This is a genomic window from Pirellulales bacterium (assembly GCA_019636335.1).
GTDB lineage: Bacteria > Planctomycetota > Planctomycetia > Pirellulales > JAEUIK01 > JAHBXR01.
Window position 1 is genome coordinate 1 of sequence record JAHBXR010000021.1, and the last position, 57671, is coordinate 57671.

Consider the following 57671-nt stretch of genomic DNA (forward strand, 5'->3'; position numbering starts at 1 on the left):
CTTCTCAATCAGGCGCCCCGGCGATCCGCCTCGGAACTTTTTCTCCTCTTCGCGCCGTGACGAGGCGCATCGGGTATCATGCCCCTCCAGCGAGGAGCACCTATGTGGCGGGATTTGCTCGATCGATTCAAGCGCAACGATTCCTTTTCGCCCATCGCGCCGTTTCAGCCGCTGTATAGCCTCGAACAACTCGCGGCGATTGCGCGGCTGCCGATCGTCTATGTCCTCGCCTTTGCCGGCGATGGCGATGAGACCAATGACCAAGCGGTCGGCCCTGGTGTCGGCGGCATTCTGGCCAGCCTGTTGCGGCGCGACCTGGGTTTCACGCGGCGCTGCAGCGTCGTCGGGGGAGAGGATACCGGTTACCTGTACCCAAATGGGTTTGACACGCACGACGCCGAGCTCCTCGATCAGTATGCACACGCCTCGGCCATCGTGTGCGGACAAATCCGGACGCAGGCCAGCGGCGGTCTCTCGCTGCAGATTCGGATCGTGCGACGCAACGCCGTCGTAACGACAGAAGACTGCTTCTCTATTCAGGCGACCCCCGACCAGCTTTCGCGCGTAATGCCCACCATCGCCACGGCGGTCAGCAAGCGGCTCGGTTTCTCCGTATCGGCCGACGTTGCGCAGCGCTGGCGGCGACACACGGCGACCGACTGGAATCATCTGCGACGTGCCGCCGTCTGTTGGGAACGAGGCGCAGTGCCGGCACTGGCCGAAATGCTGCGAGCGGGGCACATACATCCCGATGCGACGGCTGCCGTCGACTGCGAAGGAGCGCACCGCAAAACTGCACGCGAGGCGCTGGCCCGTGCCAACGAACTCGAGCCCGACAACGCCCAACTCGCCTTCCTGACCTTTTGCACTTTCTGCAACTTCAATGTACGCCCAGTAGAACCGCGCTTCGAGACGATGTTGCGCCGCGGCCTCGCCGCCATGCCAGGGCATGGCAAGTCGCACATGGTGCTACCACACATCCTCGACCGACTCACGGACAATGTCCCTTATATTCTTGCGCACAGTGAAGCTGGCTATCGCCTGCTCCCTGGCAACAGCTTTTCCCTATCCAACTTCAGCACCTATCTTTCGCAACTCGCGCCGCACGACTCTCGTATCGAAGAACTGGCCCTGCAAGCGATTCGCCTCGATCCGGAGAATCCGTTTGGTTACCGCGATGCCATCGACTTTTACCTCGCGGGTGGTGAAGGGGCCAAGGCGATCAAGGTGGCTAGCGCGCTGCTCGAACTGTGTACCCCTCCGATCGCCGATCGCACCTGGTACTGCTTCCGCCAGGCCCCGTCCCTGGCCAAGCTGATTGACGCCCAACGCTTCAATCCCACGCAATATGCGTTGTCGCTCGTCAAACAGTGCCGCGTCGCCACGTAACGCGTGTGAGCGACTTCCACCACCCGACCAGGCGAGCTCACGCGGAGACGCGGAGTTCAGATGAGGCGCGGAGAAGGCGAATTGTCACTGCTCAGTCGACGTTCATTCTGACTGGAATTGCGGTGGTGAAGGCTTTTGCCATAGATTGCTTGTGCTGATCGCCTCAGTCGCCATGCCATTCGCCTCTTCCCCACTGGTGACGCCATGCGGAACGCTCTGGCTTTGCTCTTGCCGCTGCTGACGTTGATCAAGACTGTAGTCGCCGACGATTTCCAAGATCCCAAGTTTTCTCTCGCCGCTGAAAATGCCGCCAAGGAACGATTCGCCACAGTCCGCCAGGAACTCAAAACATTAGACGACCACCCGTGGGCCGGCGAGTACTACAAAGGGGACGGAAAAGGCCTGGTCGTTTGGCTGGCGATCGCCCCCAAGTCAGGCTTCGTCTTCGAATGGAACTCCTGCTTGGGACCGGTCGATCGCAATTACGGGGCAGTACACGAAAGCAAAGGCCAACTCAAACTCGATTTCACGTTCGAGAAGAACGATTCTGGACATCAAGTCATCACAACCGAGCTCGTTCCCGTCCGTTGGGGACCGCGTCGCTACCTGGTGATCGGCAGCAACGTCATCGGTTTCTGCAACCAGGTGAACTCGGGCAGGGAGCCGCGCGACGACATGTACGGCCTCGTCTCATTGCGACTGGGTGACGAAAAGCTGAAGGTGACCGGACTGCCCGACGTGCCGGAGAAATACCGTCCCTATCTGCTCGATCGACCGATCGATGCCGAGATCATCGCGGTGGGTGAGGCCACCAGCAAACCGGGATTGGCGAACACCGTTTTTCGCTTCACACCCGTCACCGTCAACAAGGGCACCGACGACGGACTGCTCGCGGGCATGGAATTCCTCGTAACAAGTCCAAATCAAGTGTTCAACAGAGTCCATATCAAGAGCCAAGCGCCCGACCATTCCGAGGGCGTAATCATGCAATTGGTCGACAAGCATACAGTCTTTCCGACCGTCGGTTGGAAACTGTCCACGCGTGCGCCGTGGCGTAAGACGTCACAACGAACGGCGCCATCGTGACCCAAGCGACGTCGCAGATCTGCCGCGACTGAATCAACCACCCCGCTCGTACCTCTCTTCCCTTCGCGCTCTTTGCGCCTTGGCGGTAATCAAAAATATTCAACGCAAAGGGTTTTACCGCGAAGGCGCGAAGAGCGCGAAGAGCGCGAAGGACCCAGCAGAACGGCACTGCTCGCGTGAGCGCTACTTTCCTCTCTTCGCGGTAAATCCCTGCCAGAGCCACTCGAGCGCCGCCGGCAGCGTCTGCTGTTTCACTCCCGCGTCGCAGTGGAAGGCGTTTCGCGCGAAGACGAACTGATATTCATACCCTTTCTCGGCCAGCACCTGGGCCATCCGCTCGTTCGCCACGACCCAGTCGTGCATGCCGTCGAGCATCGCGTTCGGGTTCAACAGATCCTGATCGCTGATCTCGAGCCAAATCCGTAGCGGTTTCACCGGGCTTTCGGCGATGATCTTCTCGTGAAAGCCCCACGCGCCGTGTGGCGTCTCGGGATCGTGCGGCCACTGCTGGTTCACGTACGTGCCCGAGTAGGTCAGCACGCGGTGATAAAGGTCGGGCCGGTACCACGCCATGATGAGGGCGCACGATCCTCCGGAACTGCACCCCATCGTGGCCCGTCCGTCGGGATCCTTGGTCAGCTTCACCTGGCACTCGCGCTCGACGAGCGGCAGCACTTCGCTCTCGACGAACTCGGCGTACAGGCCCGACATGGTGTCGTATTCGAGCCCGCGCTGACTCCCCTGCGCGTCGCCGCTGCCATTGCCGATCGAGATGGCGATCATGGCCGGCACTTTCTTCTCATGGATGAGATTGTCGAGCGCTGCGAAGAGCATGCGATCCGGTCCGTCGGCTCCGACGATGAACGGCGCCTCGGTGCCAGGCTTGTACTGCTGTGGCACGTACACCGTCACGCTCCGCGTGTACGGCGCCGGCCCGCTCGTTGTGACGATCATCTTCGAGGGGTCGTTCGGGTCGGCCGTACCGTATGTCCCTTTCTCGCGCGCGATGCCGGGATAGATCTTGCTGTCGCGCGATTCCATCGTGAGCTTGAAAATCTTCCCCTCGGGCACACCCGGCCGCTGCTTCATCAAGGGAGACGGCGTATGCGTCGGGCCGATGATGAAATTGCCGTTCGCGTCGACCGGCGGCACCTCGCCATCGGGCAATTCCGTCGCCTCGACGAACCCCGGCGTGTGCGGATCGCGCACGGGAGGTTTTGCCCGCTCGGCGGCCAACGCAGCGCCGACAAACGACAAGAGAATCAAGATCAGCACAGAAACGTTAGATATCCTGAAACGCATGGGACTCCCTCAGTAGGTCACGCACTCTGTGCGTGACAGAATTCCGCTCTCCTGCTCAACTCTCTCGGCAGCAAAGCCGCCGCCATATCCCAACCCGAAACGTCAGCGAGGGAAAACACAAGGGCGATGCAACAACGATTTTGTAGGTCAGGTACCCCGTACCTGACACTTGTTCGAGTTGGCCACGTCGAATGTTGTCAGGTACGGGGTACCTGACCTACGCGGCTCCCTCGCTCACGCTTCGCACTTAAGATTCCTCAAACGCGCAACTTTCAAAAGCGTGCGTGACAAAACTCCCCGCTGACCAATACCATCACCCCTGCTCAATTTCTCTCGCCAGCATTGCCACCGCCCCAAGGTAGCCGAGCAAGCAAGCCCGCACCACTCGCAAACACGTGTACCAGGATGATTGAATTGCCTCCCACGGCACGCAATACTGACACCCGTTCAAGTGGCCAGTGGTTAGTGGTCAGTACGCCACCTAACCATGCCCACTGACCTCTGCCGCCTGTCCACTGCCCACTAACCCCTGCCCCCTGCCCACCCATGCCACGTACACTGCTCGCCGCCGCCATCGCCCTCACGCTTACTCTCCCCCTCGGCGCCGCTGAAAAGCAAGAGCCGGTTCGCATGGGCGCGGGCGCCATGACCTTCGACACCGTGCCCGACTGGGGCCTGCGACCCGACGGCCACTCGGCCCTCGGCCCCACGCACGGCGGCGTCGTCATCGACAAAGGCGGCAACATCTACGTCAGTGCCAACAAGGGGGTGGTCGTCTTCACGCCGCAAGGCGCCGTCGTGCAGGAGTACGTCGGCGACGACTACTCGAACATCCACGACCTGAAGATCCGCGACGAAAACGGCGTCGAGTACATCTACGGCGCCCGCAACGCCAACGCCGAGGGGATCAAGTTCGACGCCCACTCGGGCAAGATCGTGCTGCGTCTCGGCTTCCCCTCCGAATCGGGGCTCGATCTGAAGAAGTTCAACCCCACGGCCATCGCCGTCGCCCCGAACGGCGACATCTTTCTCTCCGACGGTTACGCCAGCAATCACATCTTCAAGTTCGACCAGACCGGCAAGTACCTGAAACACTTCGGCGAGCCGGGCAACGAGCTGAAGCAGTTCAACACGGCCCACGGCATGGTGCTCGACACGCGCTACGATCCGCCGCGGCTGTTGATCTGCGATCGCAACCACGCGCCGAAGGGACGTTTGTTGCACTACGATCTCGACGGCAATTTCATCGAAGAGGTGATCACCGGCCTGGGCATGCCCACCTCGGCGGCCATCCAGGGAGATTTCGTCTCCGTGCCCGACCTGCACGGCCGCGTCGTGATCCTCGACAAGACGAACACGATCTGCGCTGTGCTGGGTCACAACCCGGATGCCGTCAAGGGGCGCGAGTTCAACGTGCCGCAAGCCGAGTGGAAAGAAGGCATCTTCAGCGGCACCCACGGCAGCTACTGGGACGCCGCAGGGAATCTCTACGTGCAAGACTGGAACGTCGACGGCCGGATCATGAAGCTGGTGCGCGTGAAGTAGATTCGCGAGGCAACGATGAGCAAAGATCGAATCATTTATCGCGGAGCACGAGTTACTTCCGACTGGCCCGAGAAAATACGCCAGGCCCAGCTAATGACGACATGTCGGCCGAATGGAATCGAAATGCAGCGAGTCCGCTACGGTGAGGAGAAAGACGATTGGGGAGCCGACGAACGACCATGCCATGATTGCGCCGTCATCAAGGGCGAGTTGCATGTGCCAGGTTGCGACGTCGAGCAATGCCCTGATTGCGGCGGACAGTTATGGTTCGGATGTGAATGCTCCTTCTCGGGCGACGAAGAAGACGACTAGAAATAGGGCTCACGCGGAGACAGGCGAAAAGTGGGCCTGCGCTTCGGCGCGCCGTCGATTTTCGGCCACCGCGCTGGCTGTGGATTTCTGCCCGTCGACACACGCAGCTCGCATTGCGCCACTGCTATTTGACCAGAATTTCCTCCGTGCTTGGAACAGACAACCGTAAAGTTTTGCCCCCCAGCGGATTTCAAGATGCCCGACTCGACTGACGACATTCGCCTGCCGCTGACCACCCCTGGAAGTTTAGGGGGGGGGGGGGCGGATGGAGCGTTTGAAAGATTTGTTCCCCGAGGCTTTTGTCGAAGGGCAGATTGACTTCGACCGGCTGCGGAATGCTCTTGGCGACTTCGTCGGCGAAGGACGGGAACGGTACGGGCTTTCGTGGGCTGGCAAAGCAGATGCCATTCGGGCGATTCAAGCACCGAGCATCGGCACGCTCGTCCCCTGCCCAGAGGAGTCGGTCAACTTCGACACGACCGAGAATCTGTTCATCGAGGGGGACAATCTCGAAGTGCTGAAGCTCTTGCAGAAGAGCTACTACGGCAAGGTCAAGATGATTTACATCGACCCGCCATACAACACGGGAGGCGAATTCATCTATCCCGACAACTTTCAAGAAGGACTCGCGGATTACCTGCGATATTCCGGACAAGTTGGCGAGGGAGGCGTCCGACTATCTACCAATCCTGAAACGTCGGGCCGTTACCACTCCAAGTGGCTCGACATGATGTATCCACGGCTCTTCCTTGCACGCAACTTGCTTCGACAAGACGGTGTCATTTTTGTTTCCATTGATGACCATGAGATTCAGAACTTGCGATTACTCATGGACGAAGTTTTTGGTGGCGAAAACTTTGTTGCAACTCTGATTTGGCAGAAAGTCTACTCACCAAAGAACACTGCAAAGCACTTCTCGGAAGACCACGACTACGTTTTAGTTTTTGCACGCGACGCTGACCATTGGCGACCGGTACTGCTTCCCCGAAGCGAAGAAGCCAACGCTCGATATAGCAATCCCGATAATGACGAAAGAGGCGATTGGAAGCCGGGCGACATGACTGCCCGTAATTACTATTCAGAAGGTCAATACGAGGTCACCAGTCCGGGCGGTAAGAACTTCAATCCTCCACGCGGAAGATACTGGGTCGTTAACCAAGAGCGATTTGAGGAGTTGAATGCCGACAGACGAATTTGGTGGGGTGAAGACGGTTTGAACATGCCTGCCCTCAAACGTTTCTTGACTGAGGTCAAGCAGGGTATGGTTCCCCAGACATTGTGGCTGTATGCCGATGTTGGCCACACCCAAGAAGCGAAGAAGGAACTTGTGAAATATGCCCAGTTCACCGAAACAGAAAACGTATTGAACTCCGTAAAGCCGACCCGGCTCATTCAGCGAATGCTTCAGATTGCCACGCAGCCGAAAGAATCCGACATTGTCCTAGACTTCTTCGCCGGAAGTGCAGCAACGGGGCATGCAGTTCTCAATCAGAATGTCGCCGACGAAGGCAACCGCCGGTTTATTCTTGTCCAACTCCCTGAACCATTGCCAAAGCCGGAACCGGGCCTGAAAACCATTTTTGACTTGGGTGCGGTTCGCCTCCGAAATGCCACAAAGGAAATTACTTCCGACGCGAATGGCAAGCTCGACGGACTCAATTCTGCCGACGTGCTCCCGCTGCTCGGCTTTCGCAAGCTCAAGCTCACTTCCAGTAACTTCAAGATTTGGGACGGCACCGGCGAAGCTACTGCCGCCGAGTTAGAAAAGCAGCTTGGGCTTTTTGCCGACCACGTACTGCCCGACCGCACGGAGCAAGACGTTCTCTACGAACTCATGCTCAAGGCAGGGCTGCCACTGACAGCCGCAATCGAGCAGAAGGCAGTCGCGGGTCAGAAAGTTTACGCGATTGCCGATGGCCTGTTAGCTATCTGCTTGGCCAATCCAATCTCGCAGGAATGTCTTCGCGGCATCATGGAACTGGCACCGCAACGAGTCATTTGTCTCGACGCTGCCTTCGGCGGCAACGACCAACTCAAAACCAACACCGTGCTCGAAATGAAATCCCACGGCATCGAATTCCGCACCGTGTGAGAAGGAAGGGGGCGAGAATGAACCGCGGAGACGCTGAGACGCCGAGAGAAGACCAGATTACGGGCGAGATCATCGGCGCGGCCATCGAGGTACATCGAGAACTGGGGCCGGGGTTACTCGAATCGGCCTATGAGAAATGCCTGTGCTATGAACTGTCGCTCCGTGGCTTGCAATGCGACCGGCAAGTCCCCCTGCCCGTTCAGTACAAGAGCGTGCGTTTAGATTGCGGATACAAGATCGATATCGTCGTCGAGCAACGAGTCATCGTCGAACTGAAAACCGTGGACAAGCTGCTGCCGATCCACGAAGCTCAATTGATCACCTACCTGAGACTCTCCGGCCACCAGTTGGGGTTGCTTTTGAATTTCAACGTGCCGGTACTCAAAGACGGCCTCAAGCGGCTCGTCAATAACTATTCCCCATCCCCCGCGTCTCCGCGTCTCGGCGGTTCCTGTCCCCCATGAAGATTCAATTCGACAGCAACCAGGACTATCAACTCGACGCCATCCAGGCGGTCGTCGATGTCTTCGACGGCCAACCGCTTGCCCAGGGGGAGTACGAGATTCGCTTCGACGCCGTCGGCGGCGACTTGCTCAGCGACTTGGGCGTCGGCAACAACCTGGTGCTCGACGAGGACCGCGTCGTACAGAACATTCAGACCGTCCAAGAGCAGAATGAGATTCAGCCCCGCGCCCGCGACTTGTCGCAGGGGATGAACTTCTCTGTCGAGATGGAGACCGGCACCGGCAAGACCTATGTCTACTTGCGGAGCATTTACGAACTCAACAAGACCTACGGCTTCAAGAAGTTTGTCATCGTCGTGCCCAGCGTCGCCATTCGCGAGGGCGTACTGAAGAACATCGAATTGACGCGGGAGCACTTCCGGGCCATCTACGGCAACGTGCCGCTCGACTCTTGGGTCTACGACTCCAAGCAAGTCTCGCGGTTACGAGGATTCAGCAATTCGAATCAGCTTCAGATACTCATCATCAACATCGACGCCTTCAACAAAGATTTAAACGTCATCCACCAGGAGAACGACAAGCTATCGGGCCGCAAGCCCATCGAATTCTTGCAGGCCACGAACCCCATCGTCATCGTCGATGAGCCACAGAACATGGAGAGCGAGCAGGCCCGCACCGCCATCGAGAATCTGAGGCCGCTTTGCACGCTGCGATATTCGGCCACCCACAAGAACGCCTACAACCTGCTGTATCGCCTGGACCCGGTGCGGGCCTATGACCTGAAGCTGGTCAAACGCATCGAGGTCGACGCGATTCTCGACGAGCCGGACTTCAATAAGCCCTACATCGAAGTCAAGTCCATCAAGGCGACCAAATCAGCCATCACGGCCAAGCTGGTCATCGACGTGGACGAAGACGGCGGACCGAAACGCAAAACGATTTCGGTCAGCAAGAACGGCACCGACTTGTTCGACAAGTCGAACGAGCGAGCCGCTTATCGCGGCTATATCGTCAACGAGATTGACGCGGGCAACGAATTCATCGCCTTCGGCAACGGCGTCACGCTCTACGCCGGCCAGACCATCGGCGGCCATACTGACGACGTGATGAAGGCCCAGATTCAAGAGACGGTGAAGGAGCACTTCGAGAAGGAATTGCGGATTCACCGCACGCAGCCGGACGGCAAGAAGATGAAGGTGCTGTCGCTGTTTTTCATCGACAAGGTTGCGAACTACTTCCCCGAAGACGGGAAGATTCGCCAATGGTTTGTCGAGGCCTATGCGGAGGTTGCCGCCAGGCCGCAGTATGAACCGCTGCAGCCGCCGCCGGTCGAACAAGTCCACAACGGATACTTTGCCGTGACCGGCAAGGGCGAGGCCAAGGACACCAGCGGCAAGACGTTGGCCGATGACGATGCTTATGAACTCATCATGCGGGACAAGGAGCGACTGCTCGACCGCGAAGTCTCGTTGCGCTTCATCTTCAGCCACTCGGCACTTCGCGAAGGGTGGGACAATCCCAACGTCTTCCAGATTTGCACGCTCAATGAAACGAAGTCGGAAGTGAAGAAGCGGCAGGAGATTGGCCGAGGATTGAGACTCCCCGTCCGCGAAGACGGCACCCGCTGCTTTGACCACACCATCAATCGGTTGACCGTTGTCGCCAACGAGAATTACGACGACTTTGCCCGGAAGCTGCAAACCGAAATCGAAGAAGAATGCGGCGTCGAGTTCGAGGGCCGCATCGCCAATAAGCGGAAACGCCGCAAGGCGATGCTCGTGCCAGGCTGGCGGTTGAATTCAGATTTCCAGGAGCTTTGGAACCGCATTCAGCACCGCACGCGGTACGCCGTCACCTACACGACTACGGACCTTATTACCAAGGCGTCAACCGCAGTGGGCCAAATGCCAGCAATCAAAAAGCCGAAGCTCATGGCTTTGAAATCGCGAGTCAAGATTACCGAAGAAGGGGTTACTGGCGAATTGCTGGCCGCCAGGCAACTCGAAATGGAAGAGGCTGAACAGAGGACCATTCCCGACTTGCTCGGCTACCTTCAACGAGAGACAGAGCTTACCCGCAAGACGCTTGCCGAAGTGCTGATTCAATCCGGTCGGCTGGACGACGTAGCCACCAACCCGCAGCAGTTTCTTGATCATGCCTTATCGGCCCTCAAGCAAACGCTGCACCAGATGATTGTGGATGGCATCAAGTACGAGAAGGTGAACGGCCAGATCTACGAAATGCTGTTGTTCGAGGAGAAGGAGATCGAGAGCTACACCGCGCGGATGGTGGACGTGAAGAATGGCGTTTACGATTGCGTCGAAGTCGAGTCGGAAGTCGAGCGGGAATTTGCCGAGGCCATGAGCACCCGCACCGACATCAAGCTCATCATCAAGCTGCCGGACTGGTTTCAGGTCGAGACGCCCATCGGCAGCTACAACCCGGATTGGGCCATCGTGAAGCAGCCCGAGGGGGGCGACGCCAAGCTCTATTTAGTGCGGGAGACCAAGAGCACCAAGGAGCAGCAGAAGCTCCGCCCAAGCGAGTGGGACAAGATTCGCTGCGGCAAGGCCCACTTCAGGGCGTTGAACGTGGATTTCGAGGAAATCACCGGAGCTAAGCAAGTGTGATGCGGTCGATCCTCGCTCTCTTCCCGCGCTGCATGGGAAGAGGGCGAGTAAGTATTGTCAGGGACCCGCTCTCGCTTTTCGCCCACAATGGGATTGTCGGCGATGAGAGGCGAGTTCATCTCTACTGCCCCTGGGGAAATCGCCATCCATGCTATTCAGTCATGTCGTGCTCGCCGATTAGCTCTACGTTTGCACCTTGCTTGGGGGCGTTGATGATGAGCAAGGCGGTAGCATCCTCGATTCCGTGCAGAGCAAAAGGAATGCCCCTGTTGAGGTAGAGAAGTCGACGCGGGCCAATCACATGGCATTCGTCCAGGAACTCCACTCGAAGACTACCTTCGAGACATTGGACCATCACATCACCTTCCGCCTCGTGCTGAGGCATGTGCGACCCTTCCCCGATCCAGAGTTGTAACACCTCCATTTGCGGCGTCTTGATCAAGGTAGCAATCTGCTCCGAGCCCGAGGTGCGCGCCGCCATTTCCAAGATTTGGTGATGAGTAGTCAGATTCGGTTGCTCCAGCTTAAAAACGCCACTCATGGCGTATCTCCTAATCGAGTCCTAAGCAAGATACGACCGCAACCAGCCGATGCCGTGCAATGCCTGGGACCGCCAGGTCGCCGAGCGGATGCCTGGCAGGCATCCTAGAATCGTTCTGCTCCGAGGCACATTCGCTGCGCGGCTAGCAAATGGAGGTCGGTCAGACTCCGTTTCGATCAGTCCGGGATTTCATCCTCGCGAGCCTCTGTCTCGCTGCCGCCTTGATTTCCATGAGCTTCAGCGGCAGGGCCAGAACATATTCCAGGTCATCGATCGCCGCTTCCCGCTGACCCAGCGTGGCGTAGACCAAGGCGCGATTGTAACGTGCCATCGCCTGCACATCGGCTGGCCCGTTCGACATTTTGATCGCAGTGGAGTAGCACTCGATCGCCTGGCGATGTTGTCGGCTATTGGCGTGTTCCATGCCACAACGGTAGTGCCACAGCGCCTTGCCACGGCGCGTGAAGCTGCCGTACAGCCAATTCAGCAAGCTCATGCTAACCTTTCGAAGGCCGGGGCGTTTTGGATGACATTCGACGAACGGTACGTCTCGGCCCGCTTGCCGTCGTGTGACGAGCCCTGGTGGCGTCGAGTTCACGTCGACGTTGTAAAGTCGAAGGAAACCGCATTCCTGATTCCAATTCGTATCGTTCGGCACGAACAAACCAGAAGGAAAGACCGCCCTTATTGTGGGAAGGCAATTCTCGATTGACGGCCGCTCGAATTCCAAGAGAGCCCTTGCGGCCCGTTTTGCGCCAACCGTGTCGCGTCATGATCATGCGCACGAGCACCCCGATCGCCTGGCGGACTCGCTGCGTCCGCTGCGGATGCACCGTGGCAAAAAACTTGTCGATGACAGGTTGAGCTTCGAGCTCGCGTACGACGCCGGCCAACGGCGGGCGGTCGTGGTGCAGTTCTGACTCGATCATCCGGCGCTGCCGTTGCTCATCGTTAAAGAATTGAAGCAACTGATCGAAGGGAATCGACAGATCCTGAGCGACATCCGTGAACGTGCAGCCGCGACGGTCTTCGAGAAAATCCTTGCGCGAGATGGCGATGCCAGACATCGTTTTACCTGCTATTTGATAGTCCATATTCTGCACGTACAAATATTGTACCTGTAGAAATTGTAGGTGAATAATTCCGCTCTGTAAAGGCAGCCGGAAGCCGCATCGCAACCCCTTGATGCTTAGAGGGTTGCGAACAGGAGAGTCGGCTACCGGTCCTCCCATCGGCGTCCGCGAGCGCGCATGAAGCCGTTGACGCGGTGCCTCGCAATACCTACAGTTGCAGCAGCTAAGGGAAGCGAAGGCGACGCGAGATGCCTTCCCCGATGGCGGGCTGATGTGCCCCGAGGGCGAATAATATCCCTGCCACGTCTGGAAATCCTCTTCACTCGCCCCTTCGATGGTTTGGCCTGTTTCGACCTGCCAAACCGCGCTCGTTGAGCAACCATCACTTTGCTGCTGGGCTCGTTTTGCTCCCTGGTCCTTCTCGCAAGGGCGACAAGGACGGTCTCAATACTTGGCCGCGCATCGCACGTCGCGCGCCAGGTTTCATGCATGACGTGCCCAGGAGAGTTGCGAAGTGTCGCAAGGTACTATCAAGAAATTGACGGACAAGGGTTTCGGGTTCATCCAAGGAGAGCACGGCGAGCTCTTCTTTCATCACTCGTCGGTCGAGGGTGCTCCGTTCGAAAGCCTTCACGAGGGACAGTCGGTGCAATACACCGAAGGACGCGGCCCCAAAGGCCCCCGTGCCGAGAGTGTTCGCGCTCTCTAGCATCTGATGTGTCGCCCCACCACGCTTGGGGATACCCCCGAGCGAACCGGAGATCAGCACGCCGCACGCGTGAGTCCATCTTGCTGTGCGGCGTGCTGGTACACGTGCAACCCAGTATCTCAAGCAGGTAGCCCTTGGCGAAAAACCGCAACACCTTCGAGAAGCAGCGTCGAGAACTGGAAAAAAAACGCAGTGCCGAAGAAAAACGCGCTCGCCGCAAGCTTCGGCAGAGCGTGACGAACGAGTCACCGGCGAATGAGGATCGGCCACTGAGAGAGGTGCCAGAATCATCGCACGAGTGAGTCTCACCCAGTTGGAATGCCTTCCATGACGCGAGCCCCCAGGACGAAATCCCGAGTCGCATGCCCTGAGCACTTTCCGCAATCCTCTAAGGACGGACAATCGCTGCTCGATGTCTTTCGCAGGTTTCAGATCGGACAGGGAGAGATGCTGTGCTTCTTCGGGCCTACGCTTGAAAAGCACAGCCGTGCTCTTCGTCAATTCACCGAACAAGGATTGCTGGTCAAGGAACGCTTCCGCGGCGGGTACGCTCTCACGCCCACTGGCTTCGCCGCCTTACGCGCGCGGTGTCGCTCGCTGGCTGCCGCTCCCAGGCCAGAACGATTTGCAGATTCAGCGACCAATCGCAGGACGCGGTAGCGCAACGCAACAGAGCCTTGCTGGAGTCAAGACTTGCTCCGTCACACCGTTTCAGACGTCGCGGTCTCCCTGGGCGATCTCTCGCCACGCGAACTCAAGTCGATCTTGGCCCGTTACCGTGGGGGGAGCACTTTCCGCAGCCTGTCGCAACTGTTGAGCACGCTCTTGCTTTTCACGCTGGGCTGGCTGGCGATGTGGTGGAGTTTCGAGTTCAGCTATGCCTGGACTTTGTTGCTGGCGATCCCCACAGCAGGCTTCGCCGTGCGACTTTTCATCCTGCAACACGATTGCGGCCACGGATCATTCTTTCATTCGATGACCGCAAATCGCCTGGTCGGAAATATGTTGGGAGTCTTGACGCTCACGCCGTACGAGTGCTGGCGACGACAACACGCCGCACATCACGCGACAAGCGGGCAACTAGATCATCGCGGCATCGGCGATATTCGCACCATGACCGTGACGGAGTATCAACTTGCCTCGCGCTGGCAACGCTTTGTTTATCGTCTCTATCGTCATCCGGTCGTTTTGTTCGGGGTGGGCCCTTTCTTGCATTTTGCAATACTGCAGCGTTTCACCGGGAGCCTGCCGCGCCATTGGCGCAAGGAACGGTGGAGCGTTCATCAGACCAACCTGGCGATCCTGGCTCTCGTCTTGCTGATGGCGTGGCTCGTCGGCCCCTGGACCCTGGCCGCTCTCCATTTGCCCATCGTGTTGCTCGCAGGCTCGTGTGGAGTCTGGCTGTTCTACATCCAGCACCAGTTCGATCCGACCTATTGGGAGCATGACGACCAGTGGGAGCATGCCACGGCCGCAATCGCGGGGAGCTCGCACCTGGCGTTGCCCGCCCCGCTGGCCTGGCTGACTGCCAATATCGGCTTGCACCACATCCACCATCTCGATAGCCGCATTGCCAATTATTCGCTGGCAGCGTGCTATCGAGCGCACGCCCAGCTTCAAACGGCGCAGCGGCTGACTCTTCGCTCCTCGCTGGCCTGCACGCGATTGAAGCTGTGGGATGAACGATCCGGGCGACTCGTCGGCTTCGCCGACGTGGTCTTGCCCGCACGCCAAACCGCCCGTGGAACGCAAGTCGTCGAGGAAAGATCAACATGATGCGCGATATTGAATATGCCGCCTTGGCCGTACGCCGGCAAATTGTCGAGAAGTTCGGTGCGGAGGAAGATCTGTCCAAGCTGACCGTGCAGGCGGGAGAAGCGACGATCGTAGTTGCACATGGCGCGCAACGCGTCGAGGGTACGCGCGACAACTTACTCGCCATGCTTCGCCAGTCGACTACATACGGCGACTTCTTGGGACTGGGTGTCTCCGTCCGAGCGAGATAGCGGCCCTGCTTCTCAACCGGGGATTGGTGGCCTCGTGCGAGGCGTGCCATGCACTGGTACGCGGACCAGTCCCACACCGCTTACCACTCTCTCCCTCTCCTCTACCAAGGTTGCATTGGACCTGATCGGCCTTGTACGATCGGGTACTTATTCCGCTCCGCGCAGCCAAGGAGTCTAGGGCGCCCAACGGAAGCCCGGAATGCGTGAGGGCACCGTTCTTCAAAGGAGCTCATTGGCCGCGCGGACAGCAATAGGGCATTCTTGGGAGTCCGCTTGGACAGGGCAATTGAGAGGGCAGTTCTATGTCCACGTTGACGATTAGCGGCAACTGGTTCGAGTTGTTGTCAGGTACAGGGCACCTACGCGCTTCGTTAGCGTTTCTGCACCAGGCAGGACCAGCCGAGGAAGTTTTCTGGCACGCCGGGGGCCGTGTCGAAGCGGAATTCGTGCAGGTCGAGAATGTCGAACGCCATGCCGAGCTCGGTGCGGAGTTGTTCTTCGCTCACCACGGGTGGGCCTGGCTCGTGCGGCTCGCGAGCGTTGCCCGTCAGGATGAGCCCTCGCGCGCCGAGCGACAGTCGAGCGGCGATCGAGGGGGCATATTTGCTCGGGTCGTTGCGGCGCACGGCGTGATAACAGCCTCGATCGAAGAAGAACTCGAACGGGGCGCCCAACTCCGGCAGATCGAAGACGTCGGCCACGGTGAAACGCACCTGCACGCCCGATTCGTGGGCACGTTTTTCCGCTTGTTCAATGGCGAGCGGCGCCACGTCGATGCCGGTAATGTCGAAGCCCTGCTGGGCCAGCCAGACGCTGTTCGTGCCCGTGCCGCAGCCGACGTCGAGAACACGGCAGGGTCGAATGCCGTAACGCTCGAGCACGAGTTGCAGCTCGGACGAAGGGCGGCCCGTGTCCCAGGGGAGAAATCCTTCGCGGTAGCGGTCGTTCCAATCGTTGTGGTCGGTCATGTCAGTGGTCAGTGGTCAGTGGTCAGTGGGCAGGGGGCAGGGGGCAGGGGTTCGTGGGGGCGCTTTGGTTTAGCTTTCAGTATGGAGTTGGCGTGGGCGTTGTAAACCTTTTTGACGTCGAGCCCAGCACGCTGGCGACGCCGCTCCGGAAAATCGTCTGTTACCCCCCACCGCTTAACCGCAACATCAAGGGTTCACGGTGTCAAGTGCTCCAGCTCCCCCTTGGCGGATTGGCGTTGAATCCTTTTTCTTGCCCACGAATACTTCGTTCTTCTGACGGCGGGGCAACCATATTTCTTGTGGTGGTTGCCGATAGTTCTGGCCTGAGACGACAGAAGGCATTCCAGTGATCACACGCGTATTCCGTCTGCTCTCGGTGATATTTGGGCTGCTCGGTCTGGCCGGTTGTCTCGCGGTCGTCGTAGCGGCGTGGCTGGTCGGCGCGCGGGTAAACCACATCGCGGGGCAAGCCTTTGGCGCAGTCGACGAGACGCTCGTCGCCGTCGAGCAGCGCGTGGCGCAGACGCGCGCCCAGGTAAAGACCCTGACGCTGACCGCGCAAGGCATCGAACAGGGTTTGAAAGATTGGGCACAGGAGCAGGCCCTGGCCCGTGTCGGCGAACGGTTCGATGTCGAGCGGCAGGCCGAGCGACTCGAAGCGGGGCTCGATCAGGTCGATGCCTGGCTCGAGCTGGCCGAATCGTCGGTGCAGTTCGTCGATCGGGCGCTCGAGGTGGGGAACGCGCTCGGCATGTCGCTGCCGCGCGACACGGCCGGAAGTCTGCTCGACGAACTGGCGCGACTTCGCACGCAGTTGGGCGAGATGGAGAAGCCGGTGGAGCGAATCCGCGAAGGGGTCAGCGGTATCGTCGACGAGCATACCCGGCGGCAGCGCGTCGAGCAGATTGTACAACTGGCGGCGCGCGTCATGGCGACGCTCGGGGCGCTGGACGCCGGGATCGATCGGCTCGAGTTGCGTTTGACCGAGTTCGAGACCGCCACGCGGCAAGCTCGGGCAGCGACAACGTGGTGGATTCACGCGGCTTCATTTGGCATGACGCTGCTCGTCGGCTGGATGGCCGCCGGCCAGGGGGCGCTGTGCGTGCTGGGATGGACGGGGAGGAGTGGCTAGTAATCAGTGGTCAGGGGTTGGATGGGGGCGCGGTTTGCTTCGCTCGGCGTCAGGGCTATGCTGATGCCCGTATTCTTGGTGCCGGTTTTCACACGCGAGCGTGAAGATTGGTTGGATCGTTCGTGGGGAGAATGATGGGGCAGGTGCTGCGCGTGCTTGGTGCGATCGTGGCCGGCGTGGTGACGACGTTTCTGCTGGCGGTGGCCGTTGAAATCGGCGCCTTATATTGTTCGCTCCTCGACAGTTCATCGTTGCCCATGCGTATCGGCTTGATGCGGCATTTTCCGGTGGATGTGGAGCTGCCGCGCGGCTGGAAGAGCATCGCGGAACTGATGGCGTGGCGCGAGCGGTACGATGCCTCGCTGCCGCAGGTGGGACAATTCGACCTGGGGGGCGGCGGCTGGCAGGCCTGCCTGGCGAGCGACATGCCGCGCACGCGACTCACCGCCCAGGCGGTTTACGCCGGCGAGATCGAGACGACCCCGCTGCTGCGCGAACCGCAGTTCGAGGCGTTTCGCACGGGCGGGCTGCGGCTGCCGATTCTCGCCTGGCGGACGCTCTTGTGGATGACCTGGACGACTGGACACCGTTCGCAACGGACCTGCCGCGACGATTTTCGCGGGCGACTGCGCACCGTGGCCGATCGCTTGTGCGCGGCCGAATGCGATACGCTCGTCGTTTCGCATGCCGGCATGATGGCCTACCTCGCCGCGGAGCTGCGCCGGCGTGGATTCGTCGGACCGCGGTTTCGACTCGCCCGCTATGCGACGGTGTATGAGTTTATGAGTGGACAGGGGGCAGGGAGTAGGGGGCAGTGACATCTTCCAAGAGCTGGCCATCGAGATGCTCGAGCAATTCGCTGCTGACTGAGTTGAGCAGGGGGAAAGGGGCGGTTTCAACCCGATTGGGCTCTACCACCGCGACGATTCGGTGCGGGGACACGGCTGATGTGCGAAACCGGGGCTCGATTCCGGGGTTTCTGGTATGATCGAGGGCGACAGCCAATCGTCGACGTTCTGCCCGTGTTGAAACGGTCAAAGGAGTCGCGGGGTATGCCTTACAGCCTGGCGAGCTCGCAACGTGTGGCACGTTCGAGTCCCAGATGCCGCTCCTTCTTGATGTGAACGCACGCCTGAACTTTCCTCCGAGCCCGCAGGTGAATCTGATGCGAGCAACTCTCGCGACTTCTTTCGTGACAGCCCTATGGATTCTCGCCACGGTGGCAGGCGTGTCGGGAGCAGACGGGAGCCCCGTCGGCCAGAAGATCGAGAACTTCACGCTCAAGAACCAGTTCGGCAAGGAATACTCGCTCGACGCATTGAAGGATCGCGACGTCGTGGTGGTCGCATTCCTGGGGGCCGAGTGCCCACTCGCCAAGTTATATGGTCCGCGACTGGCCGATCTGGCGGCGAAGCTGGCTGACCGGGGGGTGGCGTTCGTGGGCATCGATTCGAACCAGCAAGATTCGCTGCCGGAGATCGCGGCCTATGCCTCGCGGCACAAGATCGACTTTCCCATCTTGAAGGATCCCGGCAACGCGATCGCCGATCGCTTTGGAGCCGAGCGCACGCCCGAGGTGTTCGTGCTCGATCGCGAGCGAAAGGTGCAATACCGTGGCCGCATCGACGATCAATATGGCTTTGCCGAGGGCGTGGGCTACCAGCGTCCTGTACCTTCGCGGCAGGATCTGCTCGAAGCGGTCGAAGAGGTGCTGGCCGGCAAGCCGGTGAGCGAGCCAGAAACGAAAACGCTGGGCTGCCTCATCGGCCGCGTGCGCGAAGTGAATGCCGCGTCGGAAGTGACCTTCTCGAACCAGATTGCCCGGGTCTTTCAGCAACACTGCGTCGAGTGCCATCGGCCGGGACACATCGGGCCGTTCTCGCTCACGAGCTATGAAGATGCCGCGGGCTGGGGAGAGATGATTCGTGAGGTGGTCAACGACGGACGGATGCCTCCCTGGCACGCCGCCGGCGAGCATGGCAAGTTCAAGAACGATCTGCGACTGAGCGACGAGGACAAGAAGCTGATCGATACCTGGGTGACGAACGGGTGCCCCGAAGGTGATCGCGCGCAGTTGCCCCCCGAGCGAGAATTCGTCACGGGCTGGTCGATCGGCGAGCCGGATCAGATCGTTTACATGCGCGACAAGCCGGTCGAAGTTCCGGCCGAAGGGGTAATCGACTACTACCACTTCGTGGTCGACCCGGGCTGGACGGAGGACAAATGGATCATGGCGGCCGAGGCGCGCCCCGGCAGCCCGGAGACGGTCCACCATATTCTCGTGTTCGTGGCGCCGCCGCGTTCGGGCGGGGGGGACTTGTTCTCTTCGTTCCGCGGGCGGGGGAATCCCAATCGCGATGCGGGACGACGCAACGATCGTGCGCGCGAAGAGAATCAAGATGACGCGGCAAAGAACGAGGAGCGAGAGGATCAACCGGAAGAGCGATCGCCGGAGAATCGGGGCCGGCGCGGGCGATCGGGCGGCCCACGCGGCAACGGCTTCGGTGGCCCCCGCGGCAGTGGCGGTGAAGGTGGTCGTGGCTTTGGTGGGGGTGGGGGCGGGGGCGGGTTTGGTGGTGGCGGCGGTATCGGCAGCGGCAACTTGATCGCCGGCTACGCGCCGGGCATGAACCCGATGCTGGCCACCGACGGCACGACCGCCATGCATGTGCCCGCCGGATCGAGGCTGATATTTCAACTGCACTACACGCCCAACGGCGCGCCGCAGAGCGATCGCAGTTACGTGGGCTTCCGCTTCGTCGAGCCCGAGCGTGTGCAGTACGTCGCACGCAGCACGGCGCTGGCGAACCCCTTCTTCGCGATTCCGCCGGGCAACGACGATTATCACGTTTCGGCCGAAAGCACCTTCGAGCACGACACGCTGCTGGCGAACATGACGCCCCACATGCATACGCGCGGCAAGGCGTTCCGCTACGAGATGACGTATCCCGACGGCAAACAAGAGGTGTTGCTCGACGTGCCGGCCTACGACTTCAACTGGCAGACGACCTATTTCCTCAGCGAACCGAAGATGATTCCGAAGGGCTCGAAGCTGGTTTGCACGGCGCACTGGGACAACTCGGAGAACAACCTGTCGAATCCCGATCCGACGAAGGTGGTGACCTGGGGAGACCAGACGTTCGAGGAAATGATGATCGGCTTCTACGTCGAGGTCTTTCCGAAGGGGGAGGTGCCGCCATCGAACCTGCGGCGGATGTTTGGCAAGCTCGAGCCGGAAAAGATCTTCGAGGCGCTCGACGCGAACAAGGATGGCAAGTTGACGAAGGAAGAACTGCCCGACCAGGTGGGGGATCGTCTGTCGTTCGCCGACACGAATCGTGACGGGGCTATCAGCTTGAACGAACTAAAGGTGCTGACGACGCTGATCTCGAGCTTCACGCAGCAGCGCGAGCGGGATTAGCGCGGCGGGGTGTAACGAGGCATACTGGAAACACCTCGCTCAGCAGCACGGCGTGGACATTGCAACAATCTCGGCCGCTAGCGTCGCCTATCGCCATCCGATTCTGAGCCCAGATGATTGCACACGCCCGCCCACGCCTGTGGTTTCTATGCGTCGCGGGAGTTATTGGCCTGCTCGGTCTATACCTGCCTTATCGCGCGTGGGATAGACACGAGATGCTTTCTCGATCCCGACAAGGGGCCTATCCAATGAACGAGACGACTTTCTGGGACATCATCGAACTGCTCGACTGGGATCAGACCGGCGACGACGAGGCTGTGCTAGAGCCGGCGTGTCAAGCGCTCGCCGCGCTTGACGACGATGCGATCTTTGAGTTCGAAAACATCCTCGCCGAAAAGCTCCACGCGATCGATACGCGAGAACATTGTCGCGCCTGCTACGCGGGCGAACTCGATCCCGACGATGGTGATGACTTTATTTCAGCCGACGATTTTCTCTACTCTCGGTGCGTCGCCGTAGCCAATGGCCGCGACGTTTATACGTCGATCCTGGCCGACCCTGCCGAGATGCCGCAAGGCTTGGAATTCGAATCGTTGTTGTCCCTTCCTGCTTCCGCCTATGAGCTCAAGACTGGCAACGAGTACGAGCACGTCCCTCGTGTCAGTTACGAAAGCTTTCAGAATCTGGCCGGATGGGCAGCGACGGCAGCGACGCGGCCTGGAAAGCTTACCGGGGAAAATGTTCCTCCCGGAAACCGGCGGCCGACTTGAGGATCGGCGGGACCTTCGCTTTGCGGCTAGAGGAATCTGCTGCTACCCTCTGTGTGCGCAGATCGGAGTAAGCGCCCGTGCCGAAGAGGATTCCAGCTTGGATATCTTGACTCAAGGGGTTCGTTGATGGATTCCGCCCACGTGTTCGTCGCGCGGCTTTGCTTTCGGTTTGTCATCGCGGTTTGTTGCGGCACCGCTTGCCTGTCACACATCGTCCGGGCCGATCAGCCCCAGCAGGGGGCGACGAAGCGGGTCGATTTGAGTGCTGGTGTGGCGCTTGAGCTGGTCTACATTCCGCCAGGTTCTTTTCTGATGGGGAGCACGCCGGAGGAAAAAGCCTGGGCCACCGGCATTGAAGGGGGCGCGCAGGCGGGCACCGAACGCGAATCGTACGAAGGGGAGCGGCCGCGCCCGATGCGCGTCCAAGACGGCTTTTGGATGGGGCGCACCGAGGTCACGGTCGGGCAGTTTCGCCGTTTCGTCGAGGAATTTGGTTACGTGACCGATGCCGAAAAGCCGGGGGGCAAGACGCAGTGCTTCAACCCACTGTGGAACGGCTATCATCTCACCACGCAGGTCACGCATCCTTGGGAGCCGATGCCGGGCAAGAGCTGGCGCGATCCGAACTTCGACTTCCCACTCGACGACCACTATCCGGTCGTCTGCGTGAGTTGGAACGACGGCCGCGCGTTCTGCCAATGGCTGACGAAGCGGGAACGCGCTGCGGGCCGGCTGCCTGAGGGACTGGAGTATCGATTGCCGACCGAGGCCGAATGGGAATACGCCTGCCGCGGCGGCAGCCAACAGAGTCTTTACTTCTGGTGGGGCAACGAGCTCCAGGAGGGAGAAGGGCGGCTGAACATTTCGGCCGTCGATTTTCTGCCCGATCGGAAGCAGGCTTGGCCCCTGAACAAAGCCCCCTGGAGCGATGGCTACTCGTTCGTCTCGCCGGTCGATCATTACGGCGAGCGCGGCCGCAACGGTTTCGGGCTGGCCGATATGTGCGGCGGGGTGTGGGAGGTGATTCTCGACGACTTCGATCCCGCGGGGGGGCACGAAGAACTGCACGTCGACGCGGAGAATCCTCGGCCCGTCTGCCGCGGCGGCAATTACTTCGACGTGCCCGGCAACGCACGCTGTGCGGTGCGGCTGGGATTGCAAAGCACGAGCTACTCGGATTCGCGTGATGGGTTTCGGATTTGCCTGGGCGTGCCGCGGCGGTGATGCAGGGAGATGATGCCGCGTTGCACCATCCCAAGAATCGCACCGCTCGTCGGCCAGAATCATTTTAACTAGATCGCACCTATCGATTACTCCGATTCGTCGCCGATTCAGGAGAGTCCCATGCGGTGCATCGACTATGCCGTGGAGTGCATCCAGCGTGCGCTGAGAGAGGTCGAATGCGATCGGTTCACTCCTGCGGTATTATCGCCGGAGATTGCTGATTACCTGATTGACCTAACGCATCGATACCCAATCGACGATTCCGAATTCAGTAGATTCGTGATTACGCTGTCCTATAACGCCATTCGCGATGAACTGTTGAACCAAATACTTCCTGCAAGTATTGGACAGCAGATTCGCGATTATCGAGCGGAATACGAAGCACTGCAAATCCGGATGGAAAACGACGTCGCCCAAAGCAACTTCGACGAAGCTCGGCAATACCGTGATCGACAGCAGGTCATAGAAACATCCATTCGCGAGTTGATCGCAGGTGCCGACTTCACGATTACACTCGCACTCGTTGAATCGGTATTGAGATCATTGGCGTTTCCACGAGTCTTGACCAAGCCTCGCAACTCGTGAGGTAGCTTGCGCGCGGGCACCCGACCCGAGCACGGTGAAAGCTCAGCATCGCAGCGAACCGCCGACGATGATCTCGTCACACCAACGGTGCTTTCCGTTCCACGATTGATGGTGTCTTAGCGGCCATCTCAGCGTTGAGTCGAATGAATTCCTGCCAAGGCTCGGGCACGTTATCTTCGTAGAAGATCGCCTCGACCGGGCATTCCGCTCGGCAGGCGTCGCAGTCGATGCACTCAGTGGGATCGATGTAGAGCATCTTTTCTCCTTCGTGGAAGCAATCGCAGGGACAGACGACGACGCAATCGGTGTACTTGCAGCCGAAGCAGGGGGCGGTCACGACGTAGGCCATCGGTTTCTCCTGAAGCGAGTGAGAGGGGACTGAACCTTTCGAGCGGATCGAGAATCTGGTCTGCTAGGGGTACATCCGATTCACACTCGAAGTTGGCCAAACATTCCGGAAACTTCCCCGAAAAAGCAGCAAACCGCGACGCCCATTGACTTTGAAAGGCCTGCCAGCTTGGGTGCCGACCACGTCAGCATGAGTTCTCGCGAACTGTTGAGCCTGTATCAGGCAGGAAACCGCGAGGCGGCGACAATCCTCTTTGATCGCTATGTCGCTCGTCTGATGGCACTGGCGCGTCGCCGACTGGGGGAGCGGCTCCGACGACGAGTAGACGCGGAAGACATCGTTCAGTCGGCGTTTCGCAGCTTCTTTGCTCATTCGACGGATGGCGAATACGAGTTTGCCGTCGCCGGTGACCTGTGGCGGTTGCTGGCAAGCATCACGATCAACAAGCTGCACGGCGAGATCGAAAAGCACACGGCCGCCAGGCGGAGTATTCATCGAGAGGAACCCGCCAGTGTGTTCGCCGCGAACACCAAAGCACCCGAACCCTCGGCCGCCGAGATCATCGCACTTGTCGAAGAGATCCAACTGGCGTTCGACGGCCTTTCGCCCGACGAACGCCTGGTCTTCACATTGAGTCTGGAAGGGCAAAGCCTGGAGCAGATTAGCGTCGCCATCCGGAAATCCGTGCGAACGACCCGCAGGATAGTGGCGAATATCGAGAAAGGCATCCAACTGCGATTGACGACTGGCCGAAGGACCGAGCCTGCCAGGCCGGCGGCTTTGCCCGCGCCAGACGCGCCGCTGCTTTTCTCGGATTACGTGCTCGAGCGATTGCTGGGGTCCGGTGGCATGGGCAAGGTCTTTCGCGCGCGGGACAAGCGAACGGGAAAGCTCGTAGCGATCAAGGCGCTGCACAAGTCGCGTCAATCAGATGTACGCGCCGTGTCGCGACTGGTGCAGGAGGCGCAGATTCTGGCCGGATTGCGCCACCCACACATCGTCGGTGTGCAGGGGCTGGGACGATTCCCGAGTGGCGGTTATTTCATGGTGATGGAGTACGTGGATGGTGTCGATCTGCAATCGCGAATTCACACGTCTGGATTGCCGGTCGAGGAGATGTTGCGCGTCGCGAAACAAGTTGCCGATGCGGTTTATTTTGCCCACGAGCGGGGCGTGGTCCACTGCGATCTCAAGCCGGGGAACGTGCTGCTCGACAAGGAGGGGCACGTATTCGTCACCGATTTTGGTTTCGCGCATCTTGTGGCCGGGCCCGCAGATCGCCTGTCACGGGGCATCGGTGGGACGGCTGGATTCATCGCTCCAGAGCTACTGGCTGGAGAGAGTCCCCCGACTCCTGCGGCGGACGTATTCGGACTGGGAATGCTGATGTGGACGGTGGCAACAGGCTATCCCCCTTCGGGGATCGATTCGTCTTCGGAGTATAATTGCGTCGTGGAAGGACTCGAGAGAATTATTCGGCGCTGCGTGGCAACTCTGCCGAACGAACGGTATGGATCGGTGCGCGAGTTGATCAGAGACCTGGAATCGGTTGTGATATGAACATGCATTGCTGTCACGCACGGGCTGCGTGACCTACGGCGTGGTGCCCTCGTGGCGCGGTGGTCAATGGAACGCGAATGAATGACCACTAACACGACGAGTCTGTTGTTGCGGACAGACGCAATCTAGATGGCAAGCGAGTTGGACTTCGTCCTGGAAACGCTCCGCGAAGTCAGAACACGCGTCACAACAGACCACTGACCACGAAAGCTCGACGCATCTGATTCGCCATGCTTTAATCGAAGCATCTCTTGAAAGCTTCAGGTGGAGCGGGAGGGCAAGGCAATGCGGGGATTTTGCCGTCTGGGTCTGGGGGCCTGGTTTCTCCTGCTGACGATGTTGCCGGGAGTGACCGTCGCCTGCCTGTGGGATTACGACACGCTCAAGATGGAGCGTTCCCGCTTCCCGAATGCGCTCGAGTTGATCACGGGCAAGTTCTTGCGACACTCGCCCGAGTTCTACCAGTGGCGCATCGACGATCGCTTGATACGACTTGAAAGCGACCCGACAAATCCGGCGTTGTTGGATGATCTGGCGGTAGCGTACGACAAGCTCGGCGAACATCAAAAGGCGATCGAGACGGCCCTCAAGATTGAGCAGTCGCATCCTGGGCGCTACGAGACCGCTTCAAACCTGGCGACGTTTTATTTTCACGCCGGCACGCCTGAACTGGGGTTGCCCTACTTGGAGCAGGCGCTGGCGATCAATCCCGAGGCACACTTCGGTCGGGAGAAGTATCAATTGGCGCTGACGGAATATGTGCTGCAGCAATGGGAAGAAAGCCACGGCCAGTTGCCAGTTGGGCGTTGTCACTGGGCGGATATGAGCAAGCCAGTTCCGGATTCTCGCGACGAGCGGACTTTTGCGAAACACTTGCGCACACAATCGTTTGAGCATCTGGCATCAGCCGAGAATCAGGCAGCCGTGAAGGGCGTGCTGGGCATGATGAGATTTGCGAATCATGAGTCTCCCATCCTGCTCGAAGCGCTCGGATCGTTGCTGCTGGAAGGGCATCGTTCCGACGATGCAAAGTTCCTGGCCGCGCGTGCTTATTTGAAAGCTTCGTACGAGTCGCCAGACGACCCAACGCGCGCCGCTTACCGTGAAATGGCTGGCCAGGCTCTCTCGATGCAGACTCAGGGCGCCCTGAACCGTGAAGTTTCGCTGGCCCAGGTGGAGAGTGATTTCCAGCAGGAACTGGCGGATGCCGACGCATGGTATACTCAACTGCGAGACAAAGAACTGGCTTGGATTCGTGACGGAAACAACCCCGAGGTAGAGTTCGATCAGCTCTATGCTGCTGAAACGCCCGCGCAGGTCGTCGACCTACAGGGTAGTAAGACGATGCTCGCTGCGCTGCTAGGCGTGGTGATCTTCGCGGCATTACTCTTCGCGTGGCAACTTCGCCGGCGTTCTTCAAGCGCAAGGGCTACGATGGGCTCGTAAGATAGCGGACGATTCTCGTCGTGTCGTGGTAGTAGCTATTCAGCGCGTCGATGGGGCGGAATGTCACGCCAGTCGATTGCTGTCACGCACGGGGTACGTGACCTACGGATTCTGCGAATTGGATCATGAGCCGTTCACCGTCGATGGCATTACTGCGCGTGATGGGCCTGCTGGCGGGGCTTTTGATCGTCAAGGTCACGGTCGTGGTCGTGATAGGTTATCGCGACTATTTTCCCGCCGATTTCGGTTCCGACTTTCTGCTCGGGCGCGAGGCGTACTTCTTTGGCGCGTATCGCTGGGCGTTTTATGCCCATATTCTCGCGGGACCGATCACCCTGTTGCTGGGGTTGCTGCTCCTCAACGAATGGTTTCGCTTGCGGTCCACCGCGTGGCATCGCACGCTGGGCAAAGTGCAGGTTGCCGTCGTCTTGGGCGTGCTCTGCCCGAGCGGACTGTGGATGGCGCGGTACGCCATGACGGGCGTTATAGCGGGATGGGGCTTTGCGTTGCTGGCCGTGGCCACGGCGACTTGCGTATGGTTTGGCTGGCGACGAGCCGTGCAGCGCCGGTTCGACGAACATCGCCGCTGGATGTGGCGCTGTTTTTTACTGCTCTCGTCGGCGGTCGTACTGCGGCTGATCGGCGGCCTGGCCAGCGTGTCGGGCATTGGCGAGACGTGGAGCTATCCGTTGGCCGCTTGGGTGAGCTGGCTTGGCCCACTCGCGGTGTACGAATTGAGCCGCGTCATTGTGCTGCGACGGACTCGCAGGCTCGCGTCGCGCGACGGTCACTCCCAATCTTCCAACACGTTCTGGTCGTTGCCGGCGATGGAGATGAGCGCGCGGCGTTGATCGGCGGGCAGGTCGGCTTGGAGAAAGTGGACGCTGCCATCGGCGAAGGCGGCGTGCATGCCGGCGGGATGCGAGAGCGGCGGAAATTCCCGCAGGCTGAGCACAAGTTGCTCGTCGGCATCGATGGGCGCCATCCAGTGTACAGCGTGGTCCTCATCGACTTCGAGGATGACCATCGTGCCAGCGGTGCCGTCGGTGATCTCGGCAAATCGGCGGGGCGAGTTTGCCTGTAGGCAGCTATGGGGCGTCACGATGGCCAGATACGTGGTGTGCGTGGGATCGAGTTTGTTCGATGCGGAAGGGCAGAGATAAAACGGCACGACGCTTGCCCGCGCGGCTTCGTTGGTGGGATCGTCCCACGGCTTGGTGAGGTCGATCGAATCGTAGAGACTGTGCATCTCCATGTACGGCAGGATGAGCGTCCGCCAACTGTGGAGCAGCTGGCCGCTGGCGTCGGTGGTGTAGGCCGGTGGCAGGGCGCCGTACACCTCGGCGTAGTTGTGCAATGCCAGGGCAACTTGCTTCAGGTTGTTGCGGCACGTGCTTCTGCGGGCGGCTTCTCGGGCGAATCGCACGTTGGGGAGCAATAACAAGATGAAGAGCACAAGAATGATTACGGCGACTGCCAGTATCACGAGCGCCGCACGAAAGCGACGCCTTGCCTGATACTGTGCCAGTATCTCGGCATGTGCGTCCGTCTCGGGGCTGTGATACGGATTCTCGTCCATGGTTCTGCCCTTGTTGTTGGCGTGTCGACACTCTTCATTATAGACGGTCGCTCCATCGTGGGACATCTCTTTGTCTGCTGGTCACCCTGGCGGCACTTGGGGAGTGGATCGAAAGCAGCTTTCACGTTCGACGTAGACTGACTCGTTTCGGCGGATCGATTGCTGTCACGCACGGGCTGCGTGACCTACGGACTTCGACGGATCGAACGCTACGCGCGTGCCGATCGATTGCTTCGTGGTACACTGGTCCGCCGCGGCAACGGGCTGCCGTTGGTTGGAATACCTCTTGATCCGCGTGGGAATCCGGGAATGATTTTTGCCGAGGTACTTCACGCGACGCGTCTGCGCGAGCCGGACAAGCTGGCGCTGGTGTTTGGATCGCGGCGCTATACCTATGCCGAACTGGACGACGTGACCGATCTTCTGGCGGCGGCGTTGGCCGCGGCCGGGGTAGCGCGCGACGATCGCGTGGCGCTGTTTCTGCCGAACCGTCCGGAGCTGGTGTTTTGCTACCTGGCGTGCTTCAAGCTGGGGGCGATCGCCGTGCCGCTCAATCACCGCTATCGGACCGGCGAAGCGGAATACGCGCTGGAACATTCCGGCTCGACGACGCTCATCGTGCATGAAGATAAGCTCGACGATGCGCTAGGTCTCCCCTTCGAACGGTTGCCACTGGTGCGGCGTTATCTCGTACGCGATGCCGCGGCCAAGATCGTCGACACCGCCGCGCGGCAGGCGTCACATTGCCGGGGAAACGAGTTGCCCACGTTAGCGGTGGTGGAAGCAGAGTTCGCGCCGTTCGAATCGCTGCTGTCGGGCAAAACGGCGCCATTGCCAGAGGTGCTGTTCGACGAACGGCAGTTGGCCACGATCATGTATACCTCGGGCACGACGGCCAATCCAAAAGGCGTGGTTCACTCGCAGGAGACGCTCTGGCACTGCGTGCAGATCCAGGCCACGTCGATGGAGTACACATCCGAAGACGTGATCCTCGTCAGCACGTCGGCCGCGCACTGTGCCGCCTCGTATGGTCTGATCTTTCCCAATATCTTCGTCGGCGGAACGTCGGTGATGCTGCACGCACCGACACCGGAACAAGTAGTACAGGCGATCGTCGAACATGGGGTAACGCGCTGCCAGATGTTGCCCGCCAGCTTGCAGGATTTGGTCGAGTATCTCGAACATCGGCCGACGCCGCTGCCTTCGCTGCGCAGCTTCTTCGCCGGGGGCGACATCGTGCCGCTCGACACGCACCGGCGTTTTCGCGCGGCGACGGGACTCGACGTGGCCGAACTGTGCGGCATGACCGAGGCGATCACGTATGCGGTGAATCCACCCTTCGGCGAGAAGCGAATCGGATCGGTGGGTAAGCCGGTCGAGCGAACGCAGGTGCGCATCGCCGACGAGCATGGTCGTGCGCTGCCGGTGGGGGCTGAAGGAGAGATTCAGATTCGCGGTCCGGCGAACATGCTGGGCTACTGGAACGACACGCTGCACACGACGGCGACGCTACACGACGGTTGGCTGGCGAGCGGCGACCTGGGACGCTTCGACGCCGACGGGTACCTGTGGTTCATGGGGCGCAAGAAGGAGATCATCATCCGCGGAGGATCGAACATCTCGCCCCTGGAGGTGGAGCAGGTAATCGACCAGCACCCGGCGGTCCACCTCTGCGGCGTGGTCGGGGCGCCCGACGCGCGGCTGGGGCAGATCGTGATCGCCTACGTCTCACTGCTGGAGGACGCGGAACAGAAGCCGACGCCCGAAGAGTTGAAAGCGTTCGCGGCCGAACGGATCGCGGAATACAAAGTGCCCGAGCGGTTCTTCCTGCTCGACGCGCTGCCGCTGAACTCGACGAACAAGGTGGACCGGAAGAAGCTGCACGAGCGCGTGGCGGGGGATTTGGGCATTTAGTGATGCGAGATTATGGAGTCCGAGTCCATGTCGAGTCTAAAGGCGAAGTACAGCTCCGCGCATCTTTCGATCGAGCGTATGCGATCTGCACTTTTGCAGCTGCCGGCGATCGTCAAGGCAATATTCGGCGACATTTCATTCACTGTGCAATACGGCTTTGGCACGCGACTGCATGGCGCCTTGCACTTCGTGCCGATGAACGTCTCCACGGAAGTGCTTCCATGGTTCCTGGAAGATTCACTCGACCAACGTATCGTCGAGCCCGGTCGGTCTGATCTGCTGATCGATTTCCCGAACCAGGAGTTGAAACTCCTGTACTGTCACGAGCTGGATATTCACGTCGATGGCAGCAACGACGAACTGATCCAGCGATTCATCGGCTGCGAGGAGTATCGTGACATCGCGTTTTATTCGCAGGCGCAGCTCAAGGCGAAGTATCCGGACCGTGCCTGACGGTGTCGTGCCACTCTGCTACCCTACACCTTGCTGACGTTTCGGATTGGAATGATCGCCGTGCAATCGTCGGTTGTGTTGTTATCCCCCTTTCTGATCACGGTCATTTAACCACGACGGCACTACGACACGATGTGAAGCTGAGAATGCATCCTCTTGTAGGTCAGGTACCCCGTACCTGACAAATGCTCGGCATAGCCAACTCGAACGATTGTCAGGTACTGGGTACCTGACCTACATCGCACAGGCTGGCAGTCTGTGCTACTTCCAATTCAGAGCTTGTTCAGCAAATTCAGAGGTTAGCGTGCGGCCGCCGTGACGAGGACATTGGCTTCGATCCGGACGATCACGCCCTTGAAGGCCGGCGTGCGCGAGGCGCTGTCGATGTCGCGCGGCACCAGGACGTTGGCCTCGGGATAATAAACCAGCGCGTTGCCTGCCTTGATCTGCGGGAAGGGGCGGACGCGGATGTTGTGCATGGCGCCCGTGGCGCTGCGAACCGTGACGAGTTGGTCTTCGACGAGGCCGCGTCGCTGGACATCGTCGGGGTGCATGAGGATCACGTCGCGGCGGTCCTGGCCGCGATAGAAGTCGTAGTCCTCGTAGACGACCGTGTTGAATTGCCCCTCGCTGCGGACGGTCATCAGGCGCAGTTCGTCCGCTTCGCCCTTGAGCGGCGGCAACTCGTGACAGAAGAGATTCGCGCGGCCCGTGGGCGTGGGAAACTGCGGCGTGTGGAACGTGCGGCCGCCGATCTGGAACTCTTCTTTCGTGGCGCCAATGTCAGCCAGCTTCTCGAAGCCGGGCACGATCCTGGCGATCGCCTCCCGAATGCGGCCATGATCCTGCATGCCGGGCCAATCAACGGGGCCGTGATCGCCCAAAGTATCGGCCGCGATGCGCGAGATTACTTGCACTTCGCTCCGCAACCCCTCGTGACGACGGATGCCACCATCGCTGAGCCGGACGTAGTTGAACATCGACTCTTGGGTCGTCGATTGCACTTCTTCGTCGCGCGCCAAGACCGGCAAGATGATCGTACGAGCGGCAAGACCATGCGCGTGTCCCGTGTTGAGGGTGGTGTTGAGGTAAACCAGCATGTCGAGACGCGAAAGTGACTCGGCGGCGTAACGGGCGTCGGGATTCGAGCCGTAAAGATTGCCGCCGAGACAGAAACCGAACTTGAGCTCGCCGCGATGGGCGCCGTCCATGCAGGAGAGCGTATCGAGACCTGGCGCCGTCGGCAGCCGGACGCCGAAATGCTCTTCGAGACGCTGGAAGATAGCGTCCTTCAACTTGGGCGTGACGCCGACGGAGCCGATGCCCTGCACGTTCGAGTGGCCGCGGATGGGGAGCAAGCCCGCATTGGGGCGACCGACCATGCCGCGCAGCAGGGCGAGATTGGCAATCGCCTGCACGTTCGAGACGCCGTGCGCGTGGTGGGTGATGCCCATCGTCCAAGAAAAGACGACGTTTTTCGATTTGGCATACCGCGCAGCGATGTCGTCGATCGTCTGGCGTGAGACGCCGCTTTTCTGTTCGATCTCTTCCCAGGTAAGGGCGGCGAGATGCTCGCGTAGGGCGGACCAGCCTTCACAATGCTGCTCGAGGAAGGGGACGTCGTGCTCGCCGCGTTCGATGGTGCGTTTGGCGATGCCGGCCAGCAGGGCCAGGTCGCCCCCGATGTCGGGCTGCACATACAGACTGGCGATCGCCGTGCCGAAGAGCAGGCTGCGCGGATCGCTTGGCACGCGGAAGTTGACCAGGCCGGTTTCGACCACCGGGTTGATGACGATCACTTCGCCGCCGCGACGACGCACCCCCTTAAGCAGCGTCATCAGGCGCGGATGATTGCTGGCCGGGTTGCCGCCGATGACGAAGACACAATCGGCATGCTCGAGATCTTCGAGCACGATGGTCGCCGTGCCGGTGCCCACCGAGGTGGCCATGCCCACGCCGCTCGCCTGGTGGCAGTAGAAGCTGCAGTTGTTGACGTTGTTCGTGCCGTACAGTCGGGCAAAGAGCTGCAGCAGAAAGCCCGCCTCGTTCGAACTGCGCCCGCTGAAATACCAGAACGTCTGCGAGGGATCGAGCTCGCGCAGTTTTTTACCGATCTCTTGGTGTGCCTCGTTCCAAGAGATCTCTCGGTAATATTGCGAGCCTGCTTCGAGCAGCATGGGGCGTGTGAGGCGGCCACAATGCTCCAACTCGCGTGGCGAGAAGGCCTGCATCTGCGGAATCGAGTAGGTGCTGAAAAAATCGGGCGGGATGGCGCCTTGCATGTCGGCGGCCATGGCCTGGAGCGACTTCTTACAGACCTCGGGGAAGAAGCCCGACTCGTTGACCATGCCGCCGCGCTGGCCCCCCATACCGACGGCGCAGGTCTTGCAGGCGTTCTTCGAGCGCATGGCCTGCCACATCTTCCACGGACCGACTTCGCGGGCCTTGCGGAGCGTGTACATGACGGCGGGCCAGCCGCCGCCGGAACCTGGCATGCGCATCAGGGGGATTCTCTACCGACTTTATCGATGATTTTTAACGCAAAGACGCGAAGGTGCAAAGACGCAAAGCAGACAATCGAATTAGTGGTGACCCGGCATGCTTTTTTACCGCGAAGGCGCAAAGTACGCGAAGGGATCAAGTGGCACAGGTTGTTCGCCTGTGGTTTTGCAATTCAGTTCGAGCCGACTCATCCTCTTGTCGCTGCGCGACACCGACCATTTTGCGACTGCTGCACTTCAAGTAGTCGGCGCCGAATCGCAAAAAGATCGGTGCCACCCGGTTTATATTGCTCTGCGTCTTTGCTTCTTTGCGCCTTTGCGTTGAAATTCTTTTCTTCCTCGCTCACGCTTCGGGTTGGAAGCACAGGCTAGGCGGCCTGTGCCACTTCATCCTAGTTAGTCGAGGCTGACGGTGACAGTTTTGGTTTCGGTGTAGGCTTCCAGGCCTTTTTCGCCCAGTTCGCGGCCGAGGCCCGACATCTTGAAGCCGCCGAAGGGTGCCGCGGCGTCGAAGACGTCGTAGCAGTTGACCCACACGGTGCCGGCGCGAATGGCGCCCGCCAAGCGATGCGCCTTGCCGATGTCGCGAGTCCAAACGGCCGCGGCAAGTCCGTAGAACGTATTGTTCGCGCGGTCGACGATCTCGTCCACGCTCTTGAAGCGGAGGATCGAGAGGACCGGACCGAAAATCTCATCCTTGGCGATCGACATTTCGTCGTTGACGCCGGCGAAGAGGGTCGGCTCGATGTAGTAGCCGCGGTCGCCCCAGCGCTGGCCCCCCGTCAGACACTCGGCCCCTTCTTTCTTGCCGAGATCGATGTAGTGCATGATCTTATCGAACTGGGCCTGGTCAACTTGCGGGCCCTGTTGCGTGTCGGGATCGAGCGGGTTGCCGAGCTTGCGGTGCTTGTTCATCGTCACCAGTTTGTCGACGAACTGGTCGTAGATCTTGTCTTCGACAAACAGGCGGCTGCCCGCGCAGCAGCACTGCCCCTGGTTGAAGTAGAGGCCGAAGTGCGAGCCGGTGGCGGCCGCTTCGAGATCGGCATCGGCGAAGACGATGTTGGGACTCTTGCCTCCCAACTCGAAGGTGAGACGCTTCAACGTCTGCGAGGCGTCGCGCATGATGATCTGCGCCGTCTTGTGCTCGCCGGTGAAGGCCACCTTGTCGACGCCGGGGTGGCGGACGATCGCCGCGCCAGCCGTGGGACCGTAGCCGGGCACGACGTTGATCACGCCATCGGGAATACCGGCTTTCTGGGCGAGCCGCGCCATCCGCAGGCAGGTGAGCGGTGTCTGCTCAGCGGGCTTCATCACGATGGTGCAGCCGGCGGCCAGCGCGGGTCCCCACTTCCAGGCCGTCATCAGCAGGGGAAAGTTCCAGGGAATGATCTGTCCGACAACGCCCACCGGCTCGCGGCGCGTGTAGGTGAAATACTTGCCGCGGACGGGGATCGTCTGGCCGTGAATCTTGTCGGCATAGCCGGCGTAATAGCGCAGGCAGTCGATCGTCAGCGGAAGGTCGGCGGCGCGGGCGTCGCTGATCGGTTTGCCATTGTCGAGCGACTCGAGCGCGGCCAGTTCGTCGAGATTCTCTTCCAGCGCGTCGGCCAGCTTGTGCATCAGGCGGCCGCGGTCGCGGGCATCCATCTTCGACCAGGGACCATGCTCGAAGGCATTGCGTGCCGCCTCGACGGCCAGGTCGATGTCGGCCGCGTCCCCTTCAGCCACCTGGGCGATGACCTCTTCGGTGGCGGGATTGATAGTTTCGAACGTCTTGCCGCTGACGCTCGGCACCCAACGGCCGCCGATGAAGCAATCGGTCTGGCGGATCTGGGGCTGCGAAACGGTTTCCATGGTCGTGGCCATCGTGTGCCTCCTGGTACGAGCGTTGGTCGATTGGCGTGCGGGCCCCGCCCTGGCGAGCACCCGATGAATTGGCGCCTGAGGTCTTCCCCGACGGAATTCTACCGCTGGTCGGAACGATGTGCCAGTTTTGCGGTTAATCACGCTGGCGCCCTCGAACCGCCCCCGCGGAGCGACCTTTTTTCCAGGCGGCGATTGGCATGGTCCACCGACACGCGGGACGAGCGCTCACCCGACTGGATAGTTCCTTGCGTGACCACGGGGAAGCGGATCAGAATGGGGCTTCGAGAGATGGACCACCACCGGCGACGTTCGATCGGGGCCGCGAACCCTCTGGCCCGATGGACTCTCCGCCGTCACTTGAGGATCGTACGTGCAACCAGACACTTCACTGAAATCGCAGGTCCAGTCGCATTGGGAGACCGAGACCTGCGGCACGCGCTACGGGCAGGCCGAGGATCGCCGCGCTTATTTCGAGCAGCTCTCGCGTACCCGCTACGACTTGCAGCCCTACCTGGCACCGTTCGCCGACTTCGCCAGCGCGGCAGGAAAACGGATCCTCGAGATCGGCGTGGGAGCGGGGGCCGATTTCCAGAACTGGTGCGAGGTGGCCGAGCACGCAACGGGAATCGATCTTACCGAGCAGGCGATCCGCCTAACCACGGAACGACTCAAGTTAAATCATATTCCCGCCGAACGCTTTACGCTGCAGACCGACGACGCCGAGAATCTCTCGTTCGCCGACCATAGCTTCGACATCGTTTACTCTTGGGGTGTGTTGCATCACACGCCCGATACGCGGCGCGCGTTTCGCGAGGTGTTTCGCGTGCTGAAGCCGGGGGGAGAACTGCGGGCGATGATTTACCATACGCCCTCCTGGATCGGCCTGATGCTCTATCTGAACTATGGGCTCGGCCGGGGGCGTCCCTTCCGCTCGCTGCGCCAGGTCGAGTTCGATCATCTGGAAAGCCCCGGCACGAAGGCCTACACCGTGCCCGAGGGACGCAATCTCGTCGAGCAAGCGGGCTTCCAAGATTGCCGCGTATGGTCGCAGCTTTCGATGGGGGACTATCTGCAGATCCAACCCAGCGACCGCCATCGTGGGCTCAAATTCACCATCGCCAGCAAGCTCTATCCGCGTTGGCTCGTGCGCCTGCTGGGGCACCGTTTTGGCCACCTCCTCTTGATTCGCGCCAAGAAGCCGACGAGCATCTAGTGCATTGTCAAAGCCAAAAGTTCGGGTTGGCCTTGCCAAATTGGCCCTCGCATCGTGAGCGGGTGAAACTTGGGAACCCGAAAACCAGGGTGTGACGCTGGACTAGGGGGGGTAGCACCGACGAGTTTCCGCAGCAGGCGTGAAACTTATCTCGCACAAGTCGGAAGCTCGTCGGTGCTACCCGGCTGGGGAAGCCGAACATTAGGCTTTGACAGACCACTAAGCTGGCCGGCGCGAACGTTCGCCGATTCAGGCACGCGCCAGGCCGATCGGAGGGAGGGACTGTATGTCGTTGTCGTATCACCGCGCGCTCGTCGCTGTCGTTGTCTGGTCCACGGTGCTGTCGCTCTCGGAGGGGCCGTTTTGCCTGGCCGATGAGCTGGGGGCGCCGCTCGCTGGTACCAGGCCTCTCGAGATGCAAGGGGACATCGCGTCGCAGCTCGTCGAGGGGGTCGATCGCTTTCTGTTGAAGCAGATCGACGATTCCGTGGAAGCCCGTGCGGCGAAATGGCAGCGTGATCTATCGTCGAGAGAGAAGTACGAGCAATCGGTCGAATCGAATCGCCAGCGTTTGGCGCGGTTTATCGGCGCGGTAGACGAACGCACATCGTACAACGCGCCAGAAATAATCGTCGAGGCAGGTGATTCGATCACGATTGCGCGCAACGATCGCTTTCAAGTGACGGCAATTCGCTGGCCGGCATTTGGCGATGTCCACGGCGAGGGATTGCTGCTGACACCGACGAAAGGCAAGGCGGTCGCTGACATTGTCGCCATTCCCGATGCGGACGTAACGCCCGAGCAACTCGCAGGGTTAGAAGCAGGCGTGCCGGCCGAATCTTTATATGCACGCCGACTGGCCGAGAGTGGCTGCCGCGTCGTGGTGCCGATGCTCATCAATCGGCACCACGAGGGACTGCCGGGACAGCCACGCTCGCACAAGCTGACGAACCGCGAGTTGCTCTATCGCTCGACATTCGAGATGGGGCGGCACCTCATCGGCTATGAAGTGCAGAAGGTGCTGGCGGCGGTCGACTGGTTCGCACGCGATGCAGGGAAGGAGGACGCCAACATCGGCGTCATCGGCTGGGGTGAGGGAGGCCTTGTTGCGCTGCACGCCGCGGCGCTCGATCCACGCATCGATGCGGCTTGCGTGAGTGGCTACTTCGATTCAAGACAGAAGGTGTGGGACGAGACGCTCGATCGGAACGTATTTCATCGGCTGGCTGAATTCGGCGATGCCGAGTTGGCCAGCTTGATTGCACCGCGGACGCTTGTGGTCGAGGCGTGTCGCGGCGTGGAGTTTGAAGTCCCGCCCGGAACCGGTGGGGGGCCGGGAAAACTGACAACGCCGGATCTCGCGAGCGTCGAGCGCGAAGTTGTCCGCGCCAGACAGCTTAGCGAAATACTCAGCTCGCCCCCCACGCTCAAGTTGGTTACGAGTAAAAACGGCTTCGGTCCCCATGGCACGCCCGACGTACTCACCGAGTTTCTTGCGCATTGGAATCTGAAGCTGCTCGAAGATCCCTTTAGCGTGCCCCCTTCTAACGCCGCGCCGGGGGCGAATTCACGCCATGCGGCGCGACACCGGCGTCAGATGCACGAGATCGATCGGCATACACAGCAACTCCTCAATGGCAGTGCCGAGGTGCGGAAGAAGTTCTTCGCCCAACTCGACACGAGCAGCCTGGAGAAGTACGCCGAGACGATTGAACCCTATCGTGAGTATTTCCGCGACGAGGTGGTAGGCAGCTTCGACTTGCCGTTGCTGCCGGCGAACCCTCGTTCGAGGCAGATCTTCGATGAGCCGGAGTTCACCGGTTACGAGGTGGTGCTCGACGTCTGGCCCGATGTATTCGCCTATGGCATTCTGCTCGTGCCGAAAGGCATCCAGGCGGGGGAACGACGCCCGGTGGTGGTTTGCCAGCATGGGCTCGAGGGACGCCCGCGCGACGTGGCGGATCCGAGCGTGCAAAACCCGGCGTATCACCAGTATGCCGTGCAGTTGGCGAAGCGTGGCTTCGTGACGTTCGCTCCGCAAAATCTTTACATCTTCCAGGATCGCTTCCGCACGTTGCAGCGCAAGGCGAACACGCTGGGGAAGACCCTCTTCTCGGTGATCGTGCCGCAGCACCAGCAGATCGTCGATTGGCTGGCCGGGCTGCCGATGGTCGATCCGGAGCAGATCGCATTTTATGGATTGTCCTACGGCGGCAAATCGGCGATGCGTATTCCGCCCCTCGTGAAGGGGTATTGCCTCTCGATCTGCTCGGCCGACTTCAACGAGTGGGTCTGGAAGAACATGTCGACGACAACCCCCTACAGTTATGTCTGGACGGGTGAATACGAAATCTTTGAGTTCGACCTGGGGCAGACGTTCAATTATGCCGAGATGGCGGCCCTCATCGCGCCGCGCCCGTTCATGGTCGAGCGCGGTCACTTCGACGGCGTGGCCCCCGATGAAGAGGTGGCGTACGAGTACGCCAAGGTGCGGCATCTCTATGCGGCGAAGCTGGGAATCGGCGACCGCACGGAGATCGAATTCTTCGTCGGCCCGCACACGATCAACGGCAAGGGAACGTTTGCCTTTCTGCACCAGCACCTGAAGTGGCCGGAGCCGAATTAAAAAAAGGCCCCGCGACCGCTGGTGGCGATCGGGGGCCCTAGGTGCCTTGCTTTCCCTTGTACCGGCCCTGCTATGGACATTCCTGTAGGTCAGGTACGGCGTACCTGACCTACGGCAAGATTAGCGAATCACGATCGGCTCGAGCTGCGTCGGTTCGCTCTTGACCGTGACCTTGAGCGGAGAGGTGCCCGGACTGCTGTACTTCTTGGGAATCACGTCCACGGTCAGGGGATCGTCGCCAGCGGCAGCGGGCTTGCCGATCTTGAACCACTGCACGGTGGCGATGTATTCGCCGGGGGGCACCCCTTCGCCCAGATCGTAGATGCTGACGGAGAAATTGCCGTCTTCTCCAACCTTGCCCGTGGCCGACACGCCTTCAGGCAACGTGTGACCTTGCGGGTGGAGAATAATGTTGGCGCCGACGGGGGTCTCCGTCCCGACGGTGAGCTTGCCCGTCACGGGTACGACAGGCACCTTCGACTCACCGCAACCCACGAAGGCGGGGACGAAGAGCAGTCCCAGCAGCAACGAGAGCGAGCGGGGGCGGAACAAGAGGGGGGGAGAGGCGTTCACAGACTTCATGACCATGTTTCCTTCGTAACTTCGTGCGAGCCGATCGAGTGCAGTCCGGGTGTGAATTGGTTGGCAGATCGGCTCGTTGGATCGGGGATGAAAAAAATCACTTGGAGCCGGCAGCGGAACCTGCCGGCTCCAAGTGTGGGGTTGCGAAACGTTACGGCGTGGTCACCGGCGGGGTGACAATCGCGTCGGCGAGCGAACCTTCGTTCGCGGCCTTGTTGCGGGTGATCAGGGCGGCGAGTACCTCGACGCCGCCGTCTTGATCGAAGAACTTCACCGCACCGTCACCCAGCAGGTAGTTGAAACCACCGCTGTGGAACGAGTATGGTTGGCTCGTACCTTCCGTCCCGTAGGGGGCCGGGAAGCCGGTGCCGCCGTACTCTTCATCCGTGTGGTCGTAGCCATTCGTACGGTTGATATACAAGCCGGGGATGACCGTGCCTTGACGATTCGAACCAGCGAAGAGAATTTCGCTGGCCGGACGGCACCAGCCACCGGCGTTCGTGTGGTGTTCCAAAAGATCGGTACTGACTTGCAGACCGTTCTGATAGACGAACGGACGACCGGCCGATTCGAGCCAGGCGATCGTGTTCGACAGGCCGTCGGTGATGTCGGCAAAGGTCAACGTGGAGTTCTTGGGCAGGAAACCGTTCGTGAGCTTAGCGCCTGACGAAGCATACACTTCGCTCGAATTAACCACCTTCGGGGGAGTGGCCGCAGCCGCGACCGCCTCGAGCCGCGGATCGACGCCGAGCGAGGCCGAGTAGTCGCCAACGGCGACGATCCCCACCCACGTCGTGACGGTATCTTGGAACCCGTCCGGGTTGTGGTCGAGCGTCAAGTTGCTACGCGGCGCCGAAGGGCACTCATAGACCGGAATACGCTGTGAAGTGATTGGTAGGTTATTGACGTGGCTCCAACTTACAGAGAAGTCGTACTCGTCGTACAGGGCCTTCTGTTCCACGAAGGGGAGCAGGAGAACCAGCGAACCGAGACGCACGGTGCTGGCGGCCGTCGGACGACCGCTGCTGGGCAACTTGCCTTTGACGTCGTGGAAGTTGGCCAGCGCCAAACCGATCTGCTTCAGGTTGTTCGTGCAGCTCGAGCGGCGCCCGGCTTCACGAGCGGCCTGCACGGCCGGCAGAAGGATGGCGATGAGGATGCCAATGATGGCAATCACCACCAAGAGCTCGATCAGCGTAAACGCTTGCCGAGCCGAAGATGAGAAATTCCTACGCATGACTGGGGTCTCCATCAGGAAAGAAAAATGAGGATTTGCACGGTGTCTGGAAACGATTCACGGAGAGTTCTTCTGGCGGCGTTTACAGAAGGGGCTTCCGCGCGGCGCGCCTCCATACACAGAACGGCGAATCGGAAACACGTAATCTGCTAGCAGCGCGATGCTCGCTTCGATGTGCGGCCACGCCATCGTCGATGGAAACATGCTCGACGAAATCGGTCGCTGCTGAGACCGGATCGGGGCTAGAGCATATTTCACGGGCATCTGGGAAACTCGACGGCAGAAAAATCGCAAATACGACGGGCAGGCAGGGATTAGTAAGGCAGGGGTTGTGCGGCTCGCGCGATCCAGGGGCAAACGTGCGAAATCGCGTTTTTTTTGTGGATCGCACTCACGGATGCGTGTTCGTTATGCACAAGCCGTGCCACAACGGGCTGAGAACTTTTTTGCACGCGCACGGGCTTGTCGTGCGCGATGACGATCTCGCTCCAAATGCCGGCGACAGGTTGCGAATCCGCTGGCTGATCGTGACGCAGCAACTCGGGAGCGGGCTCGGGCTGCGCATCGAGCGAGTCTTGCAACGCAGAAGAGGCGCGCGAGGACGAGGCCTTCCGGTCGCGGCGGCGGCGCAGGTAGTCGAACCAGGTGGAAGCAGGCATGCTCGACTCTTTCAAGTCAGGGCGTGCCTCTGGTTCGTCCAGTCAGCCAGCAATGGGCGAGAGCGAACTGCGGGGAAACTGGTCTCCCCGAGTGCGGGGTCGACCACGATCGCAGGGGAATGATCTGGTCAGCTTTCGCGGCGCGGACCGCGCAGGCGGCGGCGTTCAGTACGTTCGATCTGCACGACGACCCCGTCTTGCACGATCACCGAGACGTGGCCGAATTGCAGTCCTTCGAGCGCTGCGCGGATCTGATCCCAAGGCAGCTCGTGGCGGCGCGGCTCCGTCCCCCCTTCGGTTGCTCCATTCCGCGGTGTGTGCTGGCTCATCGAGCGATCTCCCTTCGATCCTGCGGCGTCCGCTGCTTGGTTCCGTTCGATTCGGCGGTCGGGGGTCACCTTGGCCACGCCCCCCATCTCGAAGCACTAAATCACGTACTCGGGGGCTTGAGTATCGGGAACGAACACGCGCACGCGCCGGGGCGAGACGTAGACCGTGTCGCCGGCACGCAACTCCAACTCGGCGCAGCGGGCGCTGCTCACCTCGGCGTTCATCGCGATCCCGTGATCGGGAATGTCGAGGTACACCTTGGCCAGCGAGCCGGTCGGGTTCACACGCAAAACGTGTGCCTTGAGGCTGGGAACTCCGTTCGGAGCGCGTTCCAACTCGAGTTCGTGCGGGCGAACGTAGAGCGTCGCCTGCCGCGACTCGGCGTGCGGATACTCTGGATAGTCCAGCTCCCAATCGCCGAGCACGGCCCGGCCGCGCTCGACGCGGGCCGAGAGGGCATTGACGTTGCCCAGGAAGTCCATCACGAACGGATTCGCCGGATGATCGAAGATCTCTTGCGGCGTGCCGACCTGCTCGACCCGTCCCTGGTTCATGACGACGACGTGGTCAGCCACTTCGAAGGCCTCTTCCTGGTCGTGCGTGACGAAGACGCTCGTCATGTGGATCTCGTCGTGTAGGCGACGCAACCAGGCACGCAACTCCTGGCGAACCTTGGCGTCGAGTGCGCCGAAGGGCTCGTCGAGCAACAACACCTTGGGACGGATGGCCAGGGCGCGGGCCAGGGCCACGCGCTGTCGTTGACCGCCCGAGAGTTGGGACGGACGCCGCCCCTCGAGCCCCTCGAGCCGCACCAGGTGGAGCAACTCGCTGACGCGCTCGCGGATCTCCTTGCGCGGACGACGGCGGACCCGCAGGCCGAAGGCGATGTTGTCGAACACCGTCATGTGGCGGAACAAGGCGTAGTGCTGAAAGACGAAGCCGACGTTGCGATCGCGCGCGGCGCGGTAAGTGACGTCCTCGTCTTCGTAGTGTACGGTACCGGTGTCGGGGCTCTCGAGTCCGGCGATGACGCGCAACAGCGTCGTCTTGCCCGATCCCGAGGGACCGAGCAGCGCGAGCAGCGAGCCTCCCTCGACATTCAGGCTGACGTTGTCGAGGGCCTGAAAGTTGCCAAAGCGTTTGGAAATGTCGGTGACGACGATGCTCATGCGTTCCCTTCCGCGGTCGCTTCCGCGGCAGCGGCGACCAGATCGTGTCTTGTTTTCCGCTCGAGCAGCGTCTTGAGCACCAGCGTGACCAGGGCCAGCGAGGTCAGCACCGATGCCACGGCGAACGAGCCCGGCGTGTTGTATTCCTGAAACAGCTTCTCGATGCGCAGCGGCATCGTGTCGGTCTTGCCGGCGATATGTCCCGAGACGACATACACGGCGCCGAACTCGCCCATCGCGCGGGCGTTGCAAAGGATGACGCCGTAGAGCAGCGCCCACTTGATATTGGGCAGCGTCACCAGCCACCAGACGTGCCAGGGGCGAGCGCCCAGGCTGACCGCGGCCACTTCCTCTTCCGAGCCGATCGCTTCCATGACGGGAATCAGCTCGCGGGCCACGAACGGCAGCGTGACGAACGACGTGGCGAGAATGAGCCCCGGCGTGGCGAAGATCACCTTCAGATTGTGCTCGCGCAACCACTCGCCGAAATAGCCTTGCAGGCCGAAGATCAATACGAGCGTCAGCCCCGCCACCACGGGCGAGACGGCGAAGGGAAGATCGATCAGCGACGTGAGCAAGGCCCGGCCCGGAAAGCGGAAGCGCGCGATCGTCCAGGCGGCAATCAGACCAAAGACCACGTTCACCCCGACCGCCACCGGCGTAACGGTCAGCGTCAGCAGAATGGCATGACGCGTATCGCGATCGGCGACGAGCGAATCCCAATAGATGCGCAGACCCGGAGTCAAGGCCTGGTAGAAGACGCTCACGGCCGGAATGACGACCAGCACGCCCAGAATGCCGATGGCCAACAGCGTGAGCCCCCAACGCACGATCGCGGGATCTCGCTGCGCAAGACGGGCATGCGGGGCGGTCGATTTCGCGGCGAGATTCGTAACGGGCTTATGCATAATGGCGGGCGCTCCAACGTTCGAGGAGGTTGATCGCCACGAGCATCGTGAACGAGATCGTGAGCAAGACGACCGCGATGGCAGTCGCCTCGCGATAGGCGAATTCTTCGAGCCGCGCCACGATCAGCACCGGCGCGATCTCGGTCTTAAAGGGCATATTGCCCGAAACGAAGACGACCGATCCGTACTCGCCGAGCGCGCGGGCGAAGGCCAGGGCAAAGCCGGTGATGGCGGCGGGGAGCAGCGTCGGCAGAATCACGTGCAGAAAGGTTTGCAGACGCGTGGCGCCCAGCAGATGCGCGGCCTCTTCGATTTCGGCATCGAGACTTTCGAGCACCGGCTGCACCGTGCGCACGACAAAGGGGAGGCCGATGAACGTCAGCACCAGCACGACGGCCAGCCGCGAGTAGGCGGCCTCGATCCCCAGCGGTACCAGAAACCGCCCCAGCCAGCCGTTTTGCACGTAGAGGCTCGAGTAGACCAATCCCGCGACGGCGGTCGGCAGCGCGAAGGGCAGATCGACCAACGAGTCGAAAAGCCGCTTGAGCGGAAACTCGTAGCGGGCCAGGACCCAGGCCAGCAACAGCCCGAGGAAAATATTGACCACGGCGGCGATGAAGCTGGCCCCCACGGTAAACTTGTACGCAGCGATGGCGCGCGGAGTCCACACGGCCGCCCAGAACTGCCCCCAGGTCAACGACATCGCCTTGACGAAGCAGGCCGCCAGCGGGATCAACACCAGCACGCTCAGGTAGGCCAGCACATAGCCGAGGCCAAAGCGGAAGCCGGGCAGCACGCGTCGATTGATATTACTCATCGTTTCCTTCGTTTCCTACGCGGAGGCGTCGCGGCCGGCGAACCAGCCGCGACCGCAGGGCGATTCCGTTCGCACGCTCCGAACAGGACGGCCTCGCTCAGGCCGCCTCTTCGCTCGTCGGATCTCGTTCGAGCACTGCCCGGAGTGCCGTCCAAAGATCGAGCTCCACGTTGATGAATCCTTCGTGATCGGCGGGGTCGTCAGAGAAGAACGTGCCACGCGACTGGTGTCGCAAGGCCACGCGGTAGGCGGCGTCGGTCAGTTCGGCCAACAACTCTTCGACCTGGGTCTCGGTTAATTTCTTGCTGTGCAGGCTCACCATGTCGTACCTCTTCTAGGAACTTCTCGCGCGATCTGCTCCGGACAGATCACGCCAGCTACTGGGCGGGAAAGAAACGGCCGTTACTTCGCCGGCTGGTAGATGCTGTCGAACACGCCGCCATCGGCGAAGAACCGCTTCTCGGCGTTCTCCCAGCTACCGGCCAGCTTGCCGATCTCGAACAATTCGATCGGGGCAAACGTGTCGGTGTGCTGGGCCAGAATCTCTTCGTTCGACGGACGGTAGAAATTCTTGGCGATGATCTCCTGGCCCTCGGGCGTATAGAGGAACTGGAGATATTCCTCGGCCACCGAGCGGGTGGCGTGGCGTGCCACGTTCGCGTCGACCAGGGCGACGCGCGGCTCGGCCTTGATGCTCTTCGACGGATAAACGATTTCGAGTTCGCCGTTCGATTCGGCCACCTCGAGATGGGCTTCGTTTTCCCACGTCAGGTGGACGTCGCCGATCTTTTTCTGAGCGAAGGTCGCCGTCGAGCCGCGAGCACCGGTATCGAGCACCGGGGTGCGCTCGTAGAGCTTCTTGATAAAGGCCTCGGCATCCGCCTCCGAACCGCCATCGAGAACGATCGATCCCCAGGCCGCAAGGAAGCTCAGCTTGCCATTGCCCGAGGTCTTCGGGTTCGGCGTCACGATCTGGATATCGTCGCGCACCAGGTCCGCCCAATCCTTCACCCCCTTGGGGTTTCCTTTGCGGACCACGAAAACGATCGTCGAGTAGTAGGGGAGCGAATCGTTGGGGAAGGTCTTTTGCCAGTTCTCCTTAATCAGACCCGCACGCTGGATGGCGTCGGTGTCGGTCGACATGGCCAGCGTGACGACATCAGCCTCGAGACCGTCGCTGACCGCGCGGGCCTGGCTCGACGAACCCCCGTGCGATTGATTGATCGCGAGCTGCTGGCCGGTTCTCTTCGTGTACTCGGCAATGAAACGCTCGTTGATCTGCTTCCAGAGCTCGCGGGTGGGGTCGTAGGAAACATTGAGCAACTCGATGGCCTTGGGCGCGGCGCCATCGGCGGCAGATCCTTCGGCTTTCGGACCGCAACCGGTCACGGCGAACAACAACGCACCCAGCAACCCGAGGGCGAGATGCGACGAGCGGAAAAAGTACGACACGGCAAGAACTCCTGAATCTTGTGCGGGGGTACGGCGGGCAGGTGAAGGTCGCCAGGGGGTCGGACGCTGAAGGCGAGGGTCAGGACGGCGAGAGCGATTCACGGTGCCGGCCCTGATTTCGTGAAGGGAGAACAGGTGGCCTACGCCACCCCGCAACACGTACAGCGTCCCCCGACCAACGACGTCGAGGTGTAGCCGCGGGAGGGCGTCACAGACAGGACGCGCCCGAGATCGGCAGGCGCCCATCTGGAAGCGGCTTCGATTTGGTTCGTGTCAATCAGCATGGCTGGCACAATCAGCAACCAACGTGCCAAATGCTGAAATGGTCCAGGAATTGCCTGATACAGCGATCCTGGATAGGCCACGGCAAGCGTGCCGTTATATTCAATGGAAAATCACCCATTACCAGCATATAATACGGTTAAATACCACGGAATACCGTGGCATGTCACAGAAGAGGCCAGAATGGAACAGTTCAACCAGCTAATCTTGGATGTGTGGCGGGAGGCGTGCCGGCATATTGAGATCGGGGAATCGGTCGCGGCCAACGCGCCGATTCTCTTCCACCGTTTACCGGTCGATGCTGTCTTGGTGCGGCAAATCGACTTGGAGCGTTCCTGCGTGGAAACGGTCGCTGCCGGTGCCTGCCGACCCGTTCCCTTGCCGAAGCAGAACCGCACGGATTGCACGCCGGAGCAACTGCGGGCGCTGGCCAGTTGGTGCCGTGCCAAGGAATCGCTCCACCTGGCCAACGGCCAGTTGCAGTCCGCGCTAACCGGGCTGTTGCCGACGGATCTGGAAGGCGAGATTCTTGCCGGTCCCTTGAACGGACCCGATGGGCCCGTGGGCATCCTGATTCTCGTCGCGCGCGAGCCGCAGGCCTTTCGCGACCGGCATGTCGAGATGCTTTCGAGCCTGCTCGAACCGTTTACCGTCTGGCTCGAGAACAATCGACGTCTGCGCGAGTTGCGCACGCTAAGAGAAGCCGCCGAGGCGGACAAGCAATCGCTGCTCCGCCGCCTCGGACGCACGGACATCAGCGACTCGATCGTCGGCGCGGACTCGGGCCTGCGTCCCGTCATGGAACGCGTGCAGCTCGTGGCCCGGGCCGACGTGCCGGTGCTGATCCTCGGCGAAACGGGATCGGGCAAAGAAGTGGTGGCCCGGGCGATTCACACCCAATCGAGCCGTTCCAACGGCCCCTTCTTGCGCGTGAATTGCGGTGCCATCGCCCCGGAACTGGTCGACTCGGAATTGTTCGGTCACGAGCGGGGCAGCTTCACCGGGGCGACTGGACTGCGCAAGGGTTGGTTCGAGCGTGCCGACGGCGGCACCCTGTTTCTCGACGAATGCGGTGAACTCCCCCCCTCGGTACAAGTGAGGTTGCTGCGCATTCTGCAGGATGGCACGTTCGAACGCGTCGGCGGCGAGCAGCAATTGCACGTCAACGTACGCATCGTGGCGGCCACGCATCGCGATCTCGAGGCCATGGTCGCCGACGGCCGCTTCCGCGAAGATCTGTGGTACCGCCTGGCCGTGTTCCCGATTCGTCTGCCTCCCTTGCGCGATCGCTTGGAAGATATTCCGGCGATGGCGACACACTTTGCGATGCGTTCGGCCCATCGCCTGGGGATGCCGCTGGCCTTGCCCTCGGTCGAGGATATCAACCTGCTGGTGTCCTATTCGTGGCCAGGCAACGTCCGCGAGTTGGCCGCCGTCATCGAGCGCGCCGCGATCCTGGGAGATGGCAAGCACCTCGCGGTGGCCAAGGCCTTGGGGACGGTTAGCCCACGCCCCGTCCCGGCGGCAGCACCGACACGACCGATTTCGCCACTAGGAGAGTTTTCGGTGGCCACAACGAGCAAATTCATTTCGCTCGACGAAGCGATGCGCCGGCATATTGCCCACGCGCTGGCCGAAACGAACGGTCGCATCGAAGGCCCCGACGGCGCCGCGAAACTGCTCGACATCAATCCGCACACACTCCGCGCGCGGATGCGCAAGCTGGGAGTCGACTGGAAGACCTACCGTCGCAACCGCCGGACAGCCCTGCCGAGCGCCGGCAATGGCTACGCGTCGCAGCTTTAGGGGTCAGTAGGCAGGGGACAGGGGTTAGCTGTCCTCGACCACTATTTCGACTGGCCGATGGCCTGTTGGATCTGGTCGTAGATCGCCCCTTCGGCAAAGAACCGGTCGAAGGCGGCCTGCCAGTCTTTCTCGAGCGCGGTGATCGGCTTCAACTCGATCGTCGGGAACTGCGCGGAGTGCCTGGCCCAAACCTCGTCGTTCGTCGGGCGGTAATAGTGACTGGCGATGATCTCTTGCGCCTCGGGCGTGTAGAGATACTCGAGGTACGCGGTTGCCGCATCGCGCGTGCCCTTGTGATCGACCACCGCATCGACCATCGCCACCGAGGGCTCGGCGATGAGACTCACCGAGGGATAGACGATCTCGAGCTCGCCTGGCTGTTCGGCCACTTCACGGTAGGCCTCGTTCTCCCAGCCCAGGTGGACGTCGCCGATTTTTTTCTGCGCGAAGGTCGTGGCAGAACCGCGTGCCCCCGAGTCGAGCACGGGCACCTGGCGATAGAGTTGCGTGACAAACTCCTGGGCCTCCTGGTCGCTTCCCCCGCGCGAAATTACCGACAGCCAGGCGGCCAGAAAGTTGAGCTTCGCTCCGCCGCCGGTCTTCGGATTCGGCGTGATGATCTCGACGCCCGGCTTCACGAGATCGGCCCAGTCGTGGATCCCCTTCGGATTCCCCTTGCGAACGATGAAGACGATCGTCGAGTAGTAGGGGATCGACGACCGCGGCAGGCGAGCTTCCCAGCCGGGCTGAATCAGGCCCTTGGCGCGAATCGCGTCGATATCCGACCACAACGCCAGCGTCACGACGTCGGCGTCGAGCCCGTCGATGACGGCGCGGGCTTGGCTCGTCGAACCACCGTGCGACTGCCGTACCGACACTTTCTGACCGGTACGCTGGGCGTAGTCCGCCTCGAACTTCGCGTTGATCGCCTGATAGAGCTCGCGCGTGGGGTCGTACGAGACATTGAGCAATTCGAGCGCGGGAAGCGCCGGCTGCTCGGAAGAGGCCGTCGACGGCGCCTCGGCGCAACCCGTGAACGCGAGCAGACCCCAACCCAACGCGGCCATCCAAAGACGTTTCATCGTTGCTCCGTCGATCGTGATTCCCTCTTTCAACGCGCGCGAACCTCGCGCTCGGCGCGTGGAGGGATCTTCAGGAGCAACTTATGTGCCGGGCTATTTACTGGCCCCTCGGATCGACGTAGCGGCGGCGGCGGAGGAGGACTGAAATGCCCTGCGTCGCTGTCACGTGCCCAGGGCCTGCTGCAGATCGCCGATGAGATCGTGTACATCTTCTACACCCACCGACAGGCGAACCAGGCCATCGTCGATGCCAATCTCGGCGCGTTTGGCGGCCGGGATCGAGGCGTGCGTCATCAGCGCCGGGTGCTCGATCAGGCTTTCGACGCCTCCCAGACTCTCGGCGAGCGCAAAAAGCTGGCAACGTTCGAGGAAGCGGCGAGATCGGGCCTCGCCTCCTTCCAGTACCACCGAGATCATCCCCCCGAAGGCGGCCATCTGCCGACGTGCCAGGACATGCTGTGGGTGACTGGGCAGGCCGGGGTAGTACACGTGACGAACTCCCCGCTGCCGGGCAAACCATTCGGCGATCTGCAGTGCATTCTGGCAGTGGCGCTCCATGCGCAGCGCGAGGGTCTTCACGCCGCGCAGGGCGAGGAAGCTATCGAAGGGCCCGCTGATACCACCGACGGCGTTCTGCAGAAAGCCCAGTTGCTGTGCCAGTGAGGGATTCTCGCCCACCACGGCGATCCCGCCGATCATATCGCTGTGACCGTTCAAATACTTCGTCACCGAGTGGACGACGATGTCGAAGCCCAGCGACAAGGGACGCTGCACGTACGGGGTGGCAAAAGTGTTGTCCGCCACGCAGATCAGCTTGTGGCGTTGGCCAAGTTCGGCAATGGCCGCCAGATCGGCCAGCTTGAGCAATGGATTCGACGGCGTCTCGATCCAGATCATGCGCGTCGTGGGGCGGAGCGCGGCCTCGAACGAGGCCAGGTTCGTCGGATCGACGTAGCTGAAATCGAGATTGGCGCTACGGCGACGCACGCGTTCAAACAGGCGATACGAGCCGCCGTAGATGTCGTCGCAGACGATGACGTGCGATCCGTGATCGAGCAATTCGAGTACCGTGCCGATCGCGGCCAGCCCCGAGGCGAAGGCGAAGCCCGCGGTTCCGTCTTCGAGATCGGCGACACAGCGCTCCAAGGCGAAGCGCGTCGGATTGTGGCTACGGCCGTAGTCGAGCCCCTTGTGTACGCCGGGCGATTGCTGCACGTAGGTGCTATTGGCGTAGATGGGGGTCATGACGGCGCCGGTCGACGGATCGGGCGACTGTCCGGCGTGGATCGCGCGTGTAGCGAAACCGTGGCGCAGCGCAGCAGCCGGCACGCCTGGCTGGGCGGCATCGCGGACAAAGATCGGCACATGGCCGAGCGGCAAGTCGCTCGAAGAGTTCGCGGTGGGCATCATGACTTCCTTGTCTGGGTTCGCTGTTGAATCCTTCAACAGTCGCTAGGCGGCCAGTTGTTGTCGGCGCAGATAATTCAAGACATCCACGCGGGTAATCAGACCGTGGAAACCGTCGCGATCGGCGACGATCGCGACCTTGCCGGCATGGAAGATCGGCAGCAGATCCTGCACCCGTGCGTGCGGCGCAACGGTCTCGAGCCCCGTGGTCATGATCGTGCGGCAGGTCTGGCGGAAGGCCTGGGCGCCATCGGCCACGGCGAGCAAGAGATCGGATTCGTCGAGGATGCCCACGATGCGATTCCCTTCGAGGACCGGCAACTGCGAGATGTCGTAGAGCCGCATGCGGGCGTAGGCCACGGTGAGCAGGTCGTCGGGCGCCACGCTGACGACGGCGCCGTCGGCAAACCGGCGGACGATCATGTCGCGCAAATCGCCAAAGGTGGCCGTGCGGCGAAAGCCCTGGTCGGCCATCCAGTGGTCGTTGTACATCTTCGAGAGGTACTTGTTGCCCGAGTCGCAGACGAAGGTGACGACCGACTTTGCTTGTTGCTGATCGCGGCAGTAACGCAGCGCGGCGGCGACGAGCGTACCTGAAGAGGAACCGGCAAGGATCCCTTCTTGCCGCAGCAGATCGCGCGCCGTGGAGAGACTTTCGGCATCGGCGATCGTGTAGGCGTGACGCACGCGCGACAGGTCGACGATGGGCGGAATGAAATCTTCGCCGATCCCTTCGACCACCCAGGAGCCTGCCTCGCCAAGGTGCCCTGTCTTGATGTATTCGGCAAGCACGGAGCCGGCCGGATCGGCCAGCACCATTTCGACCTGTGGGGCCACCCGCGCGAAAAAGTTCGACAGCCCGGTCAGCGTGCCTCCCGATCCGACGCCACAGACGATCGCGTCGAGCTCGTGCGCGGTCTGCGACCAGATTTCCGGACCGGTGGTCGTTTCGTGCGCGAGCGGATTCGCCGGATTGTTGAACTGGTTGATGTAGTGCGAGCGTGGCGTCTCGCGCGCGATGCGTTCGGCCATGTCCTGGTAGTATTGCGGATGACCGCGCCCCACATCGCTGCGCGTCATGACCACATCGGCGCCGAGCGCCTTGAGATGGAAGATCTTCTCCTGGCTCATCTTGTCGGGGATGACCAGAATCAGGCGGTAGCCCTTTTGTGCGGCAACCAGCGCCAGGCCCAGGCCGGTATTGCCGGCGGTAGCTTCGATCAACGTCGAGCCAGGCCCGATCTGTCCGGCACGTTCCGCGGCCTCGATCATCGAACGGCCGATGCGGTCCTTGATCGAGCCGCCCGGATTGTGACTTTCGAGCTTGAGAAACAGGCGGCAGGGCCCGCAATCGAAGTTTCGCACCTCGACGAGGGGCGTGTTGCCGATGAGGCGCAGGAGATCGGATGAGGTGCGCATGGTTGGATTACTTCCGTGTGGGCGGGTGAAGAGCGGGGGCGTGCAATTTTTTCCGACGCTCAAGAAGGCCCTCATCATTCCCTTCGGACCAGTCGGCGTGGCCGCTTGATTCCACTTAGACGGCAATCTCCGCCACTTTCTGGACATGACGATGGCCACCCAGCAAGTGGTCTGGAAATGGTGCTAGCAGCGCTGAAAATGAGCACTAAAACAATCACCATTCTGATAATACCCCTTATCAGATAAGGGTTTGCATTCAGATCGGGTATTGCTACACTTCGGTGGCGATTGGTTCGCCCAAGACCCGTCAACGGGAGGAATTCAGAAGGAACGTGGCGTCTCTGTCCGTAGCCAGCGGAGGAGCGCCGACCGGAATGGCATGCTCGGCAGCGTGATGGTCACGCGGACTCGAGCGTCCTGCGGATAAGGAGATACTCGATGACGATGCAGATGATCATGGATCGACCGGGCATGAAGATGGAGCCGATGGGGGGCATGCAGTCGCCCATGAGCGGCATGCCCAGCATGGGCAACATGATGATGGTGCCCCGCTGCAAGGTGAAGATGGAAAAGTGCGCGGGGGGCATGAAGATGACCTGCGTCTGCGACGACGAGATGTCGTGCGCAACCTTCCAGAACATGTGCATGATGCTCTGTGAAGGCATGTGTAGCTGCTACTGCATGAAGAACGGCATGGTACTGTGCCAGTGCAACATGGCCATGTGCAACTGCAAATGCACCATGACCGACGACGGCTGCTCGATCATGTGCACCAGCGGCGACAAGTCGTGCTGCAACATGCTGCAGGCCTGCTGCGAATGCATGTCGTGCTGCCTCGAAGAAGGCTGCGTCTGCATGATCTGCTTCGGCGGCACCCCCGTCTGCTGCTGCACCTGCTAAGCCCGGGCACGCTGTTCTCCGCCGTGGCGGAGGATCAAAAAACCACCTAAGCGGCCTGTCAGCCGGGTCGCGCGGGTGGTTTTTTTTTTGCGCCAGCCCCAGATGCCGTGGCATATGACAGCGATCAGCCGTCGCATTTCACAGAACCCTTGCGATTTAACGGCCCGCCGTGGCTGCTTTTGCCGGCTGAACCGGTTGTTCTACGTCGGGGGTTCTTGCGTTTCACTGTCCCCTTGCCGGCCACAAAGACCCTATCGCGCTGGGGCGAGAAACGGTCGCACGTCGATGCCCGCAGCCGATCATGCTGATATGGCCGCAAGGTACCGCTCGGTCGCAAGTTGCGTGCAGTGCGTTCCGGCTCGCCGCCCGTCGGCAACCGAGGCATGAACGCCATGCCAGGTACATCATCAGGAAGACGATGCACATTGGCATGAAACTAGCTTACTAGTGCTGCGACCGAGGGAGCGGAATCAAGGGCCAACGAGTCAGCCGCAACGCACAGCGAGGCGGGCATCGCGGCGGCTCGGGGAACGTTGGCCAAGGATGGGACGGACCAAGGACAGAGGCACTAATTCGGCGTGCCCGTCTGGCATTCGAGCGGAACGGAACAGCTCATGCCGATGGTGGCCGCGCCGTGAGAGAGGTGTGTCATTTTCACCAACCGCATTAGCCGACAACTGCTCCCGCCTTCGCGCATCGAGTTCGCGCTGCCGACCGAGCAGGAGACTTGGTACGGCGACGCCTCGACGAGCTTCGCGCCGCTTCATGCGCAGCAGTTCGCGGCCGTTCCGACGGCCGTCGCCACGATGAATTGCTGCCAGATGGGGATATTCCAAATGGCGTACGCCGCCGCGGTGCGACAACTCTCGATGAAGCGCCGTCGCCAACTGCGCCGTTACCGCGCGACGTTCTTGAATTAGTCATCGCGTCGTTCTCGCCTCATGCCATGCCGCGCATCCACCCGCGCGGTGGGGTCATTTCGTTGCCTCCTCGTCAGGCCAGCTAAAGCTGCTTCTGCCACGGGTTTCGAGACAAGTGGCGTCTGGGGGGCACTGCCCAGGGAGCCAATCTCGCTGAGCCTGAGTTGCTAGCTCGGCGAGCCAACTTTCCATCCACGGCTGCGGGTGTGCGCCGGTAAACCGGTAAAGCAGGACCATGGCATCGGCCACCGCGTTCCTCTTTAGGCCGGCCCAACAGGCGGATAGTTCGGGCCCCCAAGCCAGGCAACACTGACCGCGATTGCAACCGGGGGGCACCACGAGCTCATCAACGCCGAAGCACTGGAGTTGACGGGGCGACGCCAGTTCACCTGGCTTGGACGACGAAAAGGCCCGTACCAAGCCGGAGCGTTCTAGGAAGCGATCACGCGGCGGGGAAAACCGCCCACAAGACGGGCGGTCCCCATCGGGGCCACCGAAGAGCCGGTTGCCAGAAAGAAAAAAAGTAGCGGCGCAGGGATTCGAACCCCGGACACGCGGATTATGATTCCGCTGCTCTAACCAACTGAGCTACGCCGCCAAGAGGCGTTCCGTCCGTGATTTGTGGCCACCGGATCGGAAACTGGCAAGAGGCCCAATGTAGCCGATCCGAAGCCCTCCTCTCAAGCACCCCCACCGCGTCGTTCTCGCCGCCCCGAATGCTGCGATGACGAACTGGGCAAAATGAGCCGCTTCTCGCGCCGTGCCGGCTTGAAATTGGCACGATCCAAACGGTGGGGCTGATTTTAGGGAGGACACCGCATGGCTGCAACGGGCTCGCCGCGGCGTCTCGAATTCAACGTCGTTCCACGTCGCGCAGCGCCCGGCGAGCGAGTCTTGCCAGCAGCAAAGCGACCGCCAGGGTGGCTGCCAGCCCCATCAGAAAGGCGATCTGCTGCCAGCGAGTCTGCTCGAAACGTCCCGCCACCAGGTCGGCCACGCTACCGATGGCCGACCCCAGGTACACATACAGCAGCGTGCCGGGAAACATGCCGATCCAGGAGGCGAGCACGTAGTCGCGCGGTCGGACCTTGGTCAGACCATAGGCATAGTTCTGCACGTTGAAGGGAAACACCGGGCTGAGTCGCGTCAGCAAGACGATGCGAAAGCCCTGGGTCGCTACCGCGTCGTCCAGCGCGAGAAAGCGTGGGCTACCGCCGACCTTTTTGCGGATCCAATCGCGGCCGATCGTGCGTCCCAGGTAGAAGGCCACTGTCGCGCCAGCGGTGCTGCCTAGCGAGGCCGCGAGCGCTCCGAGTACCGGCCCAAAGGCAAAACCGATGGTGAGCGTGAGCAAGGAGCCGGGCAACGCCAGGACACAGGCAGGCACATAGAGCAGGGCGGCCACCACCGCGCCCCCAGGGCCTAGCTCGCGAGCTTGCACGAGCAGCGCGACTACTGCTTCCCGCACGGCAGCACGGGAGAAAATCAGCGCACCGGCGATCATGGTCGCCGGAATGAGCAACGCCGCAACGACACGTAGCAAGTTCGACTTGGACATGCGTGCGGCACGCACTCGTCGGACACGGGCGCGCACCACGCGTCGCGGCGCGTCACGGTCCTTAATCGCTGGCAATCTGGTCGAAGTAGCGCAACGATGACTTGACCGAAAGGTCGAGGAGCGATGAGATCAGCAACGGCCCGCCGATGCCGACCGCGGGAAGTTCGCTCGGAACGACGTCGGCCGCGACAGCCAGTTGGCGGCGCCAATCGCGCGGCCATCCGGCGAGTTGATGAGCAATTTCGGCACGCGACGGCTCGTCGGCCAGATTCTCGAGAATGGCTTCGCAGGCTTGCAGCTTCGATTCGTTGGTCACCTGGCCAGCGGCCAGGGCGGCGCGAAGCAGATAGCAGGCGTGAGGACGCAGTTCGTCGTCGCACAGGAGCGTCACCAGTCGCAGGTCGCGACCGAGATCGCAGTCGAGCGCCGCGGTGTCGCGCTCGCCAGTCCAAAGGCCTTCCAATGCTGCTTGCGACACGCGCCGCAGCTTGCCCCAACGATCGACGACGAAATAACGCAATCGCATTTCAAACTTCCGTCTGCCTGGTGCCTGATCCAATTCGCGGCGCACGGCCGGTGCCCTCCGGTGACACGCCGCATTGTAGTTAGCGAGAATCGGGCAGACCAGGGAGCGAAATTCCGTTTGTGCGGGGTACACAATCACTTCAATCCGCGTAATCCTACAACCTGCGTTGGCTTACCCAGTTTGCACACGACGGCAGACGGGGACAGAAATGTTGCCGACGCACCAAAGCCCTTTGCCGCGGGGACTTTTCGGGGGGCGGGTTGCCCGTTGGCGTTCGCCAGGGTGCTAGGTCATACTAGACCTTAATCCGGTCGCTTCGGCTGCTCAGCCGTATTCAGGGGTAGCGACCCATTTGCCCGCACCGTACTGCACGAATTGTCGAACGAAGTCGCCTGCGGTGCCCCTTCTCCAGCGAGGGAACGAAATCTCGATGACGAGTCCAGCCAAGCCGTATCCTGCCCGAAGTGGATCGAAAAGCGCAAAAGCCCGGTCTGGCGAAGCGGAGGGGTCGCTCGGCGAACATGGGCTCTTGGCCCATCCGGCCGTGCGCTTCGTCGCGGCGGTGGTCGTGCTCACGTTGGCGATCTTCGTTTGGAAATTCGACGTCTACGATTCGCCTCCCTATTACGACTTCGCCACTGGTCTTTTCATCGAAGCCAACTACCTGGTCGAGTCCAATTTCGATTACGCGGCGCTCGTCGACCAACCGCGCTGGCTGAGCGGCGGTCCTGCCGTGTACGTCGTCAGCATCATGCCGACCGTGTTGGCGTTGATGATGAAAGCCTTGCCTTCGGCCAGGGCGGTGCTGATCGCCTACCACTTGCTGACGTTCTTGCTGACGGCCGTGGCGCTGGTGCTGATGTATGTCTTGCTCGAACCGCGGGCAGGGCGTGTGGGGGCCGTCTTGGCGCCGTTGGCGATGTTCACGGCCCCCTTGTTCAGCGTGCAGGTCGACATGCTGGGCATGGACTTGCCACTGGCAACCTGCGGCGTGGCCTGCCTGTGGTGCTTTACCCGGCAACGTTACGTGTGGGGAGCGGTGGCGTGCCTGCTCGCCGTGCTGATCAAGGCGACCGGCGCCGTGTTGGTGTTGGCAGCCTTGGGAACGTGTACGCTGCTGCTCGTCTTCAGTTACCTGGCGCGCGACGGCGAATCGCGTCGCTCGTACTGGATCGGTGCAGCGGCGGTGTTCGTTTCGGCTGTTTTCGTGGCGCTATCGCAAGATTATTTGAACGCGCTTCCCGGCTCGGCGTCGGAGAACTGGATCGATTTCGGCGACGATCTGCGCCAGGGACTGGCCTTTCAAAAGCTGCTGCTTGATTGGTGCCCCGACCAGGTGGCCCTGGTCGTCGTGGCTTTGATTGCCACGCACTTCACGTTTCGCGGCTGGCTGTTGCGTGTCTTCACGGCGCCGAGCGAAGTACACGCCCTGCGACGCTTCGTGGTGGCGGCACGCGATAGCCTACGAGATCAGCCTTTGATGGTCTTCTCGTGGCTAATGATCGCGGCCCTGTTTTGGGCCTTCATTTCGGCCTACAGCCTGCCACGTTACGTCATGATCGCCCTGCCGTTTTTGTATCTGATTCTCGGGTACTCTCTGTTCGCGATGGTGGCCTGGCGGCAGTGGGTAGCGGCTGCATTCGGACTCATCATCGCGGTGAACCTGTTGAACTCGAATGGCCGGCTCTTTCCCGAGTTCGATTCGGACGGGCGCACCGGCGCGCATCTCGAGCGCAGCCGCGAGTACCTGCGCGACCACGAGTCGAACATCGCGGCGGTTCAACAAATGGCCGGCTTACCAGAGAACACCGTGTTCGTGGCCGGCAATCCTTTCGTCCACTTCCTCTCGTTACCCCGA

General features: G+C 61.0%; 49 protein-coding genes and 1 tRNA gene (1 of these 50 running past the window's edge). 26 read left to right on the forward strand and 24 right to left on the reverse strand.

Features of this window, described 5'->3' with window-relative positions:
• The first annotated feature begins 102 nt into the window (after positions 1-102).
• Together KF708_18575 and KF708_18580 are read left to right on the forward strand one after the other, a co-directional pair.
• Positions 103-1389, forward strand: coding sequence for a hypothetical protein (locus KF708_18575; protein ID MBX3414700.1), 1287 nt, complete (start codon positions 103-105; stop codon positions 1387-1389).
• Between the two features lie 228 nt (positions 1390-1617).
• Positions 1618-2475, forward strand: a complete 858-nt coding sequence (locus KF708_18580; GenBank protein MBX3414701.1) for a hypothetical protein — start codon at positions 1618-1620, stop codon at positions 2473-2475.
• Between the two features lie 183 nt (positions 2476-2658).
• Here the strand turns inward: KF708_18580 and KF708_18585 are convergent, their stop codons facing one another.
• Positions 2659-3750, reverse strand: coding sequence for an enterobactin esterase (locus tag KF708_18585; GenBank protein MBX3414702.1), 1092 nt, complete (start codon positions 3748-3750; stop codon positions 2659-2661).
• 573 nt (positions 3751-4323) lie between these two features.
• On the opposite strand from KF708_18585, the gene KF708_18590 reads away from it, so the two are divergent.
• The 5 genes from KF708_18590 (at position 4324) to KF708_18610 (ending at position 10820) form a co-directional block, all read left to right on the forward strand.
• Positions 4324-5322 carry a hypothetical protein gene (locus KF708_18590; protein MBX3414703.1) on the forward strand — a complete coding sequence of 333 codons (999 nt, stop codon included), beginning with the start codon at positions 4324-4326 and terminating at the stop codon, positions 5320-5322.
• A 15-nt stretch (positions 5323-5337) separates the two neighbouring features.
• Positions 5338-5634 carry a hypothetical protein gene (locus KF708_18595; GenBank protein MBX3414704.1) on the forward strand — a complete coding sequence of 99 codons (297 nt, stop codon included), beginning with the start codon at positions 5338-5340 and terminating at the stop codon, positions 5632-5634.
• 274 nt (positions 5635-5908) lie between these two features.
• Positions 5909-7726, forward strand: a complete 1818-nt coding sequence (locus tag KF708_18600) for a site-specific DNA-methyltransferase (GenBank protein ID MBX3414705.1) — start codon at positions 5909-5911, stop codon at positions 7724-7726.
• Positions 7727-7743: 17 nt separating this feature from the next.
• A complete protein-coding gene (locus tag KF708_18605) occupies positions 7744-8190 on the forward strand; it encodes a GxxExxY protein (protein MBX3414706.1) in 447 nt (148 codons plus the stop codon).
• Positions 8187-10820 carry a DEAD/DEAH box helicase family protein gene (locus KF708_18610; protein ID MBX3414707.1) on the forward strand — a complete coding sequence of 878 codons (2634 nt, stop codon included), beginning with the start codon at positions 8187-8189 and terminating at the stop codon, positions 10818-10820. Before KF708_18605 ends, KF708_18610 begins: the two co-directional genes overlap by 4 nt.
• A gap of 151 nt (positions 10821-10971) precedes the next feature.
• On the opposite strand, the gene KF708_18615 is transcribed toward KF708_18610, so the two are convergent.
• The 3 genes from KF708_18615 to KF708_18625 form a co-directional block, all read right to left on the reverse strand.
• Complete coding sequence (locus KF708_18615; protein MBX3414708.1) at positions 10972-11361, reverse strand: hypothetical protein; 390 nt, start codon at positions 11359-11361, stop codon at positions 10972-10974.
• Positions 11362-11521: 160 nt separating this feature from the next.
• Positions 11522-11857: a hypothetical protein gene (locus KF708_18620; protein MBX3414709.1), complete on the reverse strand. Its 336-nt coding sequence runs from the start codon at positions 11855-11857 to the stop codon at positions 11522-11524.
• A 1-nt stretch (position 11858) separates the two neighbouring features.
• A complete protein-coding gene (locus KF708_18625) occupies positions 11859-12470 on the reverse strand; it encodes a hypothetical protein (GenBank protein MBX3414710.1) in 612 nt (203 codons plus the stop codon).
• Positions 12471-12948: 478 nt separating this feature from the next.
• On the opposite strand from KF708_18625, the gene KF708_18630 reads away from it, so the two are divergent.
• From KF708_18630 to KF708_18640, 3 genes are all read left to right on the forward strand, one after another.
• Positions 12949-13143, forward strand: coding sequence for a cold shock domain-containing protein (locus KF708_18630; GenBank protein ID MBX3414711.1), 195 nt, complete (start codon positions 12949-12951; stop codon positions 13141-13143).
• 693 nt (positions 13144-13836) lie between these two features.
• Positions 13837-14919, forward strand: coding sequence for a fatty acid desaturase (locus KF708_18635; GenBank protein MBX3414712.1), 1083 nt, complete (start codon positions 13837-13839; stop codon positions 14917-14919).
• Entirely contained in the window at positions 14916-15149 is a 234-nt protein-coding gene (locus tag KF708_18640) for a hypothetical protein (protein MBX3414713.1), read from the forward strand. The genes KF708_18635 and KF708_18640 overlap by 4 nt, the downstream gene beginning before the upstream one ends.
• A gap of 371 nt (positions 15150-15520) precedes the next feature.
• Here KF708_18640 and KF708_18645 read toward each other — a convergent pair whose 3' ends face one another.
• A complete protein-coding gene (locus KF708_18645) occupies positions 15521-16117 on the reverse strand; it encodes a methyltransferase domain-containing protein (protein MBX3414714.1) in 597 nt (198 codons plus the stop codon).
• A 346-nt stretch (positions 16118-16463) separates the two neighbouring features.
• Here KF708_18645 and KF708_18650 point away from each other — a divergent pair, with 346 nt between their 5' ends.
• From KF708_18650 to KF708_18675, 6 genes are all read left to right on the forward strand, one after another.
• Complete coding sequence (locus tag KF708_18650; protein MBX3414715.1) at positions 16464-17249, forward strand: hypothetical protein; 786 nt, start codon at positions 16464-16466, stop codon at positions 17247-17249.
• A gap of 122 nt (positions 17250-17371) precedes the next feature.
• Complete coding sequence (locus KF708_18655; GenBank protein ID MBX3414716.1) at positions 17372-18067, forward strand: histidine phosphatase family protein; 696 nt, start codon at positions 17372-17374, stop codon at positions 18065-18067.
• A 374-nt stretch (positions 18068-18441) separates the two neighbouring features.
• Positions 18442-20670: a redoxin domain-containing protein gene (locus tag KF708_18660; GenBank protein MBX3414717.1), complete on the forward strand. Its 2229-nt coding sequence runs from the start codon at positions 18442-18444 to the stop codon at positions 20668-20670.
• Positions 20671-20918: 248 nt separating this feature from the next.
• Positions 20919-21440 carry a DUF4240 domain-containing protein gene (locus tag KF708_18665; GenBank protein MBX3414718.1) on the forward strand — a complete coding sequence of 174 codons (522 nt, stop codon included), beginning with the start codon at positions 20919-20921 and terminating at the stop codon, positions 21438-21440.
• Positions 21441-21566: 126 nt separating this feature from the next.
• Positions 21567-22664 carry an SUMF1/EgtB/PvdO family nonheme iron enzyme gene (locus KF708_18670; GenBank protein ID MBX3414719.1) on the forward strand — a complete coding sequence of 366 codons (1098 nt, stop codon included), beginning with the start codon at positions 21567-21569 and terminating at the stop codon, positions 22662-22664.
• A gap of 120 nt (positions 22665-22784) precedes the next feature.
• Positions 22785-23249: a hypothetical protein gene (locus tag KF708_18675; protein MBX3414720.1), complete on the forward strand. Its 465-nt coding sequence runs from the start codon at positions 22785-22787 to the stop codon at positions 23247-23249.
• 76 nt (positions 23250-23325) lie between these two features.
• On the opposite strand, the gene KF708_18680 is transcribed toward KF708_18675, so the two are convergent.
• Positions 23326-23598 (reverse strand): 4Fe-4S binding protein, encoded by a 273-nt coding sequence (locus tag KF708_18680; protein MBX3414721.1) that lies wholly within the window; start codon positions 23596-23598, stop codon positions 23326-23328.
• Between the two features lie 168 nt (positions 23599-23766).
• On the opposite strand from KF708_18680, the gene KF708_18685 reads away from it, so the two are divergent.
• From KF708_18685 to KF708_18695, 3 genes are all read left to right on the forward strand, one after another.
• Complete coding sequence (locus tag KF708_18685; protein ID MBX3414722.1) at positions 23767-25158, forward strand: sigma-70 family RNA polymerase sigma factor; 1392 nt, start codon at positions 23767-23769, stop codon at positions 25156-25158.
• Between the two features lie 285 nt (positions 25159-25443).
• On the forward strand, positions 25444-26604 hold the full coding sequence (locus KF708_18690) for a hypothetical protein (GenBank protein ID MBX3414723.1): 1161 nt from the start codon (positions 25444-25446) through the stop codon (positions 26602-26604).
• Positions 26605-26729: 125 nt separating this feature from the next.
• Positions 26730-27455, forward strand: a complete 726-nt coding sequence (locus KF708_18695) for a DUF2306 domain-containing protein (protein ID MBX3414724.1) — start codon at positions 26730-26732, stop codon at positions 27453-27455.
• Here the strand turns inward: KF708_18695 and KF708_18700 are convergent.
• Positions 27392-28183: a DUF1559 domain-containing protein gene (locus KF708_18700; GenBank protein ID MBX3414725.1), complete on the reverse strand. Its 792-nt coding sequence runs from the start codon at positions 28181-28183 to the stop codon at positions 27392-27394. The two genes, KF708_18695 and KF708_18700, sit on opposite strands and share 64 nt — an antisense overlap.
• A 309-nt stretch (positions 28184-28492) precedes the next feature.
• On the opposite strand from KF708_18700, the gene KF708_18705 reads away from it, so the two are divergent.
• Complete coding sequence (locus KF708_18705; GenBank protein ID MBX3414726.1) at positions 28493-30097, forward strand: AMP-binding protein; 1605 nt, start codon at positions 28493-28495, stop codon at positions 30095-30097.
• 27 nt (positions 30098-30124) lie between these two features.
• The gene (locus tag KF708_18710; protein MBX3414727.1) at positions 30125-30550 is read left to right on the forward strand and encodes a hypothetical protein; all 426 of its coding nucleotides are present in this window, start codon (positions 30125-30127) and stop codon (positions 30548-30550) included.
• A gap of 299 nt (positions 30551-30849) precedes the next feature.
• Here KF708_18710 and KF708_18715 read toward each other — a convergent pair whose 3' ends face one another.
• Entirely contained in the window at positions 30850-33051 is a 2202-nt protein-coding gene (locus tag KF708_18715; protein ID MBX3414728.1) for an FdhF/YdeP family oxidoreductase, read from the reverse strand.
• Positions 33052-33447: 396 nt separating this feature from the next.
• Complete coding sequence (locus KF708_18720; GenBank protein MBX3414729.1) at positions 33448-34920, reverse strand: aldehyde dehydrogenase family protein; 1473 nt, start codon at positions 34918-34920, stop codon at positions 33448-33450.
• A 370-nt stretch (positions 34921-35290) separates the two neighbouring features.
• Between KF708_18720 and KF708_18725 the strand changes: the two genes are divergently transcribed.
• Both KF708_18725 and KF708_18730 read left to right on the forward strand, forming a co-directional pair.
• The gene (locus KF708_18725) at positions 35291-36133 is read left to right on the forward strand and encodes a class I SAM-dependent methyltransferase (protein MBX3414730.1); all 843 of its coding nucleotides are present in this window, start codon (positions 35291-35293) and stop codon (positions 36131-36133) included.
• 286 nt (positions 36134-36419) lie between these two features.
• A complete protein-coding gene (locus tag KF708_18730) occupies positions 36420-38759 on the forward strand; it encodes a dienelactone hydrolase family protein (protein ID MBX3414731.1) in 2340 nt (779 codons plus the stop codon).
• Between the two features lie 120 nt (positions 38760-38879).
• Here KF708_18730 and KF708_18735 read toward each other — a convergent pair whose 3' ends face one another.
• The 9 genes from KF708_18735 to KF708_18775 all read right to left on the reverse strand — a co-directional run bounded on the left by KF708_18735 (position 38880) and on the right by KF708_18775 (position 46159).
• Positions 38880-39341 (reverse strand): hypothetical protein, encoded by a 462-nt coding sequence (locus KF708_18735; GenBank protein ID MBX3414732.1) that lies wholly within the window; start codon positions 39339-39341, stop codon positions 38880-38882.
• A 151-nt stretch (positions 39342-39492) separates the two neighbouring features.
• Positions 39493-40578, reverse strand: a complete 1086-nt coding sequence (locus KF708_18740; GenBank protein ID MBX3414733.1) for a DUF1559 domain-containing protein — start codon at positions 40576-40578, stop codon at positions 39493-39495.
• A 314-nt stretch (positions 40579-40892) separates the two neighbouring features.
• Positions 40893-41237, reverse strand: coding sequence for a hypothetical protein (locus KF708_18745; protein ID MBX3414734.1), 345 nt, complete (start codon positions 41235-41237; stop codon positions 40893-40895).
• Positions 41238-41365: 128 nt separating this feature from the next.
• Positions 41366-41566, reverse strand: a complete 201-nt coding sequence (locus tag KF708_18750) for a YezD family protein (GenBank protein ID MBX3414735.1) — start codon at positions 41564-41566, stop codon at positions 41366-41368.
• A 96-nt stretch (positions 41567-41662) separates the two neighbouring features.
• Positions 41663-42736: a sulfate/molybdate ABC transporter ATP-binding protein gene (locus KF708_18755; GenBank protein MBX3414736.1), complete on the reverse strand. Its 1074-nt coding sequence runs from the start codon at positions 42734-42736 to the stop codon at positions 41663-41665.
• Positions 42733-43644 (reverse strand): sulfate ABC transporter permease subunit CysW, encoded by a 912-nt coding sequence (gene cysW / locus KF708_18760; protein ID MBX3414737.1) that lies wholly within the window; start codon positions 43642-43644, stop codon positions 42733-42735. The genes KF708_18755 and cysW overlap by 4 nt, the downstream gene beginning before the upstream one ends.
• Positions 43637-44461 carry a sulfate ABC transporter permease subunit CysT gene (gene cysT / locus KF708_18765; GenBank protein MBX3414738.1) on the reverse strand — a complete coding sequence of 275 codons (825 nt, stop codon included), beginning with the start codon at positions 44459-44461 and terminating at the stop codon, positions 43637-43639. Before cysT ends, cysW begins: the two co-directional genes overlap by 8 nt.
• Before the next feature lie 97 nt (positions 44462-44558).
• Positions 44559-44783: a hypothetical protein gene (locus KF708_18770; protein ID MBX3414739.1), complete on the reverse strand. Its 225-nt coding sequence runs from the start codon at positions 44781-44783 to the stop codon at positions 44559-44561.
• A gap of 80 nt (positions 44784-44863) precedes the next feature.
• A complete protein-coding gene (locus KF708_18775) occupies positions 44864-46159 on the reverse strand; it encodes a sulfate ABC transporter substrate-binding protein (protein ID MBX3414740.1) in 1296 nt (431 codons plus the stop codon).
• Positions 46160-46378: 219 nt separating this feature from the next.
• On the opposite strand from KF708_18775, the gene KF708_18780 reads away from it, so the two are divergent.
• Entirely contained in the window at positions 46379-48001 is a 1623-nt protein-coding gene (locus KF708_18780) for a sigma-54-dependent Fis family transcriptional regulator (protein MBX3414741.1), read from the forward strand.
• A 41-nt stretch (positions 48002-48042) separates the two neighbouring features.
• On the opposite strand, the gene KF708_18785 is transcribed toward KF708_18780, so the two are convergent.
• From KF708_18785 to KF708_18795, 3 genes are all read right to left on the reverse strand, one after another.
• Positions 48043-49083 (reverse strand): sulfate ABC transporter substrate-binding protein, encoded by a 1041-nt coding sequence (locus KF708_18785; GenBank protein MBX3414742.1) that lies wholly within the window; start codon positions 49081-49083, stop codon positions 48043-48045.
• Positions 49084-49245: 162 nt separating this feature from the next.
• Complete coding sequence (locus tag KF708_18790) at positions 49246-50490, reverse strand: PLP-dependent transferase (GenBank protein MBX3414743.1); 1245 nt, start codon at positions 50488-50490, stop codon at positions 49246-49248.
• Between the two features lie 45 nt (positions 50491-50535).
• Positions 50536-51909, reverse strand: a complete 1374-nt coding sequence (locus KF708_18795; protein ID MBX3414744.1) for a cystathionine beta-synthase — start codon at positions 51907-51909, stop codon at positions 50536-50538.
• 438 nt (positions 51910-52347) lie between these two features.
• On the opposite strand from KF708_18795, the gene KF708_18800 reads away from it, so the two are divergent.
• Positions 52348-52809 carry a hypothetical protein gene (locus KF708_18800; GenBank protein MBX3414745.1) on the forward strand — a complete coding sequence of 154 codons (462 nt, stop codon included), beginning with the start codon at positions 52348-52350 and terminating at the stop codon, positions 52807-52809.
• Positions 52810-54253: 1444 nt separating this feature from the next.
• Here KF708_18800 and KF708_18805 read toward each other — a convergent pair.
• From KF708_18805 to KF708_18815, 3 genes are all read right to left on the reverse strand, one after another.
• A tRNA-Met gene (locus KF708_18805) sits at positions 54254-54327 on the reverse strand.
• A 255-nt stretch (positions 54328-54582) separates the two neighbouring features.
• Positions 54583-55287 carry a TVP38/TMEM64 family protein gene (locus tag KF708_18810; GenBank protein ID MBX3414746.1) on the reverse strand — a complete coding sequence of 235 codons (705 nt, stop codon included), beginning with the start codon at positions 55285-55287 and terminating at the stop codon, positions 54583-54585.
• A gap of 61 nt (positions 55288-55348) precedes the next feature.
• On the reverse strand, positions 55349-55813 hold the full coding sequence (locus KF708_18815) for a hypothetical protein (GenBank protein MBX3414747.1): 465 nt from the start codon (positions 55811-55813) through the stop codon (positions 55349-55351).
• A 529-nt stretch (positions 55814-56342) separates the two neighbouring features.
• On the opposite strand from KF708_18815, the gene KF708_18820 reads away from it, so the two are divergent.
• Positions 56343-57671: the 5' portion of a tetratricopeptide repeat protein gene (locus tag KF708_18820; GenBank protein ID MBX3414748.1), read on the forward strand. The gene runs 1128 nt beyond the window's last position; the window shows 1329 of its 2457 coding nt (coding positions 1-1329); it begins with the start codon at positions 56343-56345; the stop codon falls past the right edge of the window.

Bases quoted from the DNA above. Each gene is read 5' to 3' on its own strand.
- KF708_18575 (MBX3414700.1), top strand. From the start codon at position 103: ATGTGGCGGGATTTGCTCGATCGATTCAAGCGCAACGATTCCTTTTCG.
- KF708_18590 (MBX3414703.1), top strand. From the start codon at position 4,324: ATGCCACGTACACTGCTCGCCGCCGCCATCGCCCTCACGCTTACTCTC.
- KF708_18595 (MBX3414704.1), top strand. From the start codon at position 5,338: ATGAGCAAAGATCGAATCATTTATCGCGGAGCACGAGTTACTTCCGAC.
- KF708_18605 (MBX3414706.1), top strand. From the start codon at position 7,744: ATGAACCGCGGAGACGCTGAGACGCCGAGAGAAGACCAGATTACGGGC.
- KF708_18610 (MBX3414707.1), top strand. From the start codon at position 8,187: ATGAAGATTCAATTCGACAGCAACCAGGACTATCAACTCGACGCCATC.
- KF708_18615 (MBX3414708.1), bottom strand. From the start codon at position 11,361: ATGAGTGGCGTTTTTAAGCTGGAGCAACCGAATCTGACTACTCATCAC.
- KF708_18620 (MBX3414709.1), bottom strand. From the start codon at position 11,857: ATGAGCTTGCTGAATTGGCTGTACGGCAGCTTCACGCGCCGTGGCAAG.
- KF708_18640 (MBX3414713.1), top strand. From the start codon at position 14,916: ATGATGCGCGATATTGAATATGCCGCCTTGGCCGTACGCCGGCAAATT.
- KF708_18645 (MBX3414714.1), bottom strand. From the start codon at position 16,117: ATGACCGACCACAACGATTGGAACGACCGCTACCGCGAAGGATTTCTC.
- KF708_18665 (MBX3414718.1), top strand. From the start codon at position 20,919: ATGAACGAGACGACTTTCTGGGACATCATCGAACTGCTCGACTGGGAT.
- KF708_18670 (MBX3414719.1), top strand. From the start codon at position 21,567: ATGGATTCCGCCCACGTGTTCGTCGCGCGGCTTTGCTTTCGGTTTGTC.
- KF708_18675 (MBX3414720.1), top strand. From the start codon at position 22,785: ATGCGGTGCATCGACTATGCCGTGGAGTGCATCCAGCGTGCGCTGAGA.
- KF708_18680 (MBX3414721.1), bottom strand. From the start codon at position 23,598: ATGGCCTACGTCGTGACCGCCCCCTGCTTCGGCTGCAAGTACACCGAT.
- KF708_18690 (MBX3414723.1), top strand. From the start codon at position 25,444: ATGCGGGGATTTTGCCGTCTGGGTCTGGGGGCCTGGTTTCTCCTGCTG.
- KF708_18695 (MBX3414724.1), top strand. From the start codon at position 26,730: ATGAGCCGTTCACCGTCGATGGCATTACTGCGCGTGATGGGCCTGCTG.
- KF708_18700 (MBX3414725.1), bottom strand. From the start codon at position 28,183: ATGGACGAGAATCCGTATCACAGCCCCGAGACGGACGCACATGCCGAG.
- KF708_18705 (MBX3414726.1), top strand. From the start codon at position 28,493: ATGATTTTTGCCGAGGTACTTCACGCGACGCGTCTGCGCGAGCCGGAC.
- KF708_18710 (MBX3414727.1), top strand. From the start codon at position 30,125: ATGTCGAGTCTAAAGGCGAAGTACAGCTCCGCGCATCTTTCGATCGAG.
- KF708_18715 (MBX3414728.1), bottom strand. From the start codon at position 33,051: ATGCGCATGCCAGGTTCCGGCGGCGGCTGGCCCGCCGTCATGTACACG.
- KF708_18720 (MBX3414729.1), bottom strand. From the start codon at position 34,920: ATGGCCACGACCATGGAAACCGTTTCGCAGCCCCAGATCCGCCAGACC.
- KF708_18730 (MBX3414731.1), top strand. From the start codon at position 36,420: ATGTCGTTGTCGTATCACCGCGCGCTCGTCGCTGTCGTTGTCTGGTCC.
- KF708_18735 (MBX3414732.1), bottom strand. From the start codon at position 39,341: ATGAAGTCTGTGAACGCCTCTCCCCCCCTCTTGTTCCGCCCCCGCTCG.
- KF708_18740 (MBX3414733.1), bottom strand. From the start codon at position 40,578: ATGCGTAGGAATTTCTCATCTTCGGCTCGGCAAGCGTTTACGCTGATC.
- KF708_18745 (MBX3414734.1), bottom strand. From the start codon at position 41,237: ATGCCTGCTTCCACCTGGTTCGACTACCTGCGCCGCCGCCGCGACCGG.
- KF708_18750 (MBX3414735.1), bottom strand. From the start codon at position 41,566: ATGAGCCAGCACACACCGCGGAATGGAGCAACCGAAGGGGGGACGGAG.
- KF708_18755 (MBX3414736.1), bottom strand. From the start codon at position 42,736: ATGAGCATCGTCGTCACCGACATTTCCAAACGCTTTGGCAACTTTCAG.
- cysW (MBX3414737.1), bottom strand. From the start codon at position 43,644: ATGCATAAGCCCGTTACGAATCTCGCCGCGAAATCGACCGCCCCGCAT.
- cysT (MBX3414738.1), bottom strand. From the start codon at position 44,461: ATGAGTAATATCAATCGACGCGTGCTGCCCGGCTTCCGCTTTGGCCTC.
- KF708_18770 (MBX3414739.1), bottom strand. From the start codon at position 44,783: ATGGTGAGCCTGCACAGCAAGAAATTAACCGAGACCCAGGTCGAAGAG.
- KF708_18775 (MBX3414740.1), bottom strand. From the start codon at position 46,159: ATGGGCGCCTGCCGATCTCGGGCGCGTCCTGTCTGTGACGCCCTCCCG.
- KF708_18780 (MBX3414741.1), top strand. From the start codon at position 46,379: ATGGAACAGTTCAACCAGCTAATCTTGGATGTGTGGCGGGAGGCGTGC.
- KF708_18785 (MBX3414742.1), bottom strand. From the start codon at position 49,083: ATGAAACGTCTTTGGATGGCCGCGTTGGGTTGGGGTCTGCTCGCGTTC.
- KF708_18790 (MBX3414743.1), bottom strand. From the start codon at position 50,490: ATGCCCACCGCGAACTCTTCGAGCGACTTGCCGCTCGGCCATGTGCCG.
- KF708_18795 (MBX3414744.1), bottom strand. From the start codon at position 51,909: ATGCGCACCTCATCCGATCTCCTGCGCCTCATCGGCAACACGCCCCTC.
- KF708_18800 (MBX3414745.1), top strand. From the start codon at position 52,348: ATGACGATGCAGATGATCATGGATCGACCGGGCATGAAGATGGAGCCG.
- KF708_18810 (MBX3414746.1), bottom strand. From the start codon at position 55,287: ATGTCCAAGTCGAACTTGCTACGTGTCGTTGCGGCGTTGCTCATTCCG.
- KF708_18815 (MBX3414747.1), bottom strand. From the start codon at position 55,813: ATGCGATTGCGTTATTTCGTCGTCGATCGTTGGGGCAAGCTGCGGCGC.